Source organism: Pseudomonas sp. p106 (assembly GCF_003936645.1).
Classification (GTDB): domain Bacteria; phylum Pseudomonadota; class Gammaproteobacteria; order Pseudomonadales; family Pseudomonadaceae; genus Aquipseudomonas; species Aquipseudomonas putida_E.
The window spans coordinates 112,304-168,307 of record NZ_RHQR01000010.1 but is presented as its reverse complement, the minus strand read 5'-3'; the positions used below and the strand labels follow the sequence as shown (position 1 = coordinate 168,307).

Here is a 56,004-nt window from a genome sequence, read left to right as displayed (position 1 = left end):
TCTTCGAGTAGTCCAGGCTCGCCTTCAGACTGCCGGCATTGAAGATCGGCAGGTTGATCTGCGGCTGGAACAGCCAGGTCCCCGAACCACCTTTGAACAGCCCGTCCATGTCCGGGCTCAGGGTGCCGGCGTTGGCGGTCAGGCTGATGCTCGGGAAGAACGCTGCTCGCGCTGCGCCAATGTTGGCGTTGGCGGCCTTGAGCAGGTGTTCGGCTTCCTGGATGTCCGGGCGGCGCTGGAGGATGTCCGACGGCAGGCCAGCCGGCACTTCCGCCAGCTGGTCGGCATCGAGCTCCAGCGGCTTGGGCAGGTTGGCCGGGATGCCGGTACCCACCAGCACGGCCAGGCTGTTGAGGTCCTGGGCGACAAGGCGCTGATACTGCGAATACTTGACCCGTGCCCCTTCCACGGCGGTGCGCGCCTGGCTGAGGTCGAGCGCCGAAGCCACACCGACTTCGTTGCTGCGGCGGGTCAGGTTGTAGCTTTCCTCGTAGGTCTTGAGCGTCTCTTCGGTCAGCTTGAACAGTGCCTGGTCGGCCTGCCAGGTGTAGTAGGCGTTGGCCACGCTGGCCACCAGGGCGATCTGCGTGGAGCGACGCGCCTGCTCACTGGACAGGTAGGTTTCCAGGGCCTGCTCGGTCAGGCTGCGTACGCGGCCGAACAGGTCCAGCTCGTAGGCGCTGACGCCCAGCGTGGCCGAGTACTGGCTGGTGATGTTGGCCTCACCGGTTGTCGACAGGTCCGCCGGGACGCGCTGGCGGCTGCCGCTGCCGGTGGCTGAAACCGCCGGGAACAGGTCGGCGCGCTGGATGCGGTACTGCGCGCGGTAGGCGTCGAGGTTCAGTGCCGCCACGCGCAGGTCACGGTTGTTCACCAGCGAAGTCTGGATCAGCTGCTGCAGTGCCGGGTCGTGGAAGAACTGGCGCCAGCCCTGTTCGGCGGCGGCCACGTCGGCCGACTCGGTCGGCGAGTACGCAGGGCCTTGCGGCCACTGCGCTGCCACCGGTGCTTCCGGCGTCTGGTAATCAGGGATCAGCGAGCAGCCGCCGAGAATGAAAGCGGTTACCGCCAGGGACAACAAAGACTTGGTCATTGCCCAGCCTCATAACGTGGAGTTTCAGGGGTGGCGTCCTGTTCCGGCTTTTTGCTGCCGAACAGCGACGACACTGCGACGAAGAACAGCGGTACCCAGAAGATGGCCAGCACGGTCGCACTGATCATGCCGCCGATTACCCCGGTACCGATGGCATGCTGGCTGCCCGCGCCAGCGCCGCTGGAAATGGTCAACGGTACCACGCCGAGGATGAATGCCAGCGAGGTCATGATGATCGGGCGCAGACGCATGCGGCATGCCTCGATCGCTGCGTCATACAGGCTCTTGCCTTGTTCGTGCAGTTCCTTGGCGAATTCCACGATCAGGATCGCGTTCTTCGCCGCCAGGCCGATGGTGGTCAACAGGCCTACCAGGAAGTACACGTCATTGGACAGGCCGCGCAGGCTGGTGGCGATCAGCGCACCGATGATGCCCAGTGGAACGACCAGCACGACGGCGATCGGGATCGACCAGCTTTCATACAGTGCTGCCAGGCACAGGAACACGAACAGGACCGAGAGGGCGAACAGTGCCGGCATCTGCGAGCCGGAGAGCTTTTCCTCGTAGGACATGCCGGTCCAGGAGTAGCCGATGCCGTCCGGCAGTTCGCCAGCGATCCGCTCCACCTCGGCCATGGCTTCACCGGTACTGTAGCCTGGGGCCGGTGCACCGAGAATCTCCATTGCCTCGACACCGTTGTAGCGCGACAGCTTGGGCGAACCGTAGGTCCATTCACCTGTGGCGAAGGAGGAGAACGGCACCATCTCGCCTGCACCGTTGCGCACGTACCACTTCTGCAGGTCTTCCGGGCTCATCCGGGCGTTCGGTTCGCCCTGGATGTACACCTTCTTGACCCGGCCGCGGTCGATGAAGTCGTTGACGTAGCTGGCACCCAAGGCAATCGACAGGGTGTTGTTGATGTCGGAGATGGTCACGCCCAGGGCGCTGGCACGTTCGTCATCAATGGTCAGCTGGTACTGCGGCTCATCGTTCAGGCCGTTCGGACGCACGGCGCTGAGCACCTTGCTCTGGGCAGCCTTGGCCAGGAACTGGTTGCGCGCTTCCATGAGTTTCGCATGGCCGACGCCACCACGATCCTGCAGGAATACGTCGAAGCCGGTGGCGTTACCCAACTCCAGTACCGCAGGCGGAGCAAAGGCGAACACCATCGCATCACGGAAGCTGAAGAAGTGCTGCTGGGCACGCTCGGCCAGGCCGAACACGCTGTTCTCCTTGGAGCGTTCGTCCCACGGCTTGAGCATGATGAACGCCATGCCCGAGCTTTGCCCGCGACCGGCGAAGTTGAAGCCGTTGACGGTGAACACCGACGACACGGTATCGGCTTCGTCCTCGAGCAGGTACTCACGCATCTGGTCAATCACCACCTGGGTGCGCTCGGCACTGGAACCGGCCGGTGTCTGCACCTGGGCGAACAGTACGCCCTGGTCTTCCTCGGGCAGGAACGCGGTAGGGATGCGGGCGAACAGCCAGATCATGCCGACGACGATCAAGGCGTAGCCCAGCAGGAACGGCACCTTGTTGCGCAGGATGGTACCCACGCTGCGCTCGTAGCCGTTCACGCTGCGGTCGAAGTTGCGGTTGAACCAGCCGAAGAAGCCACCTTTGGCCACATGGTGCTCGCCCTTTTTAAGCGGCTTGAGCATGGTGGCGCACAGCGCCGGGGTGAAGATCAGTGCCACCAGCACCGACAGGCCCATGGCCGAGACGATGGTGATGGAGAATTGCCGGTAGATCACACCCGTGGAACCGCCGAAGAAGGCCATCGGCAGCAGCACTGCCGACAGCACCAGGGCGATACCCACCAGCGCGCCCTGGATCTGCTCCATCGACCGCTTGGTCGCCTCTTTGGGCGGCAAGCCTTCCTCGGACATGACCCGTTCGACGTTCTCCACCACGACGATGGCGTCGTCCACCAGCAAGCCGATGGCCAGGACCATGGCGAACATGGTCAGGGTGTTGATGCTGAAGCCCGCGGCGGCAAGGATGCCGAAGGTGCCCAGCAATACCACCGGTACGGTCATGGTGGTAATGATGGTGGCGCGGAAGTTCTGCAGGAACAGGTACATCACCAGGAATACCAGGACCACGGCTTCGATCAGGGTGTGTATGACCCCGCTGATCGATTCGGTGACCACCGGCGTGGTGTCATACGGGAACACCGCCTTGACCCCTGGCGGGAAGAACGGCTCCAGGTCGCTGATGGTCTTGCGCAGGGCCGTGGCGGTATCCAGGGCGTTGGCGCCGGTCGCCAGCTTGACCGCAAGGCCCGAGGCCGGCTTGCCGTTGAACTGGGCGCTGATGGCGTAGTTTTCGCCGCCCAGGCCGACCTGGGCAACATCGCGCAAGCGAACCTGCGAGCCATCGCTGTTGACCTTGAGCAGGATATTTTCGAACTGCTCGGCGGTCTGCAGGCGAGTCTTGCCGATGATGGTGGCGTTCAGCTGGGTGCCGGGTATGGCAGGCAGGCCGCCGAGCTGGCCGGACGACACCTGCACGTTCTGCGCGGCGACCGCGGTCTTGACGTCGACCGGAGTCAGCTGGAACTTGTTCAGCTTGGCCGGATCGAGCCAGATACGCATGGCGTACTGTGCACCGAACACCTGGAAGTCACCGACACCTGCCGTGCGCGAAATCGAGTCCTGCATGTTGGAAACGATGTAGTTGGCAAGGTCATCCTTGGTCATGCTGCCGTCTTCGGACACCAGGCCGATCACCATCAGGAAGTTCTTCACTGCCTTGGTGACGCGGATACCTTGCTGCTGTACTTCCTGCGGCAGCAGTGGGGTGGCCAGGTTCAGCTTGTTCTGTACCTGAACCTGCGCGGTATCAGGGTTGGTGCCCTGCTCGAAGGTGGCGGTGATGGTCATGCTGCCGTCGGAGTTGCTCTCCGAGGACACATAACGCAGGTTGTCGATACCGTTGAGCTGCTGCTCGATCACCTGCACCACGGTGTCCTGCACGGTTTGCGCCGAGGCGCCCGGGTAGGTCACGGAGATGGCGATGGCCGGCGGCGCGATGCTTGGGTACTGGTTGATCGGCAGCTTCAGGATCGACAAAGCGCCGACCAGCATGATCACCAAGGCGATCACCCAGGCGAAGATCGGGCGATCGATAAAGAACTTCGACATGGTTTACTCCGCTTTGGCGTCTGCTTTGGCCGCGCTGGCCTGATCAGGGCTGCCCGGTTTCTTGACGTTGGTGGCATCGCTGACCTTGACCTCGACACCCGGGCGCACGTACTGCAGGCCCTCGGTGATCAGGCGGTCGCCCGGGTTCAGGCCTTCTTCGATCAGCCAGTCGCTGCCCAGGGTGCGGCTGGCCTTGAGCTGGCGCAGTTCGACCTTGTTCTCCTGGTTGACTACCAGCGCGGTCGGTGCACCCTTCAGGTCACGGGTCACGCCTTGCTGCGGGGCCAGGATGGCATTGCTGTTGACCCCGGCCTTGAGCCGCGCGTGCACGAACATGCCGGGCAGCAGGGTGTGATCAGGGTTGGGGAAGATGGCGCGCAAGGTCACCGAACCTGTGGTCTCGTCGACCGCCACTTCGGAGAACTCCAGGCGACCTTCCTGCTTGAACAGGCTGCCGTCTTCCAGCACCAGCTGGACGGACGCGGCGTTGTCGCCGGACTTCTGCAGCTGCCCGCTTTCCAGGTCACGGCGCAGCTTGAGCAGCTCGGCGGTGGACTGGGTGACATCGACGTAGATCGGGTCGAGTTGCTGGATGGTGGCCATGGCATTGGTCTGGCCATTGCTCACCAGCGCACCTTCAGTGAACGACGAGCGACCGATACGACCGCTGATCGGCGCCAGTACCTTGGTATAGCGCAGATCGATCTGGGCACTTTTGAGCGCTGCTTCGGCCTGCAATCGTTTGGCATTGGCGTCGTCGTATTCCTGCTTGGACACCGCCTGTTCGTCTATCAGCTGCTTGTAGCGCTCGGCCAGCGAGCGGGTAGCCTGGAGGTTGGCCTGGGCGTTGGCCAGGGTGGCCTCGTATACGGCAGGGTCGATCTGGTACAGCTGCTGACCGGCCTTGACGTCGCTGCCTTCCTTGAACAGGCGCTTGAGAATGATGCCATTGACCTGAGGGCGCACTTCGGCAATGCGATAGGCGCTGGTGCGCCCCGGCAGCTCGGTGGTCAAGGTGAAGGCCTGGGGCTGGATTGTCACGACGCCGACCAGAGGAGCCTGTGCTGCGGGCGCGGCTTCTTCTTTGTTACAGCCACTTAGCAGAGTTGCCAGGGCGACGGCGGAAACCAGAGCGGTAACGGCTGGCTTGAATTGCATGAGGATCCTCGGGTCGCTAGAGCAGGGAGACGCTCAAGAGTAATGGAAGAGTCTTGTCAGAAAAAATGCTATCAGGTGGATAAATAGCTTACTAACGAATATACTTACATTCATGGTTGTTTGTAAATACCGTTGGGTAGTACTTGGCTACTATCCGGCCCCTTGATTAGCCCATCCGGAGGCACCCTTCAGAGGTGACCCCGGCGGATTCCCCGCAAGCAACGTGCCTGCGGGCCCAGATGAGGTTGTACTGCCATGGTCCGTCGAACCAAAGAAGAAGCCCAGGAAACCCGAACCCAGATCATCGAGGCGGCGGAAAAGGCTTTCTACAAGCGTGGGGTTGCGCGAACCACCCTGGCTGACATCGCCGAACTGGCGGGCGTGACCCGCGGTGCTATCTACTGGCATTTCAACAATAAGGCGGAGTTGGTGCAGGCGCTGCTCGACAGCCTGCACGAAACCCATGACCACTTGGCGCGTGCCAGTGAAAGCGAGGACGAACTGGACCCACTCGGCTGCATGCGCAAGCTGCTGCTGCAAGTGTTCAACGGGCTGGTGCTCGATGCCCGGACCCGGCGTATCAATGAGATCTTGCATCACAAGTGCGAGTTCACCGATGACATGTGTGAAATTCGCCAGCAGCGCCAAAGTGCGGTGCTGGATTGCCATGAGGGCATTACCCTGGCGTTGGCCAATGCCGTGCGCCGTGAACAGTTGCCGGCCGGGCTGGATGTAGAACGGGCAGCCGTGGCCCTGTTTGCCTATGTCGATGGCCTGATCGGGCGCTGGTTGCTACTGCCAGACAGCGTCGATCTGCTGCGCGATGCCGAAAAATGGGTGGACACCGGGCTGGATATGCTGCGCTGGAGCCCTGCCTTGCGCAATTGACACTTTGTTAAGGATTGTGAGGGAGTGTTTTCCCTGAGCATTAAGGGATGATTAAAACCTAAGGTGCTCCCCTAGCGCCCACGCAACTGCCGGTCCGGCAATGCCACTGCCGCCACCAGCCCCAGCAGCGCCACCGTGGCGCTGCCCAGCAACAGGTGCCTGAAGGTTTCCAGCAATCGTGCCTGGGTTGCAGGATCCGCTTCCCCAGCCTGCAGGCTCCCCAGCAACGGATTACCCGCCAATTCGAACCCCCCCTGATGCAGCAGTGCCAGCAGTACGCTGGACATGCAGGCCACGCCCATGGCGCCGCCAAGTGAGCGGAACAGATTGGTCGTGCTGGTGGCCACGCCGATGTCCTTGCTATCCACAGCGCTCTGGGTGCCTACCAGCGATGTCGGGAACTGCAGCCCACAGGCGATGCCTGTGAACAACATGAAAAGCGCACTGAGTACGCCCGACTGCGGTGGGGTGATGGCCATGGCGAAGATCGCCACCGGCATCAGCAACGCACCGGCGAGGATCTGCGGCTTGTAGCGGCCAGTGAAGCTGGTCATGCGCCCGCCGGTGAATGCACCGATGGGCAGGCCGATGGCCAAGGGCAGCAGGTGCAGCGCGGCGCTGTCGGCCCCGGCCCCGGTGATGCCCTGGTAGCGCAGGGGCATCAGCATGGTCAGAGAGATCGATTGGAAACTGGCGAAGAAAATCACCGCCCAGCACAGCACGGCCACCCGGTTGCCGAACAGCCCCAGTGGCAGCAACGGTTCCTGGCAACGACGTTCATGCCCGATGAACAAGGCTGTGCCAAGCCCGGCACAGGCGAACAGGGCCATCACGGCAGGCGCAGTCCAGGCGTGGCCCTGGCCGACCAGGGTAATGCCCAGCAGCAGGCTGCCCAGGCCAAGGATCAACAACACCGCCCCCACATAGTCCACCTGGGCCTGGCGGCGTTGCACGGGCATGCCCTCCAGGGCGCGTTGGATGGCCCACAGGGCGGCCAGGCCCAAGGGCAGGTTGATCCAGAACACCCAGCGCCACGACAGGTATTCGGTCAGCCAGCCACCCAGTACCGGCCCAGCCACGCTGGCTGCGGCATACATGCTGCTGAAATAGCCCTGGTAGCGGCCACGCTCTCGGGGTGGTACGAAGTCGCCAATGATCGCCTGGCTCACCGAAACCATGCCGCCCGCACCGATACCCTGCAGCACCCGCGCCAGCACCAGCTGCTGCATGTCCTGGGCCAGGGCGCAGGCGATGGAGGCCAGGGTGAACAGGCTGATGCCGGTAAGGATCATGCGGCGGCGCCCATACAGGTCCCCCAGCTTGCCGTAGATCGGCACTGCCACGGTCATCGCCACCATGTAGCCCGATATCACCCAGGCCAGCAGCCCGACGTCATTGAACCGGGCGGAGATGGCAGGCAGTGAAACGGCGACGATGGTCTGGTCGAGGGCGCCAAGGAAGATGGCCAGCATCAACGCGGTGAGGACGCTGCGCAGGGCGGTCGGGGGCAGTGCGGCGGTCACGGAGGGGCACCTTGTTTGAAAGACAGCAGTGGCTTTGCTGGCCCACGAGCGGGCCGGCACCAATACCGCGATTGTAACCTGACTTAGGTAGCTACCTATGTACTATCAGCATCGCCCATGCAAGATCGGCATTGGCGCATTCATCCAGTGCTGCATGGCTGCGTGATATCGTGCATGGACCGCAGAGCCTTGAATCCGCGGGTCGCACCAGCTTGGTGCAGCATGATGTCGCAGGATTCCAGTGCCGCTGTATCCCACACCTTTTATTCCTCTGCCTGCATGTCGAGCATGAGCGCCCCGATGGCGACGGTTGGAACAGGTCAGGTAGACCCGATTCAGGGGTCGGTAGCAACCGTTCAATTTCACGTATAAGCGGAGTGATCATGCCCAAGGCTTCCCATCAAGATCTGCGTTTTGCCTTCCGCGAGCTGCTCGCTTCAGGTTCCTGCTATCACACGGCCTCCGTGTTCGACCCGATGTCGGCGCGTATTGCCGCTGACCTGGGCTTCGAAGTCGGCATTCTCGGCGGGTCGGTCGCCTCGCTGCAGGTGCTGGCCGCACCAGACTTCGCCCTTATCACACTGAGTGAGTTCGTCGAGCAGGCTACCCGCATCGGCCGTGTGGCCCAGCTGCCGGTGCTCGCCGATGCCGACCACGGTTATGGCAATGCGCTGAACGTCATGCGCACGGTCATCGAACTGGAACGCGCCGGTGTGGCTGCGCTCACTATCGAAGACACGCTGCTGCCGGCCCAGTTCGGGCGCAAGTCCACCGACCTGATCCCGGTCGAAGAGGGCGTTGGCAAGATCCGTGCGGCGCTGGAGGCCCGGGTCGACTCGTCGCTCTCGATCATCGCCCGCACTAACGCCGGCGTGCTCAGCACCGAAGAAATCATCGTGCGCACCCAGAGCTACCAGAAGGCCGGTGCCGATGCTATCTGCATGGTGGGTGTCAAAGACTTCGAGCAACTGGAGCAGATCGCCGAGCACCTCAGCGTGCCGCTGATGCTGGTGACCTATGCCAACCCGAACCTGCGCGACGATGAGCGCCTGGCACGCCTTGGCGTACGGATCGTGGTCGATGGCCACGCCGCCTACTTTGCCGCGATCAAGGCCACTTATGACTGCCTGCGCCTGCAGCGCGGCCAGCAGAACAAGTCGGAAAACCTCACGGCCACCGAGCTGTCGCACACCTACACCCAGCCTGAGGACTACATCCGCTGGGCCAAGGAATACATGAGCGTCGACGAGTGACCGGCATTGCGCCGTTCGGCTCAGCGGACGGCGCTCAAGGTGGCGGTGTGCGGCACGCAGTGCGCCTGCTCGCAACTGGCTGCCGCGTTGGGCTGGCTGCGTAGCAGCTCGGCGCGCCAGCAGGCGGAGCCGTAAAGCCCGACGGCTGCAGTCATTGCCATGACAAGGGCGACTCTTCTTGATTTGATGCCCATGGTGCTCACCTCCTGTTGCAAAAACAGGTGATACCTCAAGCATAGGTCAATCACAGGTGGACGCTTGACGCAACAGCCCGGTTGCGCGGCAGTTCACAACAAATCTTTATCCCACTCCGGTTCGTCCCTGAACCGCTGCGCCAGAAAATCCAGCATGCTGCGCAAGGTCGCCGGCATATGCTTGCGTGATGTGTACACCGCATTCAGGTTCAGCTCCTGCGGGCGTGCATCAGGCAGCAGGCGCACCAGTTCGCCTGTACGCAGGGCCGCGGCAGCCTGGTAAGTCGGCAGCATGGCGACCCCCGCACCGGCCAGTGCCGCCTTCTGCAGGGTCATGGCCTCGTTGGCACTGATATTACCTTCGACCGGGACAGTGATCGGCTGGCCGCCCACTTCGAAATGCCAGACGCTGTGGCCGAAGTAGGCATGAGTAAGGCAATTGTGCTGGCTCAGTTCCTCGACCCGTTGCGGGGTGCCATGCTCATGCAAGTAGGCGGGTGCCGCGCAGACGACTGAGCGGCATACAGTGAGGCGCCGGGCGATGAGGTTCGGGTCCAGGTCGTTGCTGGTGCGGATGGCCAGGTCGATGCGCTCGTCCACCAGGTTGACCGTGCGATCAAGCATCTGCAGCTCGACTCTCACCCCAGGGTAGCGGCGCACATACGCGGCAACCGCATCCACCAGTTGTGCCTGGCCGAATGAGGTACTGACGCTGATGCGCAGGGCGCCACGGGGCGCATCCGCCGGTTGCTGCACGGCGGCCTGCAGGTCGCCGGCCAGTTCCAGCAGATGCCGGCAGCGGGGCAGGGTCTCCAGGCCAGCGGCGGTCAGGCTCAATTTGCGCGTGGTGCGCTGCATCAAGCGCGCGCCAACCCAGTCCTCCAGCTCGGCGAGGTAGCGCGAGACCACCGGGCGGGACAGCTGCAGTTGATCGGCCGCCGCCGACTGGCTGCCCAGGTCGACGACGGTGACAAAAACGCGCATCGCGTTCAAACGGTCCATGATTTGCCCGATTTCAGAAACAAACTATGTTCGAGCATCGCATTTTTTGTCATGGATCGGGCAACTAAGCTGTTGATCATTCTTCTCGCGGACGGTCACAGAGCATGTCGATATACACTCCCTTGCGCAGCCTGGTGCTGGCATGTGTCGCCCTGGCTGGCCAGGCCCAGGCTGCCGAGCCGTTGCAACTGGACATTTACAACCCAGGCCATGAGGCCATCTTCCCGGTCAGCTCGGTAATCGTCAGTGGCGAAAAGGACGCCATCCTGGTCGACGCCCAGTTCGGCAAGGCCCAGGCCGAACAGCTGGTGCAACGCCTGCGTGCTGGCGGCAAACACCTGACGACCATCTACATCAGCCATGGCGACCCGGACTACTACTTCGGCCTCGACACCCTGACCCAGGCCTTCCCTGAGGCCAGCGTGGTTGCGTCGGCCGCCACCGTTGCCCATATCCGCCAGACCATGGATGCCAAGCTGGCTTACTGGGGCCCGCAGATGGGCTCCGACAAACCGGCGTGGCTGGTGGTGCCACAGGTGCTCGATGGCAATCGCCTGATGCTGGAGGAGCAGCCGCTCGAAGTCATGGGGCTGGATGGCCCGCAACCTGAGCGCAGTTTTGTCTGGATTCCGTCGATCAAGGCGGTGGTGGGTGGGGTGGTGGTCTCCGAAAACATCCATGTCTGGATGGCCGATACCCAGTCAGCCAAGTCGCATGCGGATTGGCTTGGCACGCTCAAGCATATCGAGCAGCTGTCACCGCGTACTGTCGTGGCCGGCCACTACTTGGGGCAGAGCGATCATTCGCTCGATGCCGTGCATTTCACGGCGAGCTACATCCAGGCGTTCGATGTTGAAGCGGCCAAGGCCAAAGACGCCGATGGGCTGATCGGCGCAATGAAGAAGCGTTACCCGGGCCTGGCCGACGAGAGCTCGCTGGAGCTCGGTGCCAAGGTCGCCAAGGGCGAGATGAAGTGGTAATTCCATTCAACTGAAGGAGTGTTCCTCATGAGCAAGATCGCAATCATCGGTGCTACTGGCCGCGCTGGCAGCCAACTGCTGGAAGAGGCGTTGCGCCGCGGGCACAGTGTGCTCGCCATTGCCCGCGACCCTTCGACACTGCAGGGGCGCGCGGGCGTGACCGTGCAGGCGCTCGACGTCAAGGACAGCGCGGCGCTGCACAAGGCGCTGGCGGGTGTGGAGGCGGTGCTGAGCGCTGCGCATTTTTCGACCATCGAGCCGCATGCGATCATCGAGCCGGTCAAGCGTGCGGGCGTCAAACGCCTGTTGGTGGTCGGGGGCGCCGGCAGCCTGCTGTTGCCTTCCGGGCATCGGGTCATCGACAGCCCGGACTTTCCCGAGGCTTACAAGGCCGAGGCCAGCGCCGGTGTACGCTTTCTTGAGGTGCTGCGCCAGGAACAGAACCTGGACTGGACCTTCCTGTCGCCGTCGGCTGAGTTCGTCGAAGGGGAGCGGACAGGGCATTACACCTTGGGCAAGGACCACCTGCTGATCGGCGCCGATGGCAAGAGCTGGATTACCTTTGCCGACTACGCCATTGCCATGCTCGATGAACTGGAGAAACCGGCGCATTCGCGGCAGCGGTTTACCGTCGGTTACTGAGCCTCGGCACGGCCCTCCAGCCAGTCCATCAGCTCGGCCAGCCCTGCTGGCAAGCTTTTGGACTGGCAGGCCAGGTAATAGGCTTTGCCGGTGGTCACCTTCAACCCGAAGGGCATGCACAAACGCCCGCCGCGCAGGTCATCGCCAATCAATGCCCAATCGCCAATGGCAACCCCAGTGCCCTGGGATGCCATGGCCATGGCCATGTCCAGCGTCTCGAAGTGCTGCTTCGGCCCGTGCAGGTCGAGTGACGCACCGGCCGCTTGCAGCCACAGGCGCCAGTCATGCTCATCCCGCGATGGGTGCAGCAGCATATGGCGCGCCAGGTCCTCGACCTGCTTCAGTGGTAAAGGCCCAGCCAGTAACGATGGCGCGCAGACGGGCGTGAGTTGCTCATCGAACAGCTTGCGCACCCGCAGCCCATGATTGGGCAAGCTGCCATAGACCACCGCCGCATCGAACCCTTCGCGCCGAAAATCCACGCCATGTTGCACCGTGGTGGTCAGCTCTACCGGCACATCCGGGCGCAGTGCCTGCCATTCCATCAGGCGCGGCAACAGCCAGCGCATCACGCAGGTCGGCGCCTTGAGCTGCAAGGTCGCGCTGCGCCCGCCCACCTCGCGCACACCCTGTTCGATCAAGGCGAACACCTGTTGCACGCGCGGCAGCCAGTCCTGGCCTTCACGCGTCAGGCTCAGGCCGCGGGCCTGGCGTTGGAACAGGGCATACCCCAGGTGCTCTTCGAGCCCGGCGATCTGCCGGCTGACGGCGCCCTGGGTGATATGCAACTGCTGTGCGGCACGGGTGAAGTTGCAGTGCTGAGCGGTGATCAGGAAGGTGTGCAGAGCGGAAAGCGGTGGAAGGCGTTTCATCGCGCAAGCCATGATTACAGGACATTGCTATTATGTGTTTTTTTGCCTTGTGGCGATAGCTGTGCGTTGGGTCCAATGAGCGCAGATTCCAACAAGATCCAAGGTGAAACGCGATGGCTACCTGCGGCGAAGTACTGGTCAAACTCCTCGAAGGCTATGGCGTAGACCATGTCTTCGGCATCCCCGGCGTACATACCGTGGAGCTCTACCGAGGGCTGGCGGGCTCGTCCATCCGCCATATCACACCGCGCCATGAGCAAGGCGCCGGGTTCATGGCTGACGGCTATGCGCGTACGCGTGGCAAGCCGGGTGTATGTTTCATCATCACCGGCCCTGGGATGACCAACATCACCACCGCGATGGGCCAGGCCTACGCCGATTCGATCCCGATGCTGGTGATTTCCAGCGTGCAATCGCGCAGCCAGCTGGGTGGTGGCCGTGGCAAGCTGCACGAGCTGCCCAACCAGAGCGCCCTGGTGGCTGGGGTGGCCGCCTTCTCGCAAACCTTGATGAGCGCTGATGACTTGCCACAGGTACTGGCGCGCGCGTTTGCCGTGTTCGATGGCGCCCGGCCGCGCCCGGTACATATCGAGATTCCGCTGGACGTGCTGGTCGAGCCTGCTGACCATCTGCTACCGGGCCGCCCTGTACGCAGTAGCCGCGCGGGCGCCGCGCCGCAGGCTGTGGCACTGATGGCCGAACGCCTGGCCAAGGCGCGCAAGCCTTTGATCCTGGCAGGCGGCGGTGCTTTGGCTGCTGGCCCTGCGCTGGCGCGCATGGCCGAGTACCTGCAGGCCCCTGTGGCTCTGACCATCAATGCAAAGGGCCTGCTGCCCTCTGACCATCCGTTGCAGATCGGTTCGACCCAGTCGCTGGTCGCCACCCGCGCGCTGGTGGCTGAGGCTGATGTAGTGCTGGCGATTGGCACCGAACTGGCTGAAACCGACTACGACGTGACGTTCAAGGGCGGCTTTGAAATCCCCGGCGCACTGCTGCGCATCGACATCGATCCGGACCAGACCGTGCGCAATTACCTGCCGGAGCTGGCGCTGGTCGCCGATGCCGAGCTGGCAGCACAGGCATTGCTCGATGCCTTGCACGACCTGCCACAGCCTGCCCGCGATGGCACGTGGGGGGCGGCACGCGCGCAGCGCCTGCGCACGTCACTGAACGCTACCTGGGACCAGCCAACCCTGAGCCAGACCCGCCTGCTGACCAGCATTCTGGAACGCTTGCCCAACGCCATCCTGGTGGGTGATTCGACTCAGCCTGTGTACACCGGCAACCTGACCCTGGATATGGATCAGCCACGCCGCTGGTTCAATGCCTCGACCGGTTACGGCACCTTGGGTTATGCACTGCCGGCGGCGATGGGGGCGTGGCTGGGCAGCGCCGAGCAACCGGCCACGCGTGCCCCGGCAGTGTGCCTGATCGGGGACGGTGGGCTGCAGTTCACCCTGCCGGAGCTGGCCAGTGCGGTGGAGGCGCAGGTGCCGTTGATCGTGCTGCTGTGGAATAACCAGGGCTATGAAGAGATCAAGAAATACATGGTCAATCGTGCCATCGAGCCGGTAGGGGTCGATATCCATACCCCGGATTTCATTGGCGTGGCACGTGCGTTGGGGGCTGAAGCGGAACAGGTTGGCGATGTGCAGCAGTTGCAGGCGGCCCTGGGGCGGGCAGTGGAGCGTAAGGGGCCGACGTTGATCCAGGTCGATCAGAACCAGTGGCAGGCGGTGGTAGAAGGCTGATTGTGCACTCTGTTACCCGGCACTGGCCCGCAAGCGCGCCACATCCCGGATCGGCGGCGCGCCATACAGCCGGCTGTACTCGCGGCTGAACTGTGATGGGCTTTCATAACCCACCCGATAACCCGCCACCGCTGCCTCGAGGCCATCGTTGAGCATTAGCCGGCGGGCCTCCTGCAGGCGCAACTGCTTCTGGTACTGCAAGGGGCTCATGGAGGTCACGGCTTTGAACCTGTGGTGCAAGGTTGACGTGCTGAGGTTGACCTCCCGAGCCAGGTCCTCGATGCGCAGCGGTTGCTGGTAATTCTGATTGAGCCAGGTGATGGCTTGGCACACCCGGTGCGTCTGGCTGTTGGCCAGGGCAATTTCATACAGGCGGTAACCCTGAGGGCCGCGCAACAGGCGATAGAGGATTTCCCGCCGGATCAGCGGCGCCAGCATGGCAATGTCCCGCGGGGCGTCCAGCAGGCGAATCAGGCGCAGCAGTGCGTCGAGCAGTTGCGGATCTGTCCTTTCCACATAGAGGCCGCGACCTGAGGGCAGATTGGGCACCAGCATCGGCCCGCTTTCGGCAATCAACTGGCTGATCTCGGCCGGGTCAAGGTCCAGACGCAGGCCGAGGCTGGGGTTTTCCGGGCTGGCATCGAGCTTGGCACCGCTGAGCGGCAGGGTCACCGACACCACCATGTAATGCAGCGGGTCGTAGGCATACTGCTCGTCGCCCAGAAACAGGCTTTTGCTGCCTTGGGCGAGGACGCACAGGGCAGGCTGGGCCAGGGTTGGCACCGAGCGCACGTTCTCGGTGTAGCGCACCAGGTACAGATCATCGATGGCCGACGCGGGGCCGTGGGCTTCGCCGGCATGGCGCCCGATTAGCTCGGCCAGTTCCTGGCGCTGCACTTCCAGGGTCGGATCAATGGACGGGGCGGTGGTCATGATGGCTTTCCTCTGCTGACCGACGCAGCATAGGTTTGGGCAATGGCGGGCGCTAGTCCAAAGCTGCACGTCGATTGCCTGATCCTGCCGTGCGGCAGGATCAGGCAATCGACGTGCAGTAATGGCCTAACGCGCCGCGCGAGCGCGCCACTAACCTTGGCAGCCTGGTTTTCCCGTCCGTCTGCTCCAAGGAGATCGTGCAATGGCCCTTCTACAACCGGTCACCCATTTGGCTTTCATCCGTGCCAGCAGCGGTCGTTCGGCGGAGCTCGGCGCGCGCCTGCGGGACCTGCTCGAACCGTCGCTTAGCGCGCCTGGCTGCCTGAGCTTTACCGTACAGCGTTCGCAGGCCGATGCCGATCTTTGGCTGCTCAGTGGGAGCTGGCGTGACCAACAGGCGATGACAGGTTATTTCGAGTCGCCGACCTTGCAGGTGTTTGGCGAACTGGTGCAGGCCCAGGTGGTCAGCAGCCTGGATCTGCATACCTTCGGTTGAATGCCATGCCGCGCAGGGTAAAATGCCGCCCCTCGATCAACGACGCGGATTGCAACATGGCACGTAAAGAATTCCCGCATTTCGAAGCGGTTTCGGCGATGGTCCCGGTGGAAGGCGGCGGCTACAACGCCGCTATCGCGGTCAAGGCGCTGGGCATGGGCGGTGCGCCGCGCTTTCACAAGGTGCTCGATGGCCAGGTGTTCAAGAGCGCCATGGCGGCCGATGAGGCCGCCTGCGCCGAACTCGAACGCCTCAAGGGCGTTGGTGAAGAAGGCGAGCTGGTCTGGTGATCAGGCCTGCGGCCTTCTCATCTTGAACAGGTTGCCCAGCTCGAAGTAGTCCGCCGGGCCACCGCCTCGCAAGATCGGCTCGGCGGCCGCGGTATCGTAGATACCGTCCTTGAGCAGGTGCTCAGCGATATGCACCGCCACCACCTCGCCGAGGATCAGCCAGCTCGGCACATGTTCCTGGTCGGCCCGCTTGAGCTGGACGATCTGGCTCACCTTGCATTCGAAAGCCACCGGGGTTTCGCCCACGCGGGGCACCTTCACCAGGCTTGACGGGGTTGCCGTCAACCCGCTCAAGTCGAACTCGTTCACCTCTGCCGGTACGGCTGCGCAGCTCTGGTTCATGGCTTCGGCCAGCGGGCGGGTGGCCAGGTTCCAGACGAACTCACCGGTCTGCTCGATATTGTTCAGGCTGTCTTTGCGCCCGACGCTGCAGAAACCGATGATCGGTGGGATGTAGTTGAAGGCGTTGAAGAAACTGTAGGGCGCGAGGTTCAAGCGGCCTTCGCGGTCCTGGGATGAGATCCAGCCGATCGGGCGTGGGCCGACGATGGCATTGAACGGGTCGTGGGGCAGGCCGTGGCCTTTGGCGGGTTCGTAGTAATACATCTGTCGGGCCTGTGGCCCTACCTCCAGAGGGGACGAGGCGCCTAGTGTGCCAAGCTTGTGCCCGCCTGGAAATGATCAAGCCCGACCGAGGCCGGGCTGGTTGCACGCATCAGGGATCAGCTGATGCGGTGAGCGTTGGTGCGGTCGAAGCCGTCTTCGGCGAAGCGCTGTGCGCCAGTGCGATCGAAGCCGTCTTCGGCGAAGCGTTGTGCACCGGTACGGTCGAAACCGTCTTCAGCGTAAGTGGCCGCTTGGCTCTGGGCCGCTGCGAAGCTGTGGCCTTTGGTGCGCTCGAAGCCATCTTCGGCGAAGGCGCCAGTGGCGAAAACCGAGAGGGCCAGGGTGAGGATCAGTTTGTTTTTCATGGTCGTTGCTCCGTTGGGTTCAAGAGGTTGTTTGTTTCTATGGGTCCAATGCTACGCCGATTAATTTGATTAAAAAGCGCAAAAATTGGCGTTAAACAATCGAATTATCAGATCATTTTGGGCGCACCGATTGTCACTTCGCACTGGGTACGGCCCGGCAACGCCAGGGATGCGTTGCGCAGTGCAATTGGGCTCTCCAGCCTACGCAGGATGCAGCAGCGGTATTAATTCGGGGTTAAGGCGGGGATTTGGTGGGCTGTCGGGTGAGTGTCAAGGGCGCCGGAACACTCAAACCATGCAACCAGCGACATCACAAAAGCTTTGCGAGCAACCAAAAAAAGGGGCGCCCAGTTACTGGGGCGCCCCTTTTCAAACCGCAGGATCACTGTCAGTCAGTCGTAATCCGCGAATGCTGCTTGGTGTCCTTCATGGTCGCGTACACCAACAGCGAACAAGCGATGCACGCCGTGACGTACCAGTAGAAACCGCTCTCCATCCCGGCGCTCTTGAACCACAGGGCTACGTATTCTGCGGTGCCGCCGAAGATCGAGACGGTCAGGGCGTAAGGCAGGCCAACACCCAGGGCGCGGATCTCGGTCGGGAACAGTTCGGCTTTGACCACGGCATTGATCGAGGTGTAACCGCTGACGATGATCAACGCAGCCATGATCAGGAAGAACGCGCCCCACCAGGACTCAATGGTGTGCAGGGTGCTGAGGATCGGCACGGTGAACAGGGTGCCCAGTACGCCGAAGGCGATCAGGATCGGGCGACGGCCGATCTTGTCCGAGAGGCCGCCGATGATAGGCTGCAGGCACATGAACAGGAACAGTGTGGCCGCCGAAATGGTGGTCGAATCACTGATGCTCATGCCAACGGTGTTGACCAGGTATTTCTGCATGTAGGTGGTGTAGGTGTAGAAGGCCAAAGTACCGCCCATGGTCAGGCCGACCACGGTCATCAGTTCCTTGGGGTGGCGCATCAGGGTGCGCATCAGGCTTTCCTTGGCCTTTTCCTTCTTGGTGAACGAGGCGGTTTCTTCCATGCCGCGGCGCAGGTACAGCGCGACCACCGCGCAGAGCGCGCCAATCACGAACGGTACGCGCCAGCCCCAGGCATACAGTTGCTCGGTGGTCAGCGTCTGCTGCAGAACGATCAGCACCGCCAGGGCGATGAGCTGACCGGAGATCAGGGTCACGTACTGGAAGCTGGAGAAGAAACCACGGCGCTCCTTGCTGGCCATTTCGCTGAGGTAGGTGGCCGAGGTGCCGTATTCACCCCCTACCGACAGGCCTTGCAGCAGGCGGGCGATGACCAGCAGGACCGGGGCGGCGACGCCGATGGTTTCGTAACCCGGGGTCAGGGCGATGACCAGAGAGCCGGCGCACATGAGCAGAACCGAGGCCATCAGCGCGGCCTTGCGCCCCTTGCGGTCGGCGTACAGGCCCATCAGCCAGCCACCGATCGGGCGCATGAGGAAGCCCACGGCGAAAATCGCGGCGGTGTTGAGCAGTTGTGCGGTGGAATCGCCGGCCGGGAAGAAGGCCTTGGCGAAATACAGCGAGAATGCGGCGTATACGTACCAGTCGTACCATTCGACCATGTTGCCGATGGAGCCGCTGAAAATCGACTTGAGGCGGCTGGCGGTGGTTCTTTCTGCGGCGGGCGCGACGGCTGCCCCGGTTGGCAGGGAGGTGGCGTTATCCATCAGGGATACCTTCTCGTTGTTTTTGTGGAGCGCGCCGAAGCGCAGCTTGCCAGCGAGATTGCAGAAGGTGTGCCAAACGGGTGCGTGGTGATTCATTTGAGGGCGCGTGGCGCTGTTCACGGAGCTGCAGCTTGCATGGAAGCCGCGCTGCCGCTGGCCGGCCGCGGTTTGCATCGGCCTGCGCCTGCACGTGATGAACTGCAGGGCAGGCCTAGGAAAAAGAGTGGAAGTAAGCGGATTTTTGCTTATTGAGATCAACCAATAGGCGGATTTCCGCTCATTCCCGCACGACGAAATCCTCGCGTACCAGCCCATGGCGCTGCATTTTTTCGTTGAGGGTGCGCCTGGGCAGTTGCAAGTCTTGCATCACGCCCTTGATCTCACCCTTGTGCAAGCGCAACGCCACACGCAGACATTGCGCCTCGAACGCCTCCATCTGCTCTACCAGGGATTGGCCTGCAGGCAAGCTGTCAAGGCTCGGCGAACCCAAGCCCAGCGCGTGGCGTTCGGCGGCATTGGCCAGTTCCCGCACGTTGCCCGGCCAGTCATGTGACAGCAGCTGCGCCAGTTGCGTACCCGACAACGGCGGGGCTGAGCGGCCGAGCTTCTGGGCTGCAGCGTGGGCGAAGTGTTCGAACAGCAGCGGGATGTCCTCGCGCCGCTCGCGCAACGGTGCCAGGCGCAGTTCGGCGACATTCAGGCGATAGGCCAGGTCTTCGCGAAAACGCCCGGCGCGTGCCTCTTCGAGCAGGTCGGGCTTGGTGGCGGCGATAATTCGCAGGTCGACGCTGATGCTCTGATTGGCCCCCAGCCTTTCCAGCTTCTGCTCCTGGATCACCCGCAGCAGCTTGGCCTGCTGGGCCAATGGCATGCTTTCGATTTCATCGAGAAACACCGTGCCGCCGTTGGCATATTCGAGCTTGCCGATGCGCTTGCCTTGGGCGCCGGTAAAGGCACCGCTTTCGTGGCCGAACAGTTCGGCTTCGAACAGCGACTCAGGGATGGCTGCACAGTTGAGCGCCACGAAGGGCTTGCCTGCACGCGGGCCGAAGTCGTGCAGGCAGCGCGCCACGCGCTCCTTGCCACTCCCGGTTTCGCCGCGAATCAGCACATTGACCGGCAGGCTGGCCAGGTCCAGCACCTGCCGACGCAATTGCTGCAGGCCTTGGGACATACCCAGAAGCGTGGATTCCAGGCGCGACTTGAGGTCTGCCTGCTCATGCAGGCGGCGGTTCTCCAGCACCAGCTGGCGCTTCTCCAGCGCGCGGCGCAGGCTCCCGAGCAGGTGCTGTGGCGTGAAGGGTTTTTCCAGGAAATCGTAGGCGCCGTTGCGCATGGCCTCGACCGCCATCGGCACATCGCCATGCCCGGTCAGAAGAATGACCGGCAGGTCCGGATCATCGGCCTGCAGGCGCTCGAGCAGCTGCAAGCCGCCCATGCCCGGCATGCGCACGTCACTGATGACAACCCCTGGAAAATGACAGGGCAACTGAGCCAGGCAGTCCTCGGCGCGGGCGAACAACTGCACGTTGAAACCGGACAGGTTCAACCATTGCTCGACGGCGCTGCGAATACTGGCTTCATCATCGACAACGATCACTGAATTCAACATGCAGGCTCCAGGTCGCGGGGCAGGGTAAGGCTCAGGCGCGCACCGCCTGGCAGGTTTTCGGCCTGTAACTGGCCGCCGGCTTCATGGATGATGCCATAGGAAATCGCCAGGCCCAGGCCGAGCCCTTCACCCACCGGTTTGGTGGTGAAGAAGGGGTCAAAAACCCTGGCCAGGTCGGTCTCGGCAATCCCGCCGCCAGAGTCGAGCACGCTCAGTCGCCATTGATCGTGCTCGGGTTCGATGCGGATTTCCAGGCGTTTGTAACGTTTGTCGGCCATGGCGTCGAGGGCGTTGCGCAGCAGGTTGATCAACACTTGCTCCAGGCGGATCGCATCACCGCGTACCCATGCCGGGCGCGCCAGGTAGAGGGCCACTTCGACCTCGTCGCTGCGGATGCGTGTGTCCAGCAGGTGCAGGGCCTGATCGACAACGGTCGCCAGGTCCAGCCGCTCGCGCAGGCCGACCGGGCTGTTACGGGCGAAGGTTTTCAGGTGGCTGGTGAGCGCGGCCATGCGCGTGAGCATCTGCTCCAGCGGCTCCAGGGCCTGGCGTGCCTCGTCGTAGCGGCCGTGGTCGAGCAGCAGGCGCAGGGTTTCCAGTTGCATGCGCTGGGTCGTCAGCGGCTGGTTGATCTCGTGGGCCATGGCGGCTGACATCTGCCCCAGTGCGGCCAGTTTGGCCGACTGCACCAGGCCCTCCTGGGCGGTACGCAGCTCGCGGGTGCGCTCTTCGACCTGGCGCTTGAGCTCTTCGCGGCTGCGCCGGCGCAAGCGGGCCAGGCGCAGGCGCTGGCTGACGAACAGTGCAGCGAACACCAGGCTCAGCCACGCGGCAGCTGCGCCCAGGGCTGCATTACGGCCATCAGCGGCCAGTTGTGGTTTGCGCAACAGGTGCAAGGTCCAGTCTTCACTTTCCAGCGGTAGGCTTTCCCACAGGTACTCGGCAGGCCCATCAGGCCCCTGCACGCGGCTGAGGGTGCTGTTGCTGGCGAAGCGGGTCAGCACCTGATGCTGCAGCGGTAGCAGCGGTTGCTTGTCGTACTGGCGGGACTCGGCCAGCTCTGCCCGATCGGGCCCGCTGAGCGGTTGCAGCTCGCGGTAACGCCAGCCGTCCTGGTTGGCGATGAAGGTGATGCCGCGTGCATCGCTGACCAGCAGGATGTCGTTGCCTTGGCGCCACTCGCGTTCCAGCTCGGGAAACTCCAGTTTCACCACCATGGCCCCGAGAAAACGGCCTTGTTCGTCAGTGACTGCGCTGGACAGGAAATACCCCGGCACGCCACTGGTCACGCCAACGGCATAGAAGCGGCCGCTACCCTGGCTGCGGGTTTGCTTGAAATACGGACGAAAGCCGTAGTTGGAGCCTACGTAGGTGGTGGGCAAGCGCCAGTTGCTGGCCGCCACGGCAAGCCCGGTGTGGTCGAGCAGCTCCAGGGTGGAGGAATTGGCTGCACCATTTATTCGTTCGAGCTTGCGGTTGAGTGCGTCCTGTACCGGCTCGCTGATCGGGCCGCGCAGAGCCTGAATCAGTTCCGGGTCCAACGCCAGCACGGCGGGCAGGGCGCGATAGCGTTCGATCAGGGTATGCAGCGAGGTGGCGTACAGCCCCAACTGCTGGCTGGCACGACGGGCGTCATCCTCCATGGCCTGACGCTTGGCCTGGTGCATGGCCCAGCCGGCACTGAGCGCGGTGCCAGCGAAGATCAGCAGGGTGATCAGCCCCAGACGCAGGGCGCGAAAGGAAAATGGCATGGGGCAGGTCCGGATGATGGAGTTGTCATTACCGTCCTATCGCCGTCAAGCCAGCGATAGGACGGTAAGGCTTGCAGCCAGTTACAGCAGTTCGAAGCTCTTTTGCTGCACGGCCTCTGAGTCCAGCCCGACCTGGACATTGAACGCGCCGGGCTCAGCCACTCGCTGCAGCTGTCCATTGAAGAACTTCAGGTCTTCCTCGCTGATGCGGAAGGCCAAGGTCCGCGACTCACCGGCCTTGAGCATCACTTTCTGGAAGTTTTTAAGCTCCTTCACCGGGCGGCTCATGGATGCTGCTACGTCCTGCAGGTACAACTGGACCACGGTCTCGCCATCCACCTTGCCGGTGTTCTTCACCGTCACCTTGGCCTCCAGCGTGTCGCCACGCTTGAGGTCCTTGTGCGACAAGTTCAGCCCCGACAGCTCGAAGGTGCTGTAGCTCAAGCCGTAACCGAACGGGTACAGCGGGCCGTTTGGCTCTTCGAAGTACTGTGAGGTGTAGTTGCCCGGCTTGCCTGGGGTGAACGGGCGGCCAATGCGCGTGTGGTTGTAGTACATCGGGATCTGCCCGACCGAACGCGGGAAGGTGATGGCCAGCTTGCCCGAAGGGTTGTAGTCACCGAACAGCACGTCGGCGATGGCATTGCCGCCCTCGGTGCCAGCGAACCAGGTTTCCAGGATGGCATCGGCCTGTTCGCGTTCCCAGGCGATCGACAGCGGCCGGCCGTTCATCAGCACCAGTACCAGCGGCTTGCCAGTGGCTTTCAGGGCCTTGATCAGCTCGCGCTGGCTGGCCGGGATCTCCAGGGTGGTGCGGCTGGACGACTCGTGGGACATGCCGCGGGACTCGCCCACCACCGCCACCACCACATCGGATTGCTTCGCTGCTTTGACCGCTTCATCGATCAGCACAGCGGCCGGGCGCGGATCGTCAACGATTTCCGGGGCATCGAAGTTGAGGAAGTTGAGGTAATCGACGATCGCCTTGTCGCCGGTAACGTTGGAGCCTTTGGCATAGACCAGCTTGGCCTTGCCCTCGACGGCGCGGCGCAGGCCTTCGCGCACGGTGACCGAGTGCATCGGTTTGCCGTCGGCAGCCCAGCTGCCCATCATGTCGATCGGCGCATCGGCCAGCGGGCCGACCAGGGCAATGGTGCCGGCTTTTTTCAGCGGCAGGGTCTGCTTGCGGTTTTCCAGCAGCACCAGGCTGCGGCGCGCCACGTCGCGCGCGGCGTCACGGTGCAGGCGGTCTTCGCCGTAGTAATCCTTCAGGTCGGTTTCGGCCTTGCCGATCCGCACGTATGGGTCCTTGAACAGGCCCATTTCATACTTGGCGCCCAGTACTTCGCGCACGGCCTGGTCCAGTTCGGCCTGGGTCACCTCGCCTGACTTGAGCAGCCCTGGCAGCTCTTCGCCATACAGGGTGTCGTTCATGCTCATGTCGATGCCAGCCTTGATCGCCAGCTTGGCCGCTTCGCGACCATCGTGGGCGACGCCGTGGCGGATCAGTTCCTGGATGGCACCGTGGTCACTGATGGTCACGCCCTTGAAGCCCCACTCCTTGCGCAGCAGGTCGTTCATCAGCCAGGTATTGGAGGTGGCCGGCACGCCGTTGATCGAGTTCAGCGCCACCATTACCCCGCCGGCACCGGCGTCGAGCGCGGCGCGGTAGGGCGGCAGGTAGTCGTTGTACATCTTCGGCAGGCTCATATCGACCGTGTTGTAGTCGCGCCCGCCTTCCACCGCGCCATACAGGGCGAAGTGCTTGACGATGGCCATGATGCTGTCCGGGTTGGCCGGGCTGCTGCCCTGGAACGAGCGGACCATCGCCTGGCCGATCCTCGAGGTCAGGTAGGTGTCCTCACCGAAACCCTCGCTGGTGCGGCCCCAGCGAGGGTCGCGGGCGATGTCGACCATGGGTGCAAAGGTCATGTCCAGGGCGTCGGCGGCGGCTTCGATGGCCGAGGTGCGGCCGACCTTGGCGATGGCGTCCATATCCCAGGTGGCAGCCAGCCCCAGGCCGATCGGGAAAATGGTGCGCTCGCCGTGGATGGTGTCGTAGGCGAAGAACATCGGAATCTTCAGGCGGCTGCGCATGGCGGCGTCCTGCATGGGCCGGTTCTCGGGGGCAGTGCGCGAGTTGAAGGTACCGCCGATACGGCCTGCGGCGATTTCTTCGCGGATCTTGTCGCGTGGCATCTCCGGGCCGATGCTGATCAGGCGCAGCTGGCCGATCTTTTCAGCCTCGGTCATCTGGCTGATCAGATGCTCGATGAATGCCTGCTTGTCCTGCAGGGGCGGGGCGGTGGGGGCGGCAAGGGCCGCCTGGCTGGCAAGGCCCAAGGCCAGGCCCAGCAAAGACAGTTTCATCATGAATTCCGTTGTCGAGGCCTGTGCCGTATCCACGGTGATACGCGCGCGGCCGAAGTTTTCAGGCGGCTATTGTTGTACGATTCACCGGCATTAATTCCAGCGGCGGATTATGCCTGATTATGGCGCTCGCTGAGGATCACCCGAGTGCCGGGACAACAACTATAAAAACGATCAGAGACCGAAGGCATGACTTCCCTCGACGAATACGAGCAGCGCCAGATCGCTGAGGCCATCGCGCGCGTGGAACGGCGCACCGATGCCGAGCTGGTGACCGTGCTGGCCCGGCGTGCCGATGATTACGCCTACCTTCCACTGTTCTGGGCCGCCGTGCTGGCGCTGGTGGTGCCTGGCCTTTTGCAGCTGCTGCTGGGCTGGCCCGTTGGGCACGGGCTGCTGGTGGCCAACCTGCTGCTGTTCATCGGCCTTTGTGCGCTGCTACGTACCCCACGCCTGAACGCCTGGTTGGTCCCCCCTGCGCTGCGCCGCTGGCAGGCATCGCGCCTGGCCCGGCAACAGTTTCGCGAGCAGAAACTGCATTGCACGGCCAAGGGGGCCGGGGTGCTGATCTTCGTGGCCGAGGCGGAGCTGCATGTGGAGATCCTGGTCGATCAAGGTATCGATTGCCACCTCGATGCACACTCGCGTGCGGTGATCGGTGCCCGCTTCGCCGAACAGGTGCGCCAGGGCCGTACCTTGCAGGGGTTTGTCGAGTGCATCGAGGCCTGCGGTGAACGGCTGTGCGAGCACGTGCCACGCACCCACGCACGCAACGAGCTGCCGAACCGTCTGGTGATTCTAGAGTGAACCACGCCCATCGCGAAAACCTTCGCCTGAGCCAGGCATCAACGTAGAATGCGCGGCATTGCGCAACGCGCTCACCGCTATCCGAGGCACCTGTTTTCCATGTCCGCCAGTACTTCCGCTTCTATCGCGCCGGACGCGCGCGCCCAGTTTCTCGACCTGCTGAGCGCTGCCTTGCACGGCAATACCCTGGTCAAACTGGTGCTGGCGCGCCATGTCGGCGCCGACCAGACCCTACAGCGGATCATCGCCAAGCCGGTGCAGGTAAAAGGGCAGCCCAACCTTTCGTTGGTCTACCGCCACCAGACCCGCGACATCACCCGCAACGTGCCGCTGGACCAGGCCCAGGCACTGATCGCCGAGCTGCTGGGGCAGAGCTTTCGCAACGCCCACCTGTTCGACGCCGACGGCGAAGTGCAACTGACCTTCAGCAAAAAGGGCAAGCCGATGCTCCAGCGCCACGGTGCCCAGGCGCCGCGCGAGGCTGCTGCCAGCACGGGCCACGACCGCGAGAAGAAGCGTTACCTGGAACTGTCGCGGCCCTTCCTGCGCGATCTGGGCGTGACCGACGCACAGGGTGCGCTGATCCCGTCCATGTCGCGCAAGTGGAAGCAGATCAACAAGTTCGTTGAAGTGTTCGATCACGCACTGGCCAATGCGCCGGTGCCGGCTGACCAGGTGCTGCGGGTGGCCGACTTTGGCTCAGGCAAGGGCTACCTGACCTTCGCCATGCACGACTACCTGAGCAACAGCCTGGGCCGCGCAGCCCAGGTGACTGGGGTGGAGCTGCGTCAGGACATGGTCGATTTGTGCAATGCAGCGGCTGCGCGTCTGGAGCACCCGGGCCTGGAGTTTCAATGCGGTGACGTGCGCAGCGTAGTACCCGAGGCCATCGAGGTGATGATCGCCCTGCATGCCTGCGACATTGCCACCGATTACGCGATCCACACCGGAATCCGTTGCAACGCCGCGATCATCATGTGCTCGCCGTGCTGTCACAAGCAGATTCGCCCGCAACTGCACAGCCCGGGCTTGCTGCAGCCGATGCTGCAATACGGCCTGCATCTGGGGCAGCAGGCCGAGATGCTCACCGACAGCTTGCGCGCGCTGTATCTGGAAGCCTGTGGTTACGAGACCAAGGTGTTCGAGTTCATCTCGCTTGAGCACACCAACAAGAACAAGATGATTCTTGCGGTGAAGCGCAAGCAGCCCGTAGCGGCGCAAGCGCTGCTGGAAAAGATTGCGCAACTGAAAGCGTTTTATGGGGTGCAGGAGCATTGCCTGGAGACGTTGTTGCGCAACGACGGGTTGATTCCCCCCATCTCAGCGTAAGTCGGCTGTGGCGCTCGTCCCCGAGCGCCTGTCAGTGTTCTGCATGCACTGGCATCTTTATCGCGTACTCCGCCAACCCCAACGGATGCGTACCCGCATCAAAGAAATGCAGCGCTGTCCCCACCAGATCACCAAAGCGGTCCACAAAGTGCTGCTTCTGATTGACCACCGAAGCCTCGCTCAATGGCCGTATGGCAATCGAAAGATGGCGCGGCCGCGCCTGGCGAATCGCTTCGAGCAAGTGCTGGTCACTGCTGTCCAGGTGCTGCCCGAACAGGCATAGCCCCTGGTTTTCCTGGGCCAACTGGCCCAGGCACCAGGCCAGGTAATCCGAGTTGCGGATGGCGCGCAGTTTTTCGTCACTGCGGTCTTCGTTGACGAACAGCGGTACTTCACCCGGAATGTTCACGGCAAAGCCGTCCAGCAGCTCGGCGCTTTCGGCGCTGCGCTGACGGGTGGTACCGTCGGGCAGCTTGAGCAGGTGCAGGCCGCCGTGCAAATGCAGCACGCGCGTCCCTTCGCTGCGGGTGCGGCGTACGTCGAAGAAGCCTTGCTCATCGAACAGCGTGGCGAAGCCCTGGGGTGCGTGCTGCACTGCCCAAGGCAGGATCAGGTCGTAGTTGCTGGTATAGACACTGCGGTAGCCGCGCAAGGCTTGGTTGATCGATGCCAGGGTTGTCGCTGGCATCTTTGGCCATGGCAGGTGCACGGTACGCACGGCGTGGATCAGCGCTTCCTTGATCGAGTAGTAGCGGTTCAGCGGCGCGGTGGAGTTGATCGCCAGGGCGGCGTTGGCGCGCACAGTCTGGTTCAGCGTGCTCAGCACCGGCTCGAACAATTCAGTGCCCAGGGACTTGAACAAGGCCTGGTCGCTGATTGCCAGGCCTTTCTTGCGGCCGGCGCGCTGGGCCTCCTCGAACAGCGAGAAATAGCCGAATGATTTCCACAGCACGCGGCTGGCGCCGTTGCCCAGTAGCAGGGCATCGCAGGGGTGGCGTTGGGCGAGTTCCTGCCAGGTGGCGAGGTGGGCGTCTAGTGCGGGCATGATGGGTCCATTCGCTGGAGCGGGAAACGGGGGCGACTTTAGCATGTCATGCAATGTGTGCGAGGGTTGCGCTACAGCCACGACAAGGTTCGCAGAATGAAAGAGGACTTCACATGCGCAAGTGTTTGATCGGGATGCTGGCCTTGGCAGCACTGGGGCCGGCCTCAGTGGCCTTGGCAACGGACGGCACAGCCCTCGCCGCAGCCCACGGCATACCATACCCGGCCGTGATCGCTCACCGCGGCGCCTCTTACGACGCACCGGAATCCACCAGGCCTGCCTACCTGTTGGCCCGCGAGTTGGGCGCCGACTACCTGGAACTGGACCTGCAGCGCACGCGCGACGGCGTGCTGGTCGTGGTCCACGACGATGAGCTGTCACGTACCAGCGATGTCGCCGAGCGTTTCCCCGAGCGCAAACACAGCCCGGTCAGTGCCTTCAGCCTCGCCGAGCTCAGGTCACTGGACGCCGGCAGCTGGTTCAACATCGCCTACCCGGCACGTGCCAGGGCATCGTTCGCCAAACTGTCGATCCTTACCCTTGACGAAGTCATCGATATTGCCGAAGGCAACCCGCAGCGCCAGCCCGGTTTGTATATCGAAACCAAGGTTCCCAGCCAGTTTCCAGGCATTGAACAGCAGCTCAAAGAGCGCTTGGAGGCCCGTGGCTGGCTCGATCGGCCTGGGCGCGTGGTGCTGCAGACATTCGATCGCAACAGCCTGGCGTTGCTGCACGAGGCGATGCCGCAGGTACCGAAGATTCTGCTGCTGTGGGTGGGTACCAAGGCCATAGCACCGGCCTCGGGGCAAGATTTGGCGGATTCAGGCGAAAGCGACAAGGCCGCTTTTTATGCACGCCAGCAACCGAAGAGCCGGGCTGAGTTCCTGCGCTGGCTGGACTTCGCCAAGCAGGGCGGTGCGATCGGTACCGGGCCTTCTGCCAAGCGCAGCAAGCTGGGCGAACAGAGCTATGCCGATCTCATTCAGCCATGGATGAACCAGGCCAGCCATGAGCGCGGGCTGCTGGTGCACGTCTATACGCTCGATGACGCGCAGGACTTCGCCGCAAGCATGAAGGCAGGGGTGGATGGGATCTTTACCAACAGGGCGGGTGCGCTACTGCGCTTTTATGATCGCCCGGCTGAAAGTGAGCCAGGTTTGCTGAAAAGGCTGGGGTACTGAGCTGTTGAAGGTGGCAAGCAGATCGACTTGCGGATGATCTTCGCCTCAGGGGCAGCGATGACGCTGGTTGAACGCCATGCGGGAATGCGGTGTGGAGCGGGTAGAGGGAATCGAACCCTCGTCGGAAGCTTGGGAAGCTACTGTTCTACCATTAAACTATACCCGCGTCTGCGCCCGACTTTTTACCAGAACCTGCCTGGAATTAGAAGCCCTCGTTATAAACCGGTGAAAAAAAGCTGTCGGCGCCCATAGCCTGCAGGCCATGGCTACAGGGCGCCGATGCACTCAGATGGCCCATGCATGCTGCTCTTGGCTGGCATTGTACGGGGTGCGTGCCCGGGCCTGGCGCACGGTCGGCTTGAGGAAGCCGAGCAACGCGCTGCGTGTGGCTTCGCAGGCCGTCTTGTTCTCCATGTCCAGGAAGTGCCCGGCATCACGGATCACCGTGAAGTGGCTCTTGCCGACATGGTTGCCGAACTGGCGAGCGTCTTCTGCGGTGGTGTACTCGTCACGGTCGCCGTTGATGAACAGCACCGGGATGTCGATGTTGCGCGCGCCTCGCAGTGCCCGTTCCAGGTCATGCTGCAGCACCTGGTTGATGTGGAAGTGCATCTGCGCATACTCGTGGCTGTCCAGGCTGCTGACGTGCCGGTAGTTGAAGCGCTTGAACAGCGATGGCAGGTGCTTGCCGATGGTGTCGTTGACCAGGTTGCCGACCTGGTAGCGATCGCAGGCAGCCAGGTACTGGCAACCACGGTTCAGGTAGTCGCGCATCGGTTCGTTGATCACCGGTGAGAACGAGCTGACCACTGCCTTTTTCACCATGCGAGGCTGGTGCGCCAGCGCCAGCAGGGTGCAGGCACCGCCCCAGGAGAACGACATCACGTGGTCGGCCTGGAAGTGCTCGATCAGCTCAAGCAGGATATGCGCCTCGTCTTCCTTGCTGATCAGGCGTTCCTGGCGGTTGTGCGCCTTGGACTTGCCGGAGTAGGGCTGGTCGTACAGCACGACGTTGAATTGTGGGTGCAGGTTACGCACCGTCTGGGCGAACGAAGCCGTGGTGGCCAGTGAGCCATTGATCAGGATGATCGTCTTCTCGGCTGCATCCGCGCGATGGAACTCCGTGTAAACCCGATACTGACCTTGGATATCAAGTACAGCGATTTCTGGCCTCATGTCATCGACTCCTGGCGCAAAAAGGGTGTTCGCGTCACCTAGGGTGCACGTTCTTTATGACAGGTAGGCATTTGCCTGAAGGAGTTACCGGGGCCCTGTGTCGATCCTTGGCACACGTGTCGACGGTATTGTTTTTGGCGGGCAATTTGCCGTGCTCCAAGGCATCGAGGCCTTGGGTAGCCGGCAAAAAGGTGTCTGGCGCGCGGCGTGACTGGCGAGTCACGCACGGACCGACAAGTTAGGAGTCAAGCAGTGGGTTGAGGATCACGCAAGTGCCGGCTGGGTGAAATTGTGACTTTTGTCGCCGGGCGGTCGTATGACGTCCGGACAGTGCCTGAAGCGGCCTAGACCGAGGCGATTTCCGTAGCCGTGAGTGCCCGGAATTCACCCGGCGCCAAGCCTGGATCGAGCTGGATCGCGCCCATGGTTTCCCGGTGCAACCCTACAACCTTGTTGTCGAAGTAGCCGAACATGCGCTTGACCTGGTGATAACGCCCTTCAATGATGGCCAGCCTCGCCGTGCGCGGGCCAAGGATGTCCAGTTGCGCGGGGAGGGTGGTCAGGTCTTCGAAGGCGAAGTAGAAGCCTGTGCGAAACTTGTCGACGTAATGCGCGCCAATTTCATCTTCCGTTTCCACCAGGTAGTGCTTGGGCAGCTTGGTCGCCGGCTGGGTCAGGCGCCGCGACCATTGGCCGTCGTTGGTCAGGATCATCAGCCCGGTGGTGTTGTAGTCGAGCCGCCCGGCAATGTGCAGGTCCTCGCGCAACGGCGCAGGCAGCAAATCGAGTACGGTGCGGTGCTGTGGGTCGTGCGTGGCGCTGACGCAGCCGGCCGGTTTGTGCAGCATCAGGTAGCGCGCCGGGCGCCCCGCCTGGAGTAGTTGATCATCCACCTCGATACGGCTGAATTCGCGGACTTCAGCCCGTGGGTCGGCTACCGTTTTGCCATCCACCCGCACGCGGCGCTGTACCAGCAGCAGGCGTACTTGCTGGCGGTTATAGCTGGGCAGGTTGGCGAGGAAGCGGTCAAGGCGCATGGCATCGAGGACGTCGAGGGGAGGGGCGCGCAGTCTAGCGCTTTTCTGCCTCGACCTGGGCGGGCGCGTTCTCGGGCAGACCTGCCCCTGCGGCGCAGCGCGGGCAGAGGCAGGATTTGTCGCGCAGCTCGGTTGGCAGGGCCTTCAGAACTGCGGGGTCGATGTTCACGGCGTAGCACCAGCAGGCTGCTGGCGCAGTGCGCGGGTCGGCCAGGGTGCATTGGTTGAGGGCGCCGCAGGCAGGGCAGTGCTGGCTGTCATTCATACGCTAGTCCGGGGTGTTCAATGCAGGCACGGTTGCGGCCGGCCTGCTTGCATCGTCGAGGTGCTCATTCTAGTGATATGGCCGGAAAAAGACTGCAGGTTTATTGGGGTATCCAAGCTATTTCAAATTATTGCGCAAATGGCACTGCACGATGGCGACAATGTCTCAATCATTGTCGATGTTCGCTTTGGCTTCGACGCTCGGCAGCGCCGCTGTACGGGCACCCCAGCGGTCCAGGAGGCCGCCATGTCCTATCGAATTCTGTTGATCGCCCTGTTGGGCCTGATGACAACCGCCTGCGTGCCTTACCACGAGGGAGGCCGTTATTATCGTACGGATTACTACACCGCTGACCGGTATGCCTCGCCGGGTTATTACCGCCATGACCGCTATTACGTAGCCCCCCAACCGCGCTATTACTACCCGCCGGCACCGCGTTACTACCGGCCTGCGCCCGTGCCGCAATACCGTCCGCACCCGCAGCCGGGGATGAAGCAGTGGCATGGCAACCCGCGTCACGACTACGGCAACCGCCAGCGTTATGACTACGGCCGTGATCGTGACCGGCATGATTACCGCAACGATAGCCGGCGGTACCAGAACGACCGTTGGCACTCCAATGGACGGGGTGATGGTGACCGCCGTCCCGGTGGTGGCCGCAGTGGTGATCGCAACTGGCGACGGTGAAGGTTGACGGGGGCGCGCGGAGCGGCCCAGGTCAGGCAAGATCGGCCAACGGGTGGCGCCCCTCCCATACCTTCACAAAATGGGCTTCGACCACGGCCGCCGGCACTTGCGCAACATCCGGCCAGTGCCAGCGTGGGTGGTTGTCCTTGTCCAGCAGGCGGGCGCGCACGCCTTCGCTGAATTCGGGGTGACGGCAGCAATTGAGGCTCATGCTGTATTCCATCTGGAATACCTGGGCCAATGACAGGTGCCGGGCCCGACGGATCTGTTCCCAGACCAGGTGCGCCGTGAGCGGGCAGCCCTCCTGCAGGCGTTGGCCTGCATCAGCCAACAATGGGTCGTTATGCTGCCTGAGCCCCTCCAGTGCACGCCACGCGGCCGCCGGGTCGGCAACATCGAGCAGCGCATCGATCACCTGGCGCCGGGGCAGCCATTGCGCCTCCGGCAGTTCGGCATAGGCGCGGTGCTGTTCGGCCTTGAGCAGGCTGTTCAGCTGCAGGTCGGTCTGCTCTTGCCAGTTCAGTTGCAACAATTCTTCGATAAGCCCTTCTTGTTGATGCTCGCCAAAGAATCGGTCCGCCAGGCCCAGGTCGATGGCGTCCCGGGCATTGATGGGGGCGCCGGTCAGGCCCAGAAACAGCCCGAGCTTGCCCGGCAGGCGCGCCAGAAACCAGCTGGCGCCCACGTCGGGGTAGAGGCCAATGCTGATTTCTGGCATTGCCAGGCGGCTGCTAGGCGTGACTATGCGTATCCCCGCCCCCTGCAACAGCCCCATGCCGCCCCCCAGCACATGGCCGTGGCCCCAGCACAGCACCGGCTTGGGGTAGGTGTGCAGGAGATAGTCGAGGCGGTATTCGGCGGCAAAGAACGTGGCAGCCAGCGGTGGCACGCTGCCGGGGTGGTCGCGGCAGGCCTGGGCCAGAGCCCGTACATCGCCGCCGGCGCAGAATGCCTTGGCGCCGTTGCCACGCAGCAATACACAGACAACGCCCGGGTCGCGGGCCCAGTCTTGCAGGTATTCGCCGAGCACTTCGATCATCGGCAGGTTCAGGGCATTGAGCGCCTTGGGCGCATCCAGTGTGGCAATGCCGATGCGGGCGCCATCGGCGCCGGTGAGTACCTCGCAATGAATGGCCATGGACTACCTCGTTCAAGTCATCGCTCAAGTATGGCCTGCCTGGGCGATCATGCAGGCCATAGGTCAGACCGATTGACAAGGGGGGATGGCTTACCTAGTGTCGCGCCATTGTTTACGGATGGCCTCATGACTGACGACGATCGCATCAAACTTGAACCCGGCTGGAAAAACGCCCTGCGTGCCGAGTTCGATCAGCCCTACATGCACCAGCTGCGTGAGTTTCTGCGCCAGGAGTACGCCGCCGGCAAGGAAATCTACCCGCCAGGCCCGATGATCTTCAATGCGCTCAACTCCACCCCGCTTGAGCAGGTGAAAGTCGTCATTCTCGGCCAGGATCCGTATCACGGCCCGGGCCAGGCACACGGCCTGTGCTTCTCGGTGCAGCCGGGTGTGCCGACGCCGCCGTCGCTGGTCAACATCTACAAGGAGCTGCAGCGCGACCTGAACATTCCCATCGCCAGCCATGGTTACCTGCAGAGCTGGGCCGAGCAGGGAGTGCTGCTGCTCAACACCACCATGACCGTCGAACGCGCCAATGCCGCTTCGCATGCCAAGAAAGGCTGGGAATTCTTTACCGACCGGATCATCCAGGTGGTCAGCGAGCAGTGCCCGAATGTGGTGTTCCTGCTGTGGGGCGCGCATGCCCAGAGCAAGCAGAAACTGATCGATGGCACCAAGCACCTGGTGCTCAAATCGGTGCACCCGTCGCCACTGTCTGCGTACCGCGGGTTCTTGGGTTGTGGGCATTTCAGCCGGACCAACGGCTTCCTCGAACAGCGTGGCCTGGCGCCGATCAACTGGGCGTTACCGCCGCTTTAAGGGGCGAGCCGGTGCTCAGTGGCCGGCTTGCCGGCGATCACCTGCAAAGCTTTCAGTGCTGGCCTTTCACCCAGCATCTGAACAGCGGTTCGGCCAGAAACAGCACGAACAGCAAGCGCATCACCTGCAACGCCGTCACCAACGGCACCGACAGCTGCAATGTCTCTGCGGTCAGGCTCATCTCGGCAATGCCGCCCGGCATCATGCCCAGCGTCAGCGAGCGCAGATCCAGCGCAGTCATCACGCTCAACCCCCAGGCGGCAGTGCCCGCGATCAGCATGCACAGCGCCGTGGCGAGCAACGTGCGCAGCAAGAACGATGGAGCACGGCGGAAGAATGCGCGATTGAAGTGGCAGGCCAGGCCACTCCCGATCAGCCATTGGCCGATCTGGCTGGCACCGTCGGGCAGGGCGATCTGCAAGTTGCCCGCCAGGCTTAGCGTGGCGGCCACCAGCAGTGGCCCGAACAGCCAGGGGTTAGGCTGGCGCAAGCGCTGCCAGGCGAAACCGACCGCTACACCCAGCGGTGCGATCAGCGCCAGCCAGCCCCAGCTCACGCTGCCTGCATGATTGAGCGGCACACCGTCACCGATCAGGAACTTGAACAGCGCCGGTACGCACAGCACCACCGCCAGCACACGCAGGCTTTGCGCCGCCGCCACCTGGCTGAGCACCGCGCCGTTACGCGCGCCGAGGTTGACCATCTCACCGGAACCACCGGGCATGCTGGCAAAAAATGCCGTGGCACGGTCTTCGCCGGTACGCCGCAGCAGCCACACGCCAACCACGCTGGAAACGGTGGTCAGCAGTGCGGCAAAGAAGATCAGCACGAAATGGCTGGCGACCTGCTCGATCACGGCTGGGGTGAAGTGCAGGCCAATACCCAGGCCGATGATGCATTGGCCGCACTTGCGGCCATTGGGGATTTCCGAAAGCTGCCAGGGCGTCAGGCAGCGCACCAGGATGATCGCCAGCAATGAGCCGACCATCCAGGGCAAGGGCCAGCCGACCTGGCTGGCGAGATACCCGCCCGCCAGGCCGACCAGCCCTGTCGCCCAGTACAGCGGCAACGACCGATCAGGCATCGGCCATCGCCCGACGCTGCAGGCTACGTTTGCGCCAGATACGCAGCAGCGGCAGGCAGAGCATGCACACCACCAGTACCCAGATGCCCATGCTGATCGAGCTCGACCACAGAATGCCCAGCTCGCCATTGGAAATCGACAGCGCACGGCGCAGGTTCTGCTCCATCAGGCCGCCCAAGATGAAGCCGAGCAGGATAGGCGACAGCGGGAAGTCCAGCTTGCGCAGGATGTAGCCCATGATGCCGATCCCGACCATCAGGAACAGGTCGAAGGTAGTGGCGTGCACCGCGTACACACCGATCGCGGTGATGATCGCGATCACCGGTACCAGCGCCCAGTTAGGCACGGCGAGGATGCGAGTGAAGATGCGGATCATCGGTATGTTCAGGATCACCAGCATGATGTTGGCGACGAACAGCGAAGCGATCAGCCCCCAGACAATGTCAGGTTGCTGTTCGAACAGCAGAGGGCCGGGGGTGATGTTGTACAGGGTCAGTGCACCGATCATCACCGCCGTGGTGCCCGACCCGGGAACACCCAGGGTCAGCATCGGCACCAGCGCGCCGCAGCAGGATGCGCCGATGGCTGTTTCCGGGGCAGCCAGGCCACGGGCATCGCCCTTGCCGAACTTGCCGCTTTCCCCAGCGATGCGCTTCTCGCTCATGTAGGCCACGGCGCTGGCCAAGGTCGCTCCCGCACCTGGCAGCACGCCCATGATGAACCCAAGCAGGCCGCAGCGGATGTTGACGACGAACACCGAGGCCGCTTCCTTGAAGTTGAACAGCATGCGCCCTGTGGCCTTGACCGCTTGATGCCCATGATGAGTCTTCTCCAGCAGCAGCAGGATTTCGCTGATCGAGAACAGGCCCAGCACCAGCACCACGAACTGGATACCGTCGGCCAGGTGCACGCTGTCACCGGTGAAGCGGTATACGCCACTGTTGGCGTCGATACCGACCGCTGACAGGAACAGGCCGATCAGTGCGGCGATGAAAGTCTTCAGCGGTTTGTCCCCGGCCATGCCGCCCAGAGCAACGATGGCGAACACCATCAGCACGAAGTATTCCGCCGGCCCGAAGGCAATCGCCCATTTCGCCAGCAGCGGGGCGAACAGCACCATGCCGCAGGTGGCGATGAGTGCGCCGATGAACGAACTCCACGCCGACAGCGACAGGGCAACGCCAGCCAGGCCGTTGCGGGCCATCGGGTAGCCGTCGAGGGTGGTCATCACGGTCGAGGCCTCGCCCGGGATGTTCAGCAGGATCGAGCTGATCCGCCCGCCGTATTCGCAGCCCAGGTACACCGCTGCCAACAGGATCAGTGCCGATTCCGGGGGCAGGCCGAGGGCGAAGGCGATCGGGATCAGCAGCGCCACGCCGTTGATCGGGCCCAAGCCCGGCAGCAGGCCGACCACGGTGCCGATCAGGGTGCCCGAAAGGGCGGTAACCAGGTTGTAGGGGCTCAGGGCGACGCCGAAGCCCTGGCCCAGGTAGCTCAAGGTATCCATCTGTCAGTTCTCCAGTACGCTCAGCAGGCCGAGGGGCAGGGGCACATCCATCACGCGGTCGAACAGCCAGTAGAGGAACAGGCTCATGCCCACCACCACCAGGGTGCTGCGTAACCAGCGGCCGCCGTACAAGCGGGCCATAGGGATGCCAACCAAGATGGCGCTGAGGATGAAGCCCAAGGCTTCAAAGGTGCTGGCGAAGAGCAGCAGCAGGCCGACGCAGGCGGCAATCTTGGTCAGGGTTGCGCGGTCTAGCGCAGGCTCGTCGTCCTTGTGCACGATGGGCGTGGGGCGTATGGCGAGATAGAGCAGGCCCAGGCTCATCAGCCCAAGCATCAACAGCGGGTAGGCACGTGGGCCGACCGGTTCGTAGGAAAAGGCCGCCTGGTAGGGCCAGGCCATCACGGCCAGGACGGCGCACAGCGCCAGCAAAGCCAGGGCGAAGATGCGTTGCAGGATCATTGGGAATCCTCATTGAGGTTGCAGTGGCCGTACTGGCCCCTTCGCCGGCAAGCCGGCGATGGGGCCAGTACATGCACCCAGGCTTACTGAACCAGGCCGAATTCCTTGGCCAGTGCCTTGTAGTCCGCCACTTGCTTCTTCACATAGGTGTCCAGTTCGTCACCTGTCATGGCGAACGGGAACAGCTCGCGCTGGTCACGCAGCTTGGCGAAGTCTTCAGAGGCGAGCATCTTGTCGAAGGAGTCCTTCCACCAGGCGTACTCTTCATCGCTCACTTTCGGCCCAAGGTAGAAACCGCGCACAACCGGCCAGACGATGTCGTAACCCTGTTCCTTGGCGGTGGGGATGTCTTTCATCTCCGGCTCGTCCAGGCGGTTTTCCGAGAACACCGCAAGGATGCGCATGTTGCCGCTCTGGATGTGTGGCATGGAGTCGGAGATGTCGGTGGAGCCGACCTGGATGTGGCCACCTAGCAGCGCGGTGGCGATTTCACCGCCCCCTTCCAGGGCCACATAGCGCAGATCGCGGGGGTTGATGCCGGCGGCCTTGGCGATAAGAGCAGTCTGCATCCAGTCCTGGCTGCCGACGGTGCCACCGGAGCCGATCACCACCTTGCTCGGATCTTTTTTCAACGCCGCGACCAGGTCATCGAGGGTCTTGTAGGGGGAATCGCTTTTCACGGCGATGGCGCCGTAGCTGGTGCCGACCGCCGCCAGCCATTTCACGGCATTTTCGTCGAAGCGGCCGAACTTGCCCTGGGCCAGGTTGAGCAAGGAGCCGCTGGACCACGCCACCAGCGTGCCGGCATCGCCCGGGCGCTGCGCTACCACGGCGTTGTAGGCCACTGCGCCGACACCGCCTGGCATGTAGGTGACGCGCATTGGTTTGCTGAGGATCTTTTCCTGCACAAGGGCGCTTTGCACCAGTTTGCAGGTCAGGTCGAAACCGCCGCCGGGCGAGGCCGGGGCGATGCATTCGGGGCGTTTGGGTTCGGCGGCGAGGGCATTGCCGGCCAGCAGCAGGCAGCCGGTAGCCAGGGCGAGGCGGCGCAGTGAAAAGGTCATCGTCTATCTCCGTGAGCGTTGTTGTTATGGGTTACCACAGGGCGACGCTGTAGCTCACCAGCAGCCGCACTTCGTCGGCATCGCGGGCGAAATTCGAACGGAAGGTGGCGTTGCGCAGGCGCACGGCGACGTTTTTCAACGGGCCGCTTTGTACCACGTACTTGAACTCGGTATTGCGCTCCCACTCCTTGCCCTCGCTGCCATCGGCGCGGCTGACGTTGTCGCCGTTGATGTAGCGGGTCATGAAGGTCAGGCCAGGGACGCCCAGCGCTGCGAAGTTGTAGTCGTAGCGCACTTGCCAGGAGCGCTCGTCGGCGCCGGCGAAGTCGTTGATCTGCACGAAGTTGACCAGGTACGGGTTGGCACCATCGACATAAGGGAAGGCGCTGTCACCTGACAGATGCTGGTAGGCGGCGCTCACCTTGTGCCCGCCCAAGGCATAGCTGAATATGCCGTTGACGGTGGTGTTGTCGATGTTGCCGGCCTTGGCCTGGCCCTGATCATCACTCACTGCCAGGCGCAGGTCTGCCCCGAAGGTGCCCGGGCCCCAAGGCTGGGTGGCGACCATGCCGAGGAAGTGCTGGCGGTAGATGTCGTCGAGCTGGCCGAAGTGGTAGCTGCCGGTGATGCGATCGGTGAATTGGTAGTCGACGCCCGCCAGGTCGAGGTTGTCTGCCGCGAACGTGCCGCCGAAGCGACCGTTCTTGTTGTTCAGGGTCAGGTCTTCCCAGTTGGTGTCGTTGCGATCCTTGACCTTTTCCAGGCGCCCGCCGGTGAAGGTGAGGTTCTGGATTTCTTTCGAGGTGACCAGGCCGCCCTCGAAGGTCTGCGGCAGGATGCGCCCGTCGTTGGGCTGCAGGGTCGGCAGTTCGGGGATCAGTGAGCCGATTTTCAGTTCGGTCTCGGACACTTTCACTTTGCCGGTCAGGCCGAGCTTGGAGTACTCATCGGCGGCCTTGCCATCATCGTGGGTCGGCAACAGGCCGGAGCCTGCGCGGTCGGGGCTTGAGTCGAGCTTGATGCCGAGCATGCCCAGGGCGTCCAGGCCAAAGCCCACGGGGCCGTCGGTGTAGCCGGACTCGAAGTTGAGCATCAGGCCCTGGGCCCACTCTTCGCGCTTGGATTGCTGTGCACTGGTGCCGTCGCGGAAGTCGCGGTTGAAGTACATGTTGCGGGTTTCGAAGGTTGCCGTGCTGTCTTCGAAGAAGGCGGCCTGGCTCATCGGGGCGACGCCGGCAAGCGCAAGGGCGCAGGCATAGGCGTATGGGCGTGCGGATGGGGAACGGGTAGGCGCGAACGCCTGCGGCTGCGATGACAGCATCGGGGATGACTCCGTTATTGTTCTTATTCGTTGCACCTTGCTGGTGCTTTATTTCGGCGCGTGGGGCGACCGTGGTGCGATGCTAGGTAACGAACCTTTCGCTAACCTTTCAGCCTGAAAGGTTTGTTACAAGGGGCTTCACAGACCGGGCTACAGCGGTACACTCCGCGCCACCGCCCCACCCGAGCAGGGAGAATCCGATGCGTGTGCTGCTGGTCGAAGACCACGTACAACTGGCCGAAAGCGTGGCCCAGGCCCTGAAGAGCCATGGTTTGACCGTGGATGTGCTGCATGACGGCGTGGCCGCCGATCTGGCTCTGGCCAGCGAGGAGTACGCCGTTGCCGTGCTCGATGTGGGCCTGCCGCGCATGGACGGCTTTGAGGTGCTGGCCCGCCTGCGCGGGCGCGGCAAGACCCTGCCGGTGTTGATGCTGACGGCGCGCAGCGATGTGAAGGACCGGGTGCATGGCCTGAACCTGGGCGCCGACGATTACCTGGCCAAGCCCTTCGAGCTGACCGAACTGGAAGCACGGGTCAAGGCCCTGCTGCGCCGCAGCGTGCTCGGCGGCGAGCGCCAGCAGCGCTGCGGCCCGCTGGTGTATGACCTTGATACCCGACGGTTCGCCCTGGGCGAGGACAACCTGACCCTGACCTCCCGTGAGCAGAGCGTACTTGAGGCGCTGATCGCACGCCCCGGCCGGGTGATGAGCAAGGAGCAATTGGCCGCCCAGGTCTTCGGCCTGGACGAAGAGGCCAGCCCCGACGCCATCGAAATCTACATCCACCGCCTGCGCAAGAAGCTCGACGGCCAGTCGGTGGCCATTGTCACGTTCCGTGGCCTCGGCTACCTGCTCGAGCACCGCGATGCGTGACAATGGCAGCCTGCGCGGGCGCTTGCTGGGCAACCTGGCGCTGTTGCTGGTAGTGCTGATGCTGGCCAGCGGCCTGAGCGCCTACTGGAATGGCCGCGAGGCGGCCGATACCGCCTACGACCGTACTTTGCTGGCATCGGCGCGGACCATCGCTGCCGGCCTATCCCAGCGCGACGGCACGCTCAGCGCGGACGTGCCCTACGTGGCGCTGGACACGTTTGCCTACGACAGCGCCGGGCGCATTTACTACCAGGTGCTGGACATCAACCAGAAACTGATCTCGGGCTACGAGAACCTGCCGCCACCCCCGCCGGGCACACCGCGTACCGACGATTACCCGGCGCTGGCGCGCTTCTACAACGCCACCTACCTCGGGCAGGACGTGCGCGTGGTCAGTCTGCTCAAGGCGGTCAGCGAGCCAAACATGAACGGCATGGCTGAAATCCGTGTGGCCGAGACGGAGGAGGCGCGGGTGAGGATGGCGCGCGGGCTGATGGCCGATACCCTGCTGCGCCTGGGCATGCTGGCGCTGGGGGCATTGGGGATGGTCTGGTTCGCCGTGAGTGCGGCGCTGCGCCCGCTGGAGCGTCTGCGCAAAGCCGTGGAAGAGCGCCAGCCGGATGACCTGCGCGCGCTGCCGCGGGTGCAGGTGCAGCGTGAGCTTGACCCGCTGGTGCGTGCATTGAATCACTTCACCGAACGCTTGCGAGGGCAGTTCGAGCGCCAGGCGCAGTTCATTGCCGAGGCCGCCCACGAACTGCGCACGCCATTGGCAGCGCTCAAGGCGCGGGTCGAGTTGGGCTTGCGCTCGAAGCAGCCCGAACAGTGGCACCAGACGCTGGAGTCTGCCGCCCAAGGCACTGACAGGCTGACCCATCTGGCCAACCAGCTTTTATCGTTGGCACGGGTGGAAAATGGCGCTCGGGCAATCGCCGAAGGTGGCGCTCAGCGCCTGGACCTGAGTCAGCTGGCACGCGAGCTGGGCATGGCGATGGCACCGCTGGCGCATAAACGGGGCGTGGCCCTGGCGCTGGAGGCCGCGGCGCCGGTGTGGCTCAAGGGGGAGCCGACGCTGCTCAACGAGTTGCTCAGCAACCTGGTGGACAACGCGCTGGCACATACCCCGGCGGGCGGTAATGTGATCTTGCGGGTTCTGGCGCCAGCGGTACTGGAGGTCGAAGATGATGGCCCGGGTATCCCCGAGGATGAGCGCGAGCGGGTATTCGAGCGCTTCTATCGCCGCAGTGCCCAGGGAACTGGCTTGGGGTTGGCGATTGTGGGTGAGATCTGTCGCGCGCACCTGGCGCAGATCAGTCTGCATGACGGCGAGAATGGGGGGTTGAAAGTGCGAGTGAGTTTTATCGCTGACTGATGGCTTGCCTGTGCAGAACCTTTGGCGGGCAAGACGCTGGCTAGCGCAGCATGCTCCGCGCTTCCAGCAGTTCGCCAATCTCCAGTTCCGTGCCAAACGGCAACCCCAGGTGCCGATAGGCCGGCAACGCCGCCAGCGGCCGGCTGCGTCCGCGCTGGCTGAGGCAGCGGGCAATCTGCACCACGTCGATGTAGTCCACTTTGTCGGTGCGCCGGTCCAGGTCTTGAACCTGGCTTGGCAAGTTGACCAGTTGCTCGGGGAACTCCCATGACGAAAGTATCTTGTCGCCCAGCACAGGCTGGATCTGCTCGATCACGTAGTGCAGGCATACCGGGTCGGAGAGCAGTTCGTTGTGCTCTTCGGCGTAGATCAGCACCGGCAGCGCGCCGATCTGGTTGACCAGGCCGCCGAGGGTGGCCTGGTCAGGCTTGAGGTGGGTAAAGCGGCGGCAGATTTCGTAGCTGATGCCCGCGACTTCGAGGCTGTTTGCCCAGATATCCCTCAATTTTTGCTCAACTGCCGATGAGCGTGCATGAAAGATCTGCTCGATCACCAGGCCGATGGCCAGGTTGCAGCTGTAGTTGATACCCAGGCGGGTGATGGCCGTGTGCAGGTCGGTGACCTCGATCGCCGCCCGCAGCAGCGGGCTGTTCACCACCTTGATCAGGCGGGCGGAGAGGGCAGCATCGCGGCCAATCACCTTGCTCAGCGCAGCAACGCTGATTTCCGTGTCCTCGGCAGCCTCGCGGATGCTCAGGGCAACTTCCGGAAGGGTCGGCAGAACCAGGTCATCGTTGGCGATGGCAGCCAGCAACTGTGCTTGAACCATCTCGGCCAGCTTGTTCATGTACTTCTCTACAGCAGGGGTGGCGGGCTGGTCAGCGCTGGATTTCCCGGTCGCGATCCAGTTCGTAAGGCAGGCTCGAGACCTGCAGGCGTGGGCCTTGCAGGCTGCCCAGGTGCAGGTTGTCGTCTTCCACGGCCTCGGCACTGAGTACCGCAAGCAGCTCGCAGCCCTGGCCCGTGCTGGCCGCGATGACCACTTCCCCGACCGATGAACCATGGGTCGGCGAGAAGATTTGCGCACCCGGTGCAGGAATATCCTGCTGGTCCAGCAGCAAGCGGTACTGACGTCGCTTGAGCTTGCCCAGGTACTGCATGCGGGCGACGATTTCCTGGCCGGTGTAGCAGCCCTTCTTGAAACTCACGCCATCGACCGCCTGCAAATTGATCATTTGCGGGATGAACAGCTCACGGGTCGGGCCCATGACCTGGCCGATGCCGGCACGGACCTGCCCCAGCAGCCAGTCGTTGAGAGGCCCTTGCGGCAATGCGCTTGCCAGTTGTTCACGCACGCTGGCGGCGGCGTCCGCCGGTACCCAAAGTTCCACGCGACCTTCGGAGACGGCCACGGCGATCAGGCCTTCATGGCGTTCGGTGGCGCCGGCGCTGGTCGGCACCTTCAAACCCAGAGTCCGCAGCGCCGCATCACCGCCCTGCAGGCCGAAACGCGCCCAGGCGGCGCTTTCGTCGCTGAGCGTGGCTTTGGAAAACACGGCGTATTTTTTCAGGTCGGCCAGCTGCGCCTCGAGCAGTTCGCTGGCCATGGCCAGCAGGTAGCCGTTGCCTTCGGGCAGGATGCGGAAGCTCGACTGCATGCGCCCCTTGACCATGCAGCGGGCGCCAAGGCTTGCGTGCTCGGGGCTGAGGTAGTTGATGTTGCAGGTCAACTGGCCCTGCAGGAACTTGCCGGCGTCGGAGCCGCGGACGGCGAGGATGCCCTCGTGGGACAGGGGGCTGTAGAAAGCGGAATCGGCCATGGGGGATCGCGGTGGCTAAAGACTGGCGGCCATCATAGAACGCCAGTAACAAAATAGGTAGGTGACTAGACCAACGCCTCGTGCCGCTTCGTGCGCCTGGCTGTATACTGGCCGCCCATTTGAGGAGGGCCCCATGGTCGAACAAACTGAACTCAACCGGCTTTTCTGGCACAGCCGCCGCGGCATGCTGGAACTCGACGTACTGCTGGTGCCTTTCACCCAGGAGGTCTACCCGACCCTGAGCGAAGCCGATCGCGAACTCTACGTTCGCCTGTTGAGCTGTGAGGATCAGGACATGTTCGGCTGGTTCATGGAGCGCACCGAGTCCGAAGACCCGGAGCTGCAGCGCATGGTCCGCATCATTCTGGACCGTGTCCAGCCCAAGTGAGTGTTTCGAGTGCCGTTGGCAGGGCTCGCGCCTGCTGCTGACGGCCTACCTGATCTGCCAGGTGCTGGCGTTGCTTGCCTTGTGGCTGAGTGCGCTGCCCTGGTGGCTTTCCCTTCCTGCCTCCGTCGCTTGTCTGGCCCATGCCTGCTGGGTGATCCCCCGACGCATACTGCTGACCCATGCTCAAGCCGTCACTGGCCTGCGCCGGGATGCTTGCGGCTGGCAGCTTTTCAGCCGTGCCGGGGGCTGGCAGGCGGTGCGTCTGTGTCGCGACAGCGTGGCGCTGCCGGGCCTGGTGGTATTGCGGTTCGCAAGGCCTGGGCGCTGGTTGGGCGAGAGCCAGTGTGTTGTCGGCGATGCCCTGGCGGCGGATCAGCATCGGCGTCTGCGGGTACGGCTGAAATTCAGTCGGCGCAGGTGGGCTGAGGTCGCGGCACGCTAGTCAGGTGCCGCGTCGCCCCTTTGCGGTTTTACCCGCGAAGGGGCATCGATCTTCAGGCTGGGCTCAGTATGGTGTCCTTGGCCTCAGCCAGCATCCCGGGGTAATCCAGGGTGTAGTGCAACCCGCGGCTTTCCTTGCGCTGCATGGCCGAGCGGATCATTAGCTCCGCCACCTGTGCCAGGTTGCGCAACTCGATCAGGTCGCGGCTGACCTTGTAGTTGCTGTAGAACTCGTCGATCTCGTCCAGCAGCAGGCGCACGCGGTGCTCGGCACGCTGCAGGCGCTTGCTGGTGCGCACGATACCCACGTAGTCCCACATGAACCGCCGCAGTTCGTCCCAGTTGTGCGCAATGATCACATCCTCATCCGAGTCGGTGACCTGGCTGGCATCCCAGCAGGGCAGGGCTTTGGGCATGGCAATCTGCGCCAGACGGGCCTCGATGTCCGCGGCAGCGGAACGGCCGTAGACGAAACACTCGAGCAGCGAGTTGCTGGCCATGCGGTTGGCGCCGTGCAGGCCGGTGAAGCTGGTCTCGCCGATGGCGTACAGGCCCGGGACGTCGGTATGACCGCGATCGTCGACCACCACCCCGCCACAGGTGTAGTGGGCGGCGGGCACTACCGGGATCGGCTGACGGGTGATGTCGATACCGAAGGCCAGGCAACGCTCATAGACCGTCGGGAAATGGCTTTTGATGAAGTCGGCCGGCTTGTGCGTGATGTCCAGGTAGACGCAGTCCACGCCCAGGCGCTTCATCTCATGGTCGATGGCCCGGGCTACGATGTCGCGCGGAGCCAGTTCTTCGCGTGGGTCGAAGCGCGGCATGAAGCGTTCACCATTGGGCAGGCGCAGCAGGGCGCCTTCGCCGCGCAGGGCTTCGGTGATCAGGAAACTCTTGGCCTGCGGATGGTAGAGGCAGGTGGGATGGAACTGGTTGAATTCCAGATTCGCAACCCGACAGCCGGCGCGCCAGGCCATGGCGATGCCATCGCCGCAGGCACCATCGGGGTTGCTGGTATACAGGTAGACCTTGGCGGCGCCGCCGGTGGCAAGCACGGTAAATCGCGCCCCGAAGGTGTCCACCTCACCACTGTTGCGGTTCAGCACGTAGGCGCCCAGGCACCGCGCGCCTGGCAAGCCCAGGCGCCGCTCGGTAATCAGGTCGACCGCCACTCGTTGCTCAAGCAGTTCGATGTTGGGGCGTTTGCGGGCTTGCTCCAGCAACGTGGTGAAAATGGCTGCGCCCGTGGCATCGGCGGCATGGATGATGCGCCGGTGGCTGTGCCCGCCTTCGCGGGTCAGGTGAAATTCGAAGCCGCCATCGTCAACGCTGGAGTGCTCATCGCGGGTAAAGGGCACGCCCTGTTCGATCAGCCACTCAATGGCTTCGCGGCTGTGCTCGACGGTGAATCGCACGGCATCTTCGTGGCACAGCCCGCCGCCGGCATTGAGAGTGTCCTCGACATGGGACTGCACGGTATCGGTGTCGTCCAGTACCGCGGCCACGCCACCTTGGGCCCAGAAAGTCGAGCCATTGGCCAGGTCGCCCTTGCTCAGTACGGCGATGCGCAGGTGGGCGGGAAGGTTGAGTGCCAGGCTGAGACCGGCTGCGCCGCTGCCGATCACCAGGACATCATGTTGGAATTGTTGGCTCATGTCGGGACACTAGTAATCTTCGGAGGGGGCACGGCACAATAGACACGCGTAGATGGCATTGTGAAACTATCGTGAATAGAGGCCGGGTTGCCTTTATAGCAGCCTGCGGTGGCCAATTTCCATGCCACTTGCGACGTTAGGGCAATCTTCGTGGGAACTTTCCTACATGGCTGGAAATCCTATGAAGGCTGCCCGTGCGCCATCATTTCGCGCGGCGACGCGTGGCGGCGGCTCTATCCGGGCTGACACCTGCGTATCCGAAACCTGATTATCGACGCTGCCGGCCGTGCCCGCGCCGCGTCTTCCGTGCGAGCCAGTCAAGGGCCGCAGGAAACTTGCTTGGAGGAGAGAACTTTTGCGAAAAGCCCGAGTCTATGTTTGCAAGCCCGAACGATGGCTGATGCAACGCTCCTTCGAGTTCACTGAGGAGTGTTCATGCTAACCCAGGAAGAGGATCAGCAGCTTGTCGAGCGCGTGCAGCGCGGTGACAGGCGAGCGTTCGATCTGTTGGTGCTGAAGTATCAGCACAAGATTCTCGGGTTGATCGTGCGGTTCGTTCACGATACCCACGAGGCCCAGGATGTAGCGCAGGAAGCCTTTATCAAGGCCTACCGTGCGCTTGGCAATTTCCGCGGTGACAGTGCGTTTTATACCTGGCTGTACCGCATCGCCATCAACACGGCGAAGAACTATCTGGTGTCCCGTGGAAGACGGCCGCCAGACAGCGATGTGAGCTCCGAGGATGCGGAGTTTTACGACGGCGATCATGGCCTCAAGGATCTCGAGTCCCCAGAACGCTCCCTGTTGCGGGATGAAATCGAAGGCACAGTCCATCGCACCATCCAGCAACTGCCTGAAGATTTGCGCACGGCTCTGACCCTGCGTGAGTTCGACGGGTTGAGTTACGAAGACATTGCCAGTGTCATGCAATGTCCGGTGGGTACCGTGCGCTCTCGAATCTTCCGCGCTCGGGAGGCCATAGACAAAGCCCTGCAGCCCTTGTTGCAGGAAACCTGAGACAGCGGCGACAGCCAAGAGAGGAACCGCCATGAGTCGTGAAGCTTTGCAGGAATCGCTGTCCGCGGTAATGGATAACGAAGCGGACGAACTGGAATTGCGACGGGTGCTGAGCGCCGTCGACGATGCCGAAACCCGTGCCACCTGGTCGCGTTACCAGGTAGCCCGCGCAGCGATGCACAAGGAGCTGTTGCTGCCGAAACTGGATATCGCCTCGGCGGTGTCTGCCGCCCTGGCTGACGAAGTCGTACCGGCCAAAGTCAAGCAAGGCCCATGGCGCAGCATTGGCCGCCTGGCCGTTGCCGCCTCGGTTACCGTTGCTGTGCTGGCTGGTGTACGCATGTACAACCAGGACGAGATCACCGGCGCCGAGCTGGCTTCGCAGCAACCTGCCCAGCAAGGCCTGAGCATGCCACAAACTCAGGGCCCGGCTGTTTTGGCAGGCTATAGTGAAGGCAGTGAGCAACCGACCGGGCCGATGGCCAATGGCGTGCTGCAGAACCAGGCCGGCTGGGATCAGCGTCTGCCGGGGTATCTGCGCCAGCACGCGCAGGAATCCGCGCTCAAGGGTACTGAAACTGCCCTGCCGTATGCCCGCGCCGCCAGCCTGGAAAACCGCTAAGTAAGGAGGATCATGCGCGCGCTACCTCTCCTGTCGCTGCTTTTAGGCAGTTGCATGACGGTGCCAGCATTGGCAGCCAATTCGTCGCCCCAGGCAAGCGAATGGCTGAACAAGCTGGCACAGGCCGAACAAAGGCAGAGTTACCAGGGCTCCTTCGTTTACGAACGAAACGGCAGCTTCTCATCCCACGACATCTGGCATCGGGTTCAGGACGGCAAGGTCAGCGAGCGATTGCTCCAGCTTGACGGTGCCGCCCAGGAAATCGTGCGGGTGGACGGCAAGGTGCAATGCGTCAGTGGTGCATTGGCCAGTGGCGTGAGCAACTTGCCCGATGCCGCGCCGCGCATGCTTGACCCCCTCAAACTGATGAGCTGGTACGATTTGGCTGTAGCAGGCAAGGCACGGGTCGCCGGGCGCGACGCGGTCATTGTCACGCTTAGTCCGCGCGACCAGCACCGCTACGCATTTGAAATGCACCTGGACAGCAAAACCGGCCTGCCGCTGCGCTCGTTGATGCTCAACGACAAGGGGCAGTTGCTCGAGCGCTTCCAGATGACGCGCCTTGATACCGATGACCTGCCTACCGATGCCGATTTGAAGGCCAGTGCCGCCTGCAAACCGGTGGAGCGTGTGGCCCGCCCCAAGACCGAAGCCGTTGCAGGCTGGCGCTCGGACTGGCTGCCACCGGGTTTCGAGCTGATCAACAGTACCGTACGGCGTGACCCTTCTGGCGATAGCACCATCAGCAGCCTCATGTATGACGATGGCCTGGCACGCTTCTCGGTGTTTCTGGAGCTGGTCACGGAAGATGCCAGCGCTGATGTGCGTACTCAGCTAGGCCCTACTTCGGCCGTTTCACGTCGCCTTAACACGCCCAAGGGTAAGGTGATGGTCACTGTGGTCGGCGAAATTCCATTAGGTACTGCAGAACGCGTCGCATTGTCGATGCGTCCACAGGATGCTCAGGCGCGCCAGTAATGGCGCCCTTTTTCGGCTCATGACAAGGCGCACGGACATGCGGCTGAAATGAAATTAAAGCATTGTCATTTGCAATCCATCTGTAAATTTTCTATAGGTCAGGCTTCTTGGAGTCTGGCCTTTCCTGCTTTTGCAGGCGGTCTTACGCTAACTACGCTCGTTGTGACGGGAGCCGTATGTCAATACCACGCTTGAAATCCTACCTATCGATGTTCGCCGCCGTGCTGATGCTTGGCCAGGTGCTGACCGCCCAGGCCGAGGAGGCCCTGCCGGACTTCACCACCTTGGTCGAGCAGGCCTCGCCGGCCGTCGTCAACATCAGTACCAAGCAAAAGCTGCCTGACCGCCGTGTCGCTGCCGGTCAGATGCCGGACCTCGAAGGCTTGCCGCCGATGTTCCGCGAGTTCTTCGAGCGCAACATGCCGCAACAGCCGCGTTCGCCACGTGGTGACCGCCAGCGCGAGGCCCAGTCGCTGGGCTCAGGCTTCATCATTTCCAGTGACGGTTATGTGCTGACCAACAATCACGTGGTTGCCGATGCCGACGAGATCATCGTCCGTCTGTCCGATCGCAGCGAGCTGCAGGCCAAACTGGTCGGCACCGACCCGCGCACCGATGTGGCCCTGCTCAAGGTCGACGGCAAGAACCTGCCCACCGTCAAACTGGGCGACTCCGAGAAGCTCAAGGTAGGTGAGTGGGTGCTGGCCATCGGTTCGCCGTTCGGTTTCGATCATTCGGTGACCAAAGGGATCGTCAGCGCCAAAGGCCGCACCCTGCCCAATGACACCTACGTGCCCTTCATTCAGACCGACGTGGCCATCAACCCGGGCAACTCCGGCGGGCCGCTGTTCAACATGAATGGCGAAGTAGTGGGTATCAACTCGCAGATCTTCACCCGTTCGGGCGGTTTCATGGGCCTGTCGTTCGCCATCCCGATCGATGTCGCGATCGATGTCTCCAACCAGTTGAAGAAGGACGGCAAGGTCAGCCGCGGCTGGCTGGGCGTGGTCATTCAGGAAGTCAACAAGGACCTGGCTGAATCCTTCGGCCTCGACAAGCCGGCCGGTGCCCTGGTGGCGCAGGTGCTGGAAGATGGCCCGGCAGCCAAGAGCGGCCTGCAGGTGGGCGACGTGATCCTGAGCATGAACGGCCAGCCGATCGTCATGTCGGCCGACCTGCCGCATCTGGTAGGCACCCTGAAGGCTGGCGCCAAGGCCAAGCTTGAGATCATCCGTAATGGCAAGCGCCAGAACCTGGATGTGACCATTGGTGCGATGCCTGATGACGATGCCGATATCGGTACCGGTACGGGCGCCGATGGCAGCGCAGAGCGCAGCAGCAACCGCTTGGGTGTTTCCGTCTCTGACCTGACCGCCGAGCAGAAGAAATCGCTGGAGCTCAAGGGTGGCGTCGTCATCAAAGAAGTCCAGGATGGCCCGGCAGCCATGATTGGGCTGCGTCCGGGTGACGTTATCAGCCACTTGAACAACCAGGCGATCGCCTCGGCCAAGCAGTTCACCGAAATTGCCAAGGACCTGCCGAAGAACCGTTCGGTGTCCATGCGCGTGCTGCGCCAGGGCCGGGCGAGCTTCATCACCTTCAAGCTTGCTGAATAAGCCGGCTTGCCGGTTGCAAAGGGCAGCTTCGGCTGCCCTTTTTCATGAGAGTTCACAATTCTTGGCGGGAGTCAGCCTGTATCGTGCGTCAGAGGAATCTCCCATATCCCTGCTGGTTGAGGTACAATTCCCGGCTATTTTTCGGCGGGCGTCCGGCTCGCAGCCTTTTCGAGTGTTGACCCGTGAGTGATTTGAGTCATATCCGCAATTTCTCCATCATCGCCCACATCGACCATGGCAAGTCGACGCTGGCCGACCGTTTCATCCAGATGTGCGGTGGCCTGTCGGCACGCGAAATGGAAGCTCAGGTTCTGGATTCCATGGACCTGGAGCGCGAACGCGGGATCACCATCAAGGCCCACAGCGTCACGCTTCACTACAAGGCGCAGGACGGCAAGACCTACCAGCTGAACTTCATCGATACGCCCGGCCACGTCGACTTCACCTATGAAGTCTCGCGTTCGCTGGCGGCCTGCGAAGGTGCGCTGCTGGTGGTGGACGCCGGCCAGGGCGTCGAAGCCCAGTCCGTGGCCAACTGCTACACCGCCATCGAGCAGGGCCTTGAGGTCATGCCGGTCCTGAACAAGATGGACCTGCCCCAGGCCGACCCTGATCGGGTCAAGGACGAGATCGAGAAGATCATCGGCATCGACGCTACCGACGCGGTGGCGTGCAGTGCCAAGAGCGGCATGGGCGTCGACGAGGTGCTCGAGCGCTTGGTCCACACCATTCCCGCGCCTGTGGGCGAGATCGATGCCCCGCTGCAGGCGTTGATCATCGACTCCTGGTTCGACAACTACCTGGGCGTGGTTTCGTTGGTGCGCGTGCGTCAGGGCCGCGTCAAGAAGGGCGACAAGATCCTGGTCAAGTCCACCGGCAAGGTGCACCTGGTCGACAGCGTGGGTGTCTTCACCCCGAAACATACCCAGACCGCTGATCTGAAAGCCGGTGAAGTAGGCTTCATCATTGCCAGCATCAAGGACATCCATGGTGCGCCGGTCGGTGACACCCTGACCTTGTCCTCGACTCCCGAGGTCGAAATGCTGGCCGGTTTCAAGAAGATCCAGCCGCAGGTTTATGCCGGCCTGTTCCCGGTCAGCTCCGACGATTTCGAGGACTTCCGCGACGCCCTGCAGAAGCTGACCCTGAACGACTCGTCGCTGCAATACATGCCCGAAAGCTCCGATGCACTGGGCTTCGGCTTCCGTTGCGGCTTCCTGGGCATGCTGCACATGGAGATCATCCAGGAGCGCCTGGAGCGCGAATACGACCTGGACCTGATCACCACGGCTCCGAGCGTGATCTACGAGCTGGAACTCAAGACCGGCGAAACCATCGTTGTCGACAACCCGTCGAAGCTGCCTGATGTTTCGGCTGTCACGGACTTCCGCGAGCCGATCGTCACCGCGACCATCCTGGTGCCGCAGGAGCATCTGGGCAACGTCATCACCCTGTGCATCGAGAAGCGTGGCGTACAGCGCGACATGCAGTTCCTCGGCAGCCAGGTGCAGGTGCGTTATGACATGCCGATGAACGAAGTGGTGCTGGACTTCTTCGACCGCCTGAAGTCGACCAGCCGCGGCTATGCTTCGCTGGACTATCATTTCGATCGCTACCAGTCGGCCAACCTGGTCAAGCTGGATGTACTGATCAACGGCGACAAGGTCGATGCCCTGGCATTGATCGTGCACCGCGACAACGCGGCCTATAAAGGCCGTGCGTTGACCGAGAAGATGAAGGAACTGATCCCTCGGCAGATGTTCGATGTGGCGATCCAGGCAGCCATTGGCGGCCAGATCATCGCGCGGACAACCGTCAAGGCGCTCAGAAAGAACGTACTGGCCAAGTGCTACGGTGGTGACGTCAGCCGTAAGAAAAAGCTGCTGGAGAAGCAGAAGGCCGGTAAGAAACGCATGAAACAGGTGGGCAACGTGGAGATTCCACAAGAAGCCTTCCTCGCCGTGCTCAGGTTGGATAGCTAGGTCCTATGTCGCTAAATTTCCCGCTGTTGCTAGTCATCGCCGTAGCCGTTTGCGGTCTGTTGGGCTTGATCGACCTGCTGTTCCTGGCCCCGCGCCGGCGGGCGGCAGTCGCCAACTACCAGGGTAGCGTCACCCAGCCAGAAATGGCCGTGGTCGAGCGCCTGAACAAGGAACCGCTGCTGGTCGAGTACGGCAAGTCGTTCTTCCCGGTGCTGTTCATCGTACTGGTGCTGCGCTCGTTCCTGGTAGAGCCGTTCCAGATCCCCTCGGGGTCGATGAAACCGACCCTGGAAGTGGGCGACTTCATCCTGGTGAACAAGTTCTCGTACGGCATTCGCCTGCCGGTGATCGACAAGAAGGTCATCGAGGTGGGTGACCCGCAACGCGGTGATGTGATGGTGTTCCGCTACCCAAGCGACCCGAACGTCAACTACATCAAGCGTGTGGTGGGCCTGCCAGGTGACCAGATCCGCTACACCAGCGACAAGCGGTTGTTCGTCAATGGCAAGCCCATTGCCGAGCAATTGGTCGGCGCCGAGCCCGGCACCCTGGGCAGCGCCGAGCTGTACAAGGAAAAGCTGGGCGAAGCCGAGCACCTGATCCGCAAGGAAATGACCCGTTATCGCATGCCGCCGGACCAGCAGTGGACCGTGCCGGCCGGCCATTACTTCATGATGGGCGACAACCGCGACAACTCCAACGACAGCCGTTACTGGGATGACCCGAACATTCCCAAGGAACTGCACGGCATGGTTCCGGACCGGAACATCGTCGGCAAGGCCTTCGCGGTCTGGATGAGCTGGCCAGAGCCCAAGCTCAGCCACTTGCCCAACCTGTCGCGGGTCGGCCTGATCCATTGATACCCTTCGGCGCTGTCCAGCAGACAGCGCCGAATGCATTTCTGACATAGGCTGTGTTCTCAGGGATCGAGAGATTCGTCGCTCGCCGCGACGGGCCATAGCCAAACAGTCTTTCAGGATGTTGATTTGAACAACGCGTTGAACAACCAACGGGTGGCTGCATGAGTGCTTCCCTTGCCCGTCTCGAGCGCAAGCTCGGTTACACCTTCAAAGACCAGGACCAGATGGTGCTGGCCCTGACCCATCGCAGCTACGCCGGGCGCAACAATGAGCGCCTGGAGTTTCTCGGCGATGCCATTCTGAACTTCGTGGCCGGCGAGGCGCTGTTCGAGCGCTTCCCGCAGGCCCGCGAAGGCCAGCTGTCGCGCTTGCGTGCGCGCTTGGTCAAGGGCGAAACCCTGGCCCGGCTGGCCCGCGGTTTCGACCTGGGTGAGTACCTGCGCCTGGGCTCCGGTGAGCTCAAGAGCGGCGGTTTCCGCCGCGAGTCGATCCTGGCCGATGCCCTCGAAGCCCTGATCGGCGCCATCTACCTTGATGCCGACATGCAGACCGCCCGCGAGCGCGTGCTGGCCTGGCTGACCGACGAGTTCGAAAGCCTGACCCTTGTCGACACCAACAAAGACCCGAAAACCCGCCTGCAGGAGTTTCTGCAGTCGCGTAGCTGTGAGCTGCCTCGCTACGAGGTGGTGGACATCCAGGGCGAACCGCACTGCCGTACCTTCTTCGTCGAATGCGAAGTGGTGCTGCTGAACAACAAGAGCCGTGGCCAGGGCGTGAGCCGGCGTATTGCCGAGCAAGTCGCCGCCGCCGCCGCATTGATCGCCCTGGGCGTGGAGAATGGCAATGACTGAGAACAATCCGACCCGCTGCGGTTACGTGGCCATCGTCGGCCGCCCCAACGTGGGCAAGTCGACCTTGCTCAACCATATCCTCGGCCAGAAGCTGGCGATCACCTCGCGCAAGCCACAGACTACCCGCCACAACATGCTCGGCATCAAGACCGAGGGTGATGTGCAGGCCATCTACGTCGACACCCCCGGCATGCACAAGGCCAACGACAAGGCCTTGAACCGCTACATGAACCGCAATGCCTCGGCGGCCCTGAAGGACGTCGATGTGGTGATTTTCGTGGTCGACCGTACGCGCTGGACCGATGAGGACCAACTGGTGCTCGAACGCGTTCAGTACGTGACCGGCCCGCTGATCATCGCAGTCAACAAAACCGACCGCATGGACGAAAAAGCCGAGCTGATCCCGCACCTGCAGTGGCTGCAGGAGCAACTGCCCAATGCCGAGGTCGTACCCATCTCAGCCCAGCAGGGGCACAACCTGGACGCACTCGAGGCGCTGATTGCCAAGCACCTGCCGGAGAATGATCACTTCTTCCCGGAAGACCAGATCACCGACCGCAGCAGCCGCTTCCTGGCCGCTGAACTGGTGCGCGAGAAAATCATGCGCCAGCTGGGTGCGGAATTGCCGTACCAGATCACCGTGGAGATCGAGGAGTTCAAGCAGCAGGGCCATGTGCTGCACATCCATGCGTTGATCCTGGTGGAGCGTGACGGCCAGAAGAAGATCATCATTGGCGACAAGGGCGAGCGCATCAAGCGCATTGGCTCCGACGCGCGCAAGGACATGGAAACCCTGTTCGACGCCAAGGTCATGCTCAACCTCTGGGTCAAGGTCAAAGGCGGCTGGTCCGATGACGAGCGTGCACTGCGCTCGCTGGGCTACGGCGACCTGTAACCCCTCCAGCGGCCCGGATCTCTCCGGGCCGCTCTGCTTTCAGGCCACACTTCATGGAACAACCTGTCGGCCAGCCGGCCTACGTGCTGCACAGCCGTGCCTACAAGGAAACCAGCGCGCTGGTGGACTTCTTCACGCCGCAGGGGCGCGTGCGCGCGGTGTTGCGCCGTGCAAGGGGCAAGGGTGGCAGCCTGGTGCGGCCGTTCGTGCCGCTGGAAGTGGAACTGCGCGGCCGCAGTGAGCTAAAAAACGTCGGGCGCCTGGACAGCATGGGCATCGCGGCCTGGCTGCACGGCGACGCACTGTTCAGCGGCCTCTACCTCAATGAACTGCTGATGCGCCTGCTACCTGCCGAAGCACCACAACCGGAACTGTTCGAGCACTACGCCCTGACCTTGCAGGCCCTGGCCGCCGGGCGCCCGCTGGAGCCACTGCTGCGCTCCTTCGAATGGCGCCTGCTGGAAGACCTGGGTTACGCCTTTGCGCTTGACCACGACGTCAGCGACGAGCCGATCGAAGCCGACGGGCTGTACCGCTTGCAGGTCGATGCCGGCCTTGAACGCGTTTACCTGGTTCAGCCTGGCTTGTTCAATGGCGCCGAACTGTTGGCCCTCGCCCAGGCCGACTGGGATGCACCTGGTGCGCTGCTCGCGGCCAAGCGCCTGATGCGTCAGGCGTTGGCGGTCCATCTGGGGCCAAAACCGCTGGTCAGCCGGGAACTGTTTCGCAAGCGCTGAGCTCGTCGTATGCTGTGGGGCTAAATCTTCAGGAGAGCTTTTCGTGACTCACAGCAACCGCATGCTTCTCGGCGTCAACATCGACCACGTGGCTACCTTGCGCCAGGCCCGCGGCACACGCTATCCGGACCCGGTCAAGGCTGCGCTGGATGCCGAGGAAGCAGGCGCCGATGGCATCACCGTGCACTTGCGCGAAGACCGCCGGCACATACAGGAGCGCGATGTGGTGCTGCTCAAGGACGTGCTGCAAACCCGCATGAACTTCGAGATGGGCGTCACTGAAGAGATGATGGTGTTCGCCGAAAAGATTCGCCCGGCGCATATCTGTTTGGTACCT

The 56,004-nt window shown here is 62.8% G+C and carries 52 protein-coding genes, 1 tRNA gene and 1 pseudogene (2 of these 54 only partly in view); 26 read left to right on the top strand and 28 right to left on the bottom strand.

Translation table 11 applies throughout. The annotated features are described in order from the left end of the window. The 3 genes in view from EGJ09_RS14750 to ttgA are tightly spaced (at most 3 nt apart) and all read right to left on the bottom strand, a layout consistent with a single transcriptional unit that may run on beyond the window. A protein-coding gene (locus tag EGJ09_RS14750) for an AdeC/AdeK/OprM family multidrug efflux complex outer membrane factor (protein ID WP_046784917.1) crosses the window boundary here: on the bottom strand, positions 1 to 1,093 show its 5' portion. It extends 362 nt beyond the left edge of the window; 1,093 of the gene's 1,455 nt are visible here — the first part of the coding sequence; the start codon lies at positions 1,091 to 1,093; its stop codon lies beyond the left edge, outside the window. Continuing rightward, positions 1,090 to 4,242 (bottom strand): multidrug efflux RND transporter permease subunit TtgB, encoded by a 3,153-nt coding sequence (gene ttgB, locus EGJ09_RS14745; protein ID WP_046784918.1) that lies wholly within the window; start codon positions 4,240 to 4,242, stop codon positions 1,090 to 1,092. The genes EGJ09_RS14750 and ttgB overlap by 4 nt, the downstream gene beginning before the upstream one ends. 3 nt (positions 4,243 to 4,245) lie before the next feature. Continuing rightward, complete coding sequence (ttgA, locus tag EGJ09_RS14740; RefSeq protein WP_046784919.1) at positions 4,246 to 5,400, bottom strand: toluene efflux RND transporter periplasmic adaptor subunit TtgA; 1,155 nt, start codon at positions 5,398 to 5,400, stop codon at positions 4,246 to 4,248. Between the two features lie 255 nt (positions 5,401 to 5,655). On the opposite strand from ttgA, the gene ttgR reads away from it, so the two are divergent. Further along, a complete protein-coding gene (gene ttgR, locus EGJ09_RS14735) occupies positions 5,656 to 6,288 on the top strand; it encodes an efflux transport transcriptional regulator TtgR (protein WP_046784920.1) in 633 nt (210 codons plus the stop codon). Between the two features lie 71 nt (positions 6,289 to 6,359). On the opposite strand, the gene EGJ09_RS14730 is transcribed toward ttgR, so the two are convergent. Beyond that, positions 6,360 to 7,811 (bottom strand): MDR family MFS transporter, encoded by a 1,452-nt coding sequence (locus tag EGJ09_RS14730; RefSeq protein ID WP_125924257.1) that lies wholly within the window; start codon positions 7,809 to 7,811, stop codon positions 6,360 to 6,362. A gap of 383 nt (positions 7,812 to 8,194) precedes the next feature. Here EGJ09_RS14730 and EGJ09_RS14725 point away from each other — a divergent pair, with 383 nt between their 5' ends. Beyond that, positions 8,195 to 9,064, top strand: coding sequence for an oxaloacetate decarboxylase (locus EGJ09_RS14725; RefSeq protein ID WP_046784922.1), 870 nt, complete (start codon positions 8,195 to 8,197; stop codon positions 9,062 to 9,064). A gap of 20 nt (positions 9,065 to 9,084) precedes the next feature. Here EGJ09_RS14725 and EGJ09_RS26580 read toward each other — a convergent pair whose 3' ends face one another. Beyond that, positions 9,085 to 9,225 (bottom strand): hypothetical protein, encoded by a 141-nt coding sequence (locus EGJ09_RS26580; protein ID WP_168216568.1) that lies wholly within the window; start codon positions 9,223 to 9,225, stop codon positions 9,085 to 9,087. A 126-nt stretch (positions 9,226 to 9,351) separates the two neighbouring features. Next, positions 9,352 to 10,260 carry a LysR family transcriptional regulator gene (locus EGJ09_RS14720; protein WP_115273676.1) on the bottom strand — a complete coding sequence of 303 codons (909 nt, stop codon included), beginning with the start codon at positions 10,258 to 10,260 and terminating at the stop codon, positions 9,352 to 9,354. 104 nt (positions 10,261 to 10,364) lie between these two features. On the opposite strand from EGJ09_RS14720, the gene EGJ09_RS14715 reads away from it, so the two are divergent. Both EGJ09_RS14715 and EGJ09_RS14710 read left to right on the top strand, forming a co-directional pair. Continuing rightward, positions 10,365 to 11,240, top strand: coding sequence for an MBL fold metallo-hydrolase (locus tag EGJ09_RS14715; RefSeq protein ID WP_125924256.1), 876 nt, complete (start codon positions 10,365 to 10,367; stop codon positions 11,238 to 11,240). 27 nt (positions 11,241 to 11,267) lie between these two features. Beyond that, complete coding sequence (locus EGJ09_RS14710) at positions 11,268 to 11,882, top strand: NAD(P)-dependent oxidoreductase (RefSeq protein ID WP_125924255.1); 615 nt, start codon at positions 11,268 to 11,270, stop codon at positions 11,880 to 11,882. On the opposite strand, the gene EGJ09_RS14705 is transcribed toward EGJ09_RS14710, so the two are convergent. Then, positions 11,876 to 12,754, bottom strand: a complete 879-nt coding sequence (locus EGJ09_RS14705; protein WP_125924254.1) for a LysR substrate-binding domain-containing protein — start codon at positions 12,752 to 12,754, stop codon at positions 11,876 to 11,878. The two genes, EGJ09_RS14710 and EGJ09_RS14705, sit on opposite strands and share 7 nt — an antisense overlap. 113 nt (positions 12,755 to 12,867) lie before the next feature. On the opposite strand from EGJ09_RS14705, the gene EGJ09_RS14700 reads away from it, so the two are divergent. Then, positions 12,868 to 14,505 (top strand): 5-guanidino-2-oxopentanoate decarboxylase, encoded by a 1,638-nt coding sequence (locus tag EGJ09_RS14700; protein WP_125924253.1) that lies wholly within the window; start codon positions 12,868 to 12,870, stop codon positions 14,503 to 14,505. Between the two features lie 12 nt (positions 14,506 to 14,517). Here the strand turns inward: EGJ09_RS14700 and EGJ09_RS14695 are convergent, their stop codons facing one another. Then, a complete protein-coding gene (locus EGJ09_RS14695; RefSeq protein WP_039604874.1) occupies positions 14,518 to 15,438 on the bottom strand; it encodes an AraC family transcriptional regulator in 921 nt (306 codons plus the stop codon). Between the two features lie 202 nt (positions 15,439 to 15,640). Between EGJ09_RS14695 and EGJ09_RS14690 the strand changes: the two genes are divergently transcribed. Then, a complete protein-coding gene (locus EGJ09_RS14690) occupies positions 15,641 to 15,934 on the top strand; it encodes a putative quinol monooxygenase (RefSeq protein ID WP_012312958.1) in 294 nt (97 codons plus the stop codon). 56 nt (positions 15,935 to 15,990) lie between these two features. Next, positions 15,991 to 16,224: a hypothetical protein gene (locus EGJ09_RS14685; RefSeq protein ID WP_115275480.1), complete on the top strand. Its 234-nt coding sequence runs from the start codon at positions 15,991 to 15,993 to the stop codon at positions 16,222 to 16,224. Here EGJ09_RS14685 and EGJ09_RS14680 read toward each other — a convergent pair whose 3' ends face one another. The 6 genes and pseudogenes from EGJ09_RS14680 to bglX all read right to left on the bottom strand — a co-directional run bounded on the left by EGJ09_RS14680 (position 16,225) and on the right by bglX (position 24,639). Then, positions 16,225 to 16,830 (bottom strand): flavin reductase family protein, encoded by a 606-nt coding sequence (locus EGJ09_RS14680; RefSeq protein WP_125924252.1) that lies wholly within the window; start codon positions 16,828 to 16,830, stop codon positions 16,225 to 16,227. Between the two features lie 119 nt (positions 16,831 to 16,949). After that, positions 16,950 to 17,195: pseudogene (locus tag EGJ09_RS14675) on the bottom strand (hypothetical protein); the annotation flags it as partial. A gap of 388 nt (positions 17,196 to 17,583) precedes the next feature. After that, a complete protein-coding gene (locus tag EGJ09_RS14670) occupies positions 17,584 to 18,903 on the bottom strand; it encodes an MFS transporter (protein ID WP_046784965.1) in 1,320 nt (439 codons plus the stop codon). Between the two features lie 277 nt (positions 18,904 to 19,180). Further along, entirely contained in the window at positions 19,181 to 20,515 is a 1,335-nt protein-coding gene (locus EGJ09_RS14665) for a sigma-54 dependent transcriptional regulator (RefSeq protein ID WP_046784929.1), read from the bottom strand. Continuing rightward, complete coding sequence (locus tag EGJ09_RS14660) at positions 20,509 to 22,266, bottom strand: ATP-binding protein (protein ID WP_125924250.1); 1,758 nt, start codon at positions 22,264 to 22,266, stop codon at positions 20,509 to 20,511. Before EGJ09_RS14660 ends, EGJ09_RS14665 begins: the two co-directional genes overlap by 7 nt. Before the next feature lie 81 nt (positions 22,267 to 22,347). Continuing rightward, positions 22,348 to 24,639, bottom strand: coding sequence for a beta-glucosidase BglX (gene bglX, locus EGJ09_RS14655; RefSeq protein WP_125924249.1), 2,292 nt, complete (start codon positions 24,637 to 24,639; stop codon positions 22,348 to 22,350). Positions 24,640 to 24,825: 186 nt separating this feature from the next. Here bglX and EGJ09_RS14650 point away from each other — a divergent pair, with 186 nt between their 5' ends. Both EGJ09_RS14650 and EGJ09_RS14645 read left to right on the top strand, forming a co-directional pair. Then, complete coding sequence (locus EGJ09_RS14650) at positions 24,826 to 25,443, top strand: TPM domain-containing protein (protein WP_046784931.1); 618 nt, start codon at positions 24,826 to 24,828, stop codon at positions 25,441 to 25,443. Between the two features lie 99 nt (positions 25,444 to 25,542). Next, entirely contained in the window at positions 25,543 to 26,772 is a 1,230-nt protein-coding gene (locus EGJ09_RS14645) for an SAM-dependent methyltransferase (RefSeq protein WP_125924248.1), read from the top strand. Between the two features lie 31 nt (positions 26,773 to 26,803). Here the strand turns inward: EGJ09_RS14645 and EGJ09_RS14640 are convergent, their stop codons facing one another. After that, entirely contained in the window at positions 26,804 to 27,817 is a 1,014-nt protein-coding gene (locus EGJ09_RS14640; RefSeq protein ID WP_125924247.1) for a DUF4917 family protein, read from the bottom strand. 113 nt (positions 27,818 to 27,930) lie between these two features. Between EGJ09_RS14640 and EGJ09_RS14635 the strand changes: the two genes are divergently transcribed. Continuing rightward, on the top strand, positions 27,931 to 28,998 hold the full coding sequence (locus tag EGJ09_RS14635; RefSeq protein ID WP_125924246.1) for a glycerophosphodiester phosphodiesterase: 1,068 nt from the start codon (positions 27,931 to 27,933) through the stop codon (positions 28,996 to 28,998). A 92-nt stretch (positions 28,999 to 29,090) separates the two neighbouring features. On the opposite strand, the gene EGJ09_RS14630 is transcribed toward EGJ09_RS14635, so the two are convergent. The 4 genes from EGJ09_RS14630 to EGJ09_RS14615 form a co-directional block, all read right to left on the bottom strand. Beyond that, positions 29,091 to 29,164 (bottom strand) — tRNA-Gly (locus EGJ09_RS14630). Positions 29,165 to 29,283: 119 nt separating this feature from the next. Further along, entirely contained in the window at positions 29,284 to 30,174 is an 891-nt protein-coding gene (locus EGJ09_RS14625; RefSeq protein WP_046784933.1) for an alpha/beta fold hydrolase, read from the bottom strand. Between the two features lie 344 nt (positions 30,175 to 30,518). Further along, positions 30,519 to 31,211, bottom strand: a complete 693-nt coding sequence (locus EGJ09_RS14620; RefSeq protein WP_046784934.1) for a pseudouridine synthase — start codon at positions 31,209 to 31,211, stop codon at positions 30,519 to 30,521. A gap of 34 nt (positions 31,212 to 31,245) precedes the next feature. Continuing rightward, positions 31,246 to 31,476, bottom strand: a complete 231-nt coding sequence (locus EGJ09_RS14615) for a cysteine-rich CWC family protein (protein ID WP_046784935.1) — start codon at positions 31,474 to 31,476, stop codon at positions 31,246 to 31,248. 246 nt (positions 31,477 to 31,722) lie between these two features. Here EGJ09_RS14615 and EGJ09_RS14610 point away from each other — a divergent pair, with 246 nt between their 5' ends. Further along, on the top strand, positions 31,723 to 32,163 hold the full coding sequence (locus EGJ09_RS14610) for a hypothetical protein (RefSeq protein ID WP_125924245.1): 441 nt from the start codon (positions 31,723 to 31,725) through the stop codon (positions 32,161 to 32,163). A 31-nt stretch (positions 32,164 to 32,194) separates the two neighbouring features. On the opposite strand, the gene EGJ09_RS14605 is transcribed toward EGJ09_RS14610, so the two are convergent. Continuing rightward, entirely contained in the window at positions 32,195 to 33,301 is a 1,107-nt protein-coding gene (locus EGJ09_RS14605; protein ID WP_119688346.1) for an enoyl-CoA hydratase/isomerase family protein, read from the bottom strand. Positions 33,302 to 33,427: 126 nt separating this feature from the next. Here EGJ09_RS14605 and ung point away from each other — a divergent pair, with 126 nt between their 5' ends. Beyond that, entirely contained in the window at positions 33,428 to 34,120 is a 693-nt protein-coding gene (gene ung, locus EGJ09_RS14600; protein ID WP_125924244.1) for a uracil-DNA glycosylase, read from the top strand. Between the two features lie 52 nt (positions 34,121 to 34,172). Here ung and EGJ09_RS14595 read toward each other — a convergent pair whose 3' ends face one another. From EGJ09_RS14595 to EGJ09_RS14575, 5 genes are all read right to left on the bottom strand, one after another. Next, positions 34,173 to 35,204 (bottom strand): AbrB family transcriptional regulator, encoded by a 1,032-nt coding sequence (locus EGJ09_RS14595; RefSeq protein ID WP_119688347.1) that lies wholly within the window; start codon positions 35,202 to 35,204, stop codon positions 34,173 to 34,175. Next, a complete protein-coding gene (locus tag EGJ09_RS14590) occupies positions 35,197 to 36,711 on the bottom strand; it encodes a tripartite tricarboxylate transporter permease (protein ID WP_115273689.1) in 1,515 nt (504 codons plus the stop codon). The genes EGJ09_RS14595 and EGJ09_RS14590 overlap by 8 nt, the downstream gene beginning before the upstream one ends. A gap of 3 nt (positions 36,712 to 36,714) precedes the next feature. Beyond that, entirely contained in the window at positions 36,715 to 37,173 is a 459-nt protein-coding gene (locus EGJ09_RS14585; protein WP_115273690.1) for a tripartite tricarboxylate transporter TctB family protein, read from the bottom strand. Between the two features lie 83 nt (positions 37,174 to 37,256). After that, a complete protein-coding gene (locus tag EGJ09_RS14580) occupies positions 37,257 to 38,237 on the bottom strand; it encodes a tripartite tricarboxylate transporter substrate binding protein (protein WP_115273691.1) in 981 nt (326 codons plus the stop codon). A 31-nt stretch (positions 38,238 to 38,268) separates the two neighbouring features. Next, the gene (locus tag EGJ09_RS14575) at positions 38,269 to 39,558 is read right to left on the bottom strand and encodes an OprD family porin (protein ID WP_125924243.1); all 1,290 of its coding nucleotides are present in this window, start codon (positions 39,556 to 39,558) and stop codon (positions 38,269 to 38,271) included. Between the two features lie 200 nt (positions 39,559 to 39,758). Between EGJ09_RS14575 and EGJ09_RS14570 the strand changes: the two genes are divergently transcribed. Further along, on the top strand, positions 39,759 to 40,430 hold the full coding sequence (locus EGJ09_RS14570; protein ID WP_012312981.1) for a response regulator: 672 nt from the start codon (positions 39,759 to 39,761) through the stop codon (positions 40,428 to 40,430). Next, entirely contained in the window at positions 40,423 to 41,802 is a 1,380-nt protein-coding gene (locus tag EGJ09_RS14565) for a sensor histidine kinase (protein WP_046784942.1), read from the top strand. The genes EGJ09_RS14570 and EGJ09_RS14565 overlap by 8 nt, the downstream gene beginning before the upstream one ends. Positions 41,803 to 41,842: 40 nt before the next feature. Here the strand turns inward: EGJ09_RS14565 and EGJ09_RS14560 are convergent, their stop codons facing one another. Further along, positions 41,843 to 42,649, bottom strand: a complete 807-nt coding sequence (locus EGJ09_RS14560) for an HDOD domain-containing protein (protein ID WP_046784943.1) — start codon at positions 42,647 to 42,649, stop codon at positions 41,843 to 41,845. A 31-nt stretch (positions 42,650 to 42,680) separates the two neighbouring features. Next, complete coding sequence (locus EGJ09_RS14555; RefSeq protein WP_046784944.1) at positions 42,681 to 43,622, bottom strand: folate-binding protein YgfZ; 942 nt, start codon at positions 43,620 to 43,622, stop codon at positions 42,681 to 42,683. 133 nt (positions 43,623 to 43,755) lie between these two features. On the opposite strand from EGJ09_RS14555, the gene EGJ09_RS14550 reads away from it, so the two are divergent. Beyond that, complete coding sequence (locus EGJ09_RS14550) at positions 43,756 to 44,010, top strand: succinate dehydrogenase assembly factor 2 (RefSeq protein ID WP_008094993.1); 255 nt, start codon at positions 43,756 to 43,758, stop codon at positions 44,008 to 44,010. Then, the gene (locus EGJ09_RS14545; RefSeq protein ID WP_046784945.1) at positions 43,994 to 44,452 is read left to right on the top strand and encodes a protein YgfX; all 459 of its coding nucleotides are present in this window, start codon (positions 43,994 to 43,996) and stop codon (positions 44,450 to 44,452) included. Before EGJ09_RS14550 ends, EGJ09_RS14545 begins: the two co-directional genes overlap by 17 nt. A 52-nt stretch (positions 44,453 to 44,504) precedes the next feature. Here EGJ09_RS14545 and nadB read toward each other — a convergent pair whose 3' ends face one another. Beyond that, on the bottom strand, positions 44,505 to 46,109 hold the full coding sequence (gene nadB / locus EGJ09_RS14540) for an L-aspartate oxidase (protein WP_125924242.1): 1,605 nt from the start codon (positions 46,107 to 46,109) through the stop codon (positions 44,505 to 44,507). A 435-nt stretch (positions 46,110 to 46,544) separates the two neighbouring features. Between nadB and rpoE the strand changes: the two genes are divergently transcribed. From rpoE to pdxJ, 10 genes are all read left to right on the top strand, one after another. Then, on the top strand, positions 46,545 to 47,126 hold the full coding sequence (rpoE, locus tag EGJ09_RS14535; protein ID WP_003252049.1) for an RNA polymerase sigma factor RpoE: 582 nt from the start codon (positions 46,545 to 46,547) through the stop codon (positions 47,124 to 47,126). Between the two features lie 31 nt (positions 47,127 to 47,157). Continuing rightward, complete coding sequence (locus EGJ09_RS14530) at positions 47,158 to 47,748, top strand: sigma-E factor negative regulatory protein (protein WP_125924241.1); 591 nt, start codon at positions 47,158 to 47,160, stop codon at positions 47,746 to 47,748. 12 nt (positions 47,749 to 47,760) lie between these two features. After that, entirely contained in the window at positions 47,761 to 48,726 is a 966-nt protein-coding gene (locus EGJ09_RS14525) for a MucB/RseB C-terminal domain-containing protein (RefSeq protein ID WP_125924240.1), read from the top strand. Between the two features lie 209 nt (positions 48,727 to 48,935). After that, positions 48,936 to 50,342: a DegQ family serine endoprotease gene (locus EGJ09_RS14520; protein ID WP_196998204.1), complete on the top strand. Its 1,407-nt coding sequence runs from the start codon at positions 48,936 to 48,938 to the stop codon at positions 50,340 to 50,342. 182 nt (positions 50,343 to 50,524) lie between these two features. Beyond that, a complete protein-coding gene (gene lepA, locus EGJ09_RS14515) occupies positions 50,525 to 52,324 on the top strand; it encodes a translation elongation factor 4 (RefSeq protein WP_046787795.1) in 1,800 nt (599 codons plus the stop codon). Between the two features lie 5 nt (positions 52,325 to 52,329). Beyond that, the gene (gene lepB / locus EGJ09_RS14510) at positions 52,330 to 53,184 is read left to right on the top strand and encodes a signal peptidase I (RefSeq protein WP_119688349.1); all 855 of its coding nucleotides are present in this window, start codon (positions 52,330 to 52,332) and stop codon (positions 53,182 to 53,184) included. Positions 53,185 to 53,345: 161 nt separating this feature from the next. Then, positions 53,346 to 54,035 (top strand): ribonuclease III, encoded by a 690-nt coding sequence (rnc, locus tag EGJ09_RS14505; RefSeq protein WP_012312992.1) that lies wholly within the window; start codon positions 53,346 to 53,348, stop codon positions 54,033 to 54,035. Continuing rightward, a complete protein-coding gene (gene era, locus EGJ09_RS14500) occupies positions 54,028 to 54,930 on the top strand; it encodes a GTPase Era (protein ID WP_046787792.1) in 903 nt (300 codons plus the stop codon). The genes rnc and era overlap by 8 nt, the downstream gene beginning before the upstream one ends. 53 nt (positions 54,931 to 54,983) lie before the next feature. After that, positions 54,984 to 55,667, top strand: coding sequence for a DNA repair protein RecO (gene recO, locus EGJ09_RS14495; RefSeq protein WP_012312994.1), 684 nt, complete (start codon positions 54,984 to 54,986; stop codon positions 55,665 to 55,667). A 61-nt stretch (positions 55,668 to 55,728) separates the two neighbouring features. Continuing rightward, positions 55,729 to 56,004, top strand: partial view of a pyridoxine 5'-phosphate synthase gene (pdxJ, locus tag EGJ09_RS14490; protein ID WP_218176392.1) — the 5' portion only. 447 nt of this gene lie beyond the right edge of the window; only the first 276 of its 723 coding nucleotides appear in the window; its start codon is at positions 55,729 to 55,731; its stop codon lies beyond the right edge, outside the window.

Bases quoted from the DNA above. Each gene is read 5' to 3' on its own strand.
- EGJ09_RS14725 (WP_046784922.1), top strand. From the start codon at position 8,195: ATGCCCAAGGCTTCCCATCAAGATCTGCGTTTTGCCTTCCGCGAGCTG.
- EGJ09_RS14585 (WP_115273690.1), bottom strand. From the start codon at position 37,173: ATGATCCTGCAACGCATCTTCGCCCTGGCTTTGCTGGCGCTGTGCGCC.
- ttgA (WP_046784919.1), bottom strand. From the start codon at position 5,400: ATGCAATTCAAGCCAGCCGTTACCGCTCTGGTTTCCGCCGTCGCCCTG.
- EGJ09_RS14560 (WP_046784943.1), bottom strand. From the start codon at position 42,649: ATGAACAAGCTGGCCGAGATGGTTCAAGCACAGTTGCTGGCTGCCATC.
- EGJ09_RS14565 (WP_046784942.1), top strand. From the start codon at position 40,423: ATGCGTGACAATGGCAGCCTGCGCGGGCGCTTGCTGGGCAACCTGGCG.
- rpoE (WP_003252049.1), top strand. From the start codon at position 46,545: ATGCTAACCCAGGAAGAGGATCAGCAGCTTGTCGAGCGCGTGCAGCGC.
- EGJ09_RS14690 (WP_012312958.1), top strand. From the start codon at position 15,641: ATGGCCCTTCTACAACCGGTCACCCATTTGGCTTTCATCCGTGCCAGC.
- EGJ09_RS14670 (WP_046784965.1), bottom strand. From the start codon at position 18,903: ATGGATAACGCCACCTCCCTGCCAACCGGGGCAGCCGTCGCGCCCGCC.
- EGJ09_RS14530 (WP_125924241.1), top strand. From the start codon at position 47,158: ATGAGTCGTGAAGCTTTGCAGGAATCGCTGTCCGCGGTAATGGATAAC.
- EGJ09_RS14695 (WP_039604874.1), bottom strand. From the start codon at position 15,438: ATGACCACCGCCCCGTCCATTGATCCGACCCTGGAAGTGCAGCGCCAG.
- EGJ09_RS14700 (WP_125924253.1), top strand. From the start codon at position 12,868: ATGGCTACCTGCGGCGAAGTACTGGTCAAACTCCTCGAAGGCTATGGC.
- EGJ09_RS14590 (WP_115273689.1), bottom strand. From the start codon at position 36,711: ATGGATACCTTGAGCTACCTGGGCCAGGGCTTCGGCGTCGCCCTGAGC.
- EGJ09_RS14665 (WP_046784929.1), bottom strand. From the start codon at position 20,515: ATGTTGAATTCAGTGATCGTTGTCGATGATGAAGCCAGTATTCGCAGC.
- EGJ09_RS14555 (WP_046784944.1), bottom strand. From the start codon at position 43,622: ATGGCCGATTCCGCTTTCTACAGCCCCCTGTCCCACGAGGGCATCCTC.
- EGJ09_RS14640 (WP_125924247.1), bottom strand. From the start codon at position 27,817: ATGCCCGCACTAGACGCCCACCTCGCCACCTGGCAGGAACTCGCCCAA.
- EGJ09_RS14645 (WP_125924248.1), top strand. From the start codon at position 25,543: ATGTCCGCCAGTACTTCCGCTTCTATCGCGCCGGACGCGCGCGCCCAG.
- EGJ09_RS14550 (WP_008094993.1), top strand. From the start codon at position 43,756: ATGGTCGAACAAACTGAACTCAACCGGCTTTTCTGGCACAGCCGCCGC.
- EGJ09_RS14680 (WP_125924252.1), bottom strand. From the start codon at position 16,830: ATGTATTACTACGAACCCGCCAAAGGCCACGGCCTGCCCCACGACCCG.
- nadB (WP_125924242.1), bottom strand. From the start codon at position 46,109: ATGAGCCAACAATTCCAACATGATGTCCTGGTGATCGGCAGCGGCGCA.
- EGJ09_RS14715 (WP_125924256.1), top strand. From the start codon at position 10,365: ATGTCGATATACACTCCCTTGCGCAGCCTGGTGCTGGCATGTGTCGCC.
- EGJ09_RS14525 (WP_125924240.1), top strand. From the start codon at position 47,761: ATGCGCGCGCTACCTCTCCTGTCGCTGCTTTTAGGCAGTTGCATGACG.
- EGJ09_RS14575 (WP_125924243.1), bottom strand. From the start codon at position 39,558: ATGCTGTCATCGCAGCCGCAGGCGTTCGCGCCTACCCGTTCCCCATCC.
- ung (WP_125924244.1), top strand. From the start codon at position 33,428: ATGACTGACGACGATCGCATCAAACTTGAACCCGGCTGGAAAAACGCC.
- ttgR (WP_046784920.1), top strand. From the start codon at position 5,656: ATGGTCCGTCGAACCAAAGAAGAAGCCCAGGAAACCCGAACCCAGATC.
- EGJ09_RS14520 (WP_196998204.1), top strand. From the start codon at position 48,936: ATGTTCGCCGCCGTGCTGATGCTTGGCCAGGTGCTGACCGCCCAGGCC.
- EGJ09_RS14605 (WP_119688346.1), bottom strand. From the start codon at position 33,301: ATGGCCATTCATTGCGAGGTACTCACCGGCGCCGATGGCGCCCGCATC.
- recO (WP_012312994.1), top strand. From the start codon at position 54,984: ATGGAACAACCTGTCGGCCAGCCGGCCTACGTGCTGCACAGCCGTGCC.
- bglX (WP_125924249.1), bottom strand. From the start codon at position 24,639: ATGATGAAACTGTCTTTGCTGGGCCTGGCCTTGGGCCTTGCCAGCCAG.
- EGJ09_RS14705 (WP_125924254.1), bottom strand. From the start codon at position 12,754: ATGAAACGCCTTCCACCGCTTTCCGCTCTGCACACCTTCCTGATCACC.
- EGJ09_RS14570 (WP_012312981.1), top strand. From the start codon at position 39,759: ATGCGTGTGCTGCTGGTCGAAGACCACGTACAACTGGCCGAAAGCGTG.
- EGJ09_RS14625 (WP_046784933.1), bottom strand. From the start codon at position 30,174: ATGAGGCCAGAAATCGCTGTACTTGATATCCAAGGTCAGTATCGGGTT.
- EGJ09_RS14685 (WP_115275480.1), top strand. From the start codon at position 15,991: ATGGCACGTAAAGAATTCCCGCATTTCGAAGCGGTTTCGGCGATGGTC.
- EGJ09_RS14635 (WP_125924246.1), top strand. From the start codon at position 27,931: ATGCGCAAGTGTTTGATCGGGATGCTGGCCTTGGCAGCACTGGGGCCG.
- EGJ09_RS14595 (WP_119688347.1), bottom strand. From the start codon at position 35,204: ATGCCTGATCGGTCGTTGCCGCTGTACTGGGCGACAGGGCTGGTCGGC.
- era (WP_046787792.1), top strand. From the start codon at position 54,028: ATGACTGAGAACAATCCGACCCGCTGCGGTTACGTGGCCATCGTCGGC.
- rnc (WP_012312992.1), top strand. From the start codon at position 53,346: ATGAGTGCTTCCCTTGCCCGTCTCGAGCGCAAGCTCGGTTACACCTTC.
- EGJ09_RS14620 (WP_046784934.1), bottom strand. From the start codon at position 31,211: ATGCGCCTTGACCGCTTCCTCGCCAACCTGCCCAGCTATAACCGCCAG.
- EGJ09_RS14720 (WP_115273676.1), bottom strand. From the start codon at position 10,260: ATGGACCGTTTGAACGCGATGCGCGTTTTTGTCACCGTCGTCGACCTG.
- EGJ09_RS14615 (WP_046784935.1), bottom strand. From the start codon at position 31,476: ATGAATGACAGCCAGCACTGCCCTGCCTGCGGCGCCCTCAACCAATGC.
- lepB (WP_119688349.1), top strand. From the start codon at position 52,330: ATGTCGCTAAATTTCCCGCTGTTGCTAGTCATCGCCGTAGCCGTTTGC.
- EGJ09_RS14610 (WP_125924245.1), top strand. From the start codon at position 31,723: ATGTCCTATCGAATTCTGTTGATCGCCCTGTTGGGCCTGATGACAACC.
- EGJ09_RS14660 (WP_125924250.1), bottom strand. From the start codon at position 22,266: ATGCCATTTTCCTTTCGCGCCCTGCGTCTGGGGCTGATCACCCTGCTG.
- ttgB (WP_046784918.1), bottom strand. From the start codon at position 4,242: ATGTCGAAGTTCTTTATCGATCGCCCGATCTTCGCCTGGGTGATCGCC.
- EGJ09_RS26580 (WP_168216568.1), bottom strand. From the start codon at position 9,225: ATGGCAATGACTGCAGCCGTCGGGCTTTACGGCTCCGCCTGCTGGCGC.
- EGJ09_RS14580 (WP_115273691.1), bottom strand. From the start codon at position 38,237: ATGACCTTTTCACTGCGCCGCCTCGCCCTGGCTACCGGCTGCCTGCTG.
- EGJ09_RS14650 (WP_046784931.1), top strand. From the start codon at position 24,826: ATGACTTCCCTCGACGAATACGAGCAGCGCCAGATCGCTGAGGCCATC.
- EGJ09_RS14710 (WP_125924255.1), top strand. From the start codon at position 11,268: ATGAGCAAGATCGCAATCATCGGTGCTACTGGCCGCGCTGGCAGCCAA.